Genomic DNA, 57,671 nt, shown 5'->3' on the forward strand with positions numbered 1-57,671 from the left:
AACCCCACCCGCACCACCGCCCACCACCCCCTCTTCCAAACCTCCCTCGCCTTCCAAAACAACGTCTATCCGACCTTCGCCCTCGGCAACATCAAGATCGACTTCGAGCCGGTGTCGTCCGGCACGGCCAAGTTCGATCTGCTCTTCAATCTCTCGGAACTACCCCGCGACGGAGACCGTCCTCTCGGCTATGTCGGGTACGTCGAATACGCCACCGACGTGTTCGACCGGGAAACCGTCGAGCAGCTGATCGCCCGGTTCAAGGCGGTTCTGCGCACGGTGGTCGCCACCCCGGACACATCGCTCCGAAGCATCGATGTACTCCTCCCGCACGAGCGCCACCGACTCCTCGAGACGTGGAACGGGACCACCGAGGACGCCGCGATCCCGGACGGCTCCATCCCCCTCCGGTTCGAGCAGCAGGCCGCGCGGACTCCGGACGCGATCGCGATCTCCAGCGGCGGCGAGGACATCACGTACGACGAGCTCAACGCGCGCGCCAACCAGATCGCACACGCGCTGCTCGAGCACGGCGTACACCTCGAATCAGTGGTCGCGGTCGCACTCCCCCGCTCGCCGGAACTGATCGCCGCCATCCTCGGAATACTCAAAGCGGGCGCCGCCTACCTGCCCATCGACCCCGCCTATCCCAGTCTGCGCAACGGTTCCCTCCTGGCCGACGGGAAGCCGGCTCTGATCCTGACGAGCAGGGCCGTCGACACGCGCGCTGTGCTGCCCGACGAGGGGATCCCCAGGCTGTACCTGTCGGACGTCGTCGGCGGCGAGCGCACGAACCCGTCCCATGGCCGACTGCGCCCTGACCATCTGGCGTACGTCATGTTCACATCCGGATCAACCGGACGCCCCAAGGGAGTCGCGGTCTCCCATCGCAGTGTCCTGAACGATGCCTGGCACGGCTGGCCGGAGGGGCCGGGCGACCGGATCCTCTTCCAGTCGTCGATCGCCTTCGACGCGTCGGTGTACGAGATCTGGCCTGCGCTCCTGCGCGGCAGGACCCTCATTCCGCTGCCTGCCGACAGGGAGTCCCCGGCGCAACGCCTCCAGTTCATCGCGGCGAACGAGATCGACACGCTGTGGGCCACCGCCGGCCTGTTCGATCTCATGTCGTCGGAGGACCTGGAGGAGCTGTCGGGCCTGCGGACGCTGCGCTACTTCGCTACCGGCGGCGACAAGGTGCCGACGGCGGCGGTCGACCGGGTGCTCCGCGCGAACAGCGCCATCCGGGTCGTCAACATCTACGGCCCGACCGAGACCACGGTGAACGCGACGACCCATGTGGTCTGTGCCGCCACCCGCCGCCGGTTCGACGATCCGGTGGTCCCCATCGGCGTCCCGATCCGCAATGCCCGCGTCTACGTTCTGAGCGGTGAGCTCGATCCGGTCGCCACCGGCGTCGTCGGGGACGTGTGGATCGCCGGCGCGGGCCTGGCACGCGGGTACTCCGGCCAACCCGGTGCGACCGCGGAACGCTTCGTGGCGGACCCCTACGGTCCGGCGGGATCACGGATGTTCCGCACCGGCGACCTCGCACGCTGGACGCGCGAGGGCGTGCTGGTGTTCGTGGGCCGGGCCGACGATCAGACGAAGATCAGTGGGTTCCGGGTCGAGCCCGGTGAGATCGAGGCGGCCCTGCTGGCGCACCGCCAGGTGGCGCAGGCCGCGGTCGTCGCTCGCGACATCGCCGGGCAGGACGTCAAGCAACTGGTCGCCTATGTCGTCCGGAGCCAGGGGGAATCCGCCGACCGGCAGGAGAGCCGGGAGATCGAGCTGGTGGAACAGTGGCGGGACACCTACGACGATCTCTACCGCGGAGAAGCCCACGCCGACGCGGCCGCCGACGGCGGCTTCGGTGAGGACTTCAGCGGGTGGAACAGCAGCTACACCGATAAGCCGATTCCCTTGGCCGAGATGCGGGAGTGGCGCGACGCGACCGTCGCGAGGATCCGGTCCCTGCGTCCGTCGAAGGTGCTGGAGATCGGCGTGGGCACGGGGCTCCTCCTGGCCCACCTGGCCCCGGAATGCGAGACCTACTACGGCACGGACTTCTCCGAGTCGGTGATCGACGGGCTCAGGCAGCACCTCGCCGAAGTGCCGGCGGACTGGGCGGACCGGGTCAGGCTGGTCGTCCAGCCGGCCGATCAGGTGGATCTGCTGCCGGAGCGCGATTTCGACACCATCGTGCTGAACTCCGTCGTCCAGTACTTCCCGAGCGTGCACTACCTGGTGGACGTCATCGAGAAGGCGATGGGCCTGCTGGCTCCCGGCGGCGCGCTGTTCATCGGTGACGTCCGGAACAAGGCGCTGTTGCGGGAGTTCGCCACCATGGTGGCGATCCGCCGACTCGGTCACCAGGACGTGGCCGACCTCGACGAAGCCGAGCGGGGCGGAATCCGCAGCGCCGTCGCCACGGCGATCGCCATGGAGACGGAGCTCGTCCTGCATCCGGACTTCTTCGCGGCACTGGGGGACGAGCTGCCCGCGATCGGCGCGGTCGACGTGCAGATCAAACGGGGCGGGTACGACAACGAACTGAGTCAGTACAGGTACGACGTGACGGTGCGCAAGACGCCCGTACGGGCCCTGTCCCTCGCCTCCGTCCCGAGCCTGCGGTGGAGCGAAGTGGGCGGCCTCCGAGGACTGGAGCAGCACCTTCGGCTGCGGCGGCCCGAGAGCGTCCGGATCGTCGGCGTACCCGACCCGGCTCTGACGGCCGCCGTGCGCGCCACCGGCCTTCTCCACGTCGAGCACCACGCCCCGGCGGCGGACGGCGAGCCGCGCGAAGAGCTCTACACGCTCGGGGAGCGGCTGGGCTATTCGACGGCGGTGACGTGGTCGCACGTCGCCGGACACCTGGACGTCGTCCTCGCGGTACCCGACGGCGGCGACACCGTGCCCACCGATGTGTACGTGCCCGGTTTCGCACAAGCCGGGCCGCTGACCGCTTACGGCAGCGTTCCGGTCGCCGACCGGGCGGCGGACCTCCGTGCCTTCGTGAGCGGCCGGTTGCCCGCGTACATGGTCCCGTCGACGGTGGTCTTCCTCGACAGCCTGCCGCTGACCGCCAACGGGAAGCTCCATCGGGAGGCCCTGCCGACGCCGGAGATCACCGGCGGCTCGTCGCGGCGGGCACGGAACGCGCACGAGGAGGTACTCACCGGCCTCTTCTCCGAGGTGCTGGGCGTACCCGACATCGGGATCGACGACGGCTTCTTCGAGCTGGGCGGCCATTCGCTGCTCGCCACGAAGCTGCTGTCCCGCATCCGCACCGTCCTCCGGATCGACGTCCCCATCCGGACGGTGTTCGAGTGCCCCACCGTGGCCGACCTGGCGCCACGCCTGCTTTCCCTGGCCCCGGACGGCCGGGACGAGACCTACGCGCCGCTCATGACCATCCGCTCCAGCGGCACCGAGCGCCCGCTCTTCTGTGTGCACCCGGTGAGCGGCGTCGGCTGGTTCTATCTCAGCCTGGCCCGCTTCATCGACGACCGGCCGATCTACGCGCTGCAGGCGCCCGGTCTCGATCCCGCCGGCCCCGATCCCATGCCGACGTCGATGACCGAGCTCGTCCAGACCTATCTGGCCGGGATCCGGTCGGTGCAGCCCCACGGGCCGTACAACCTGCTCGGCTGGTCGTTCGGCGGCTTCGCCGCGCACGCGATCGCCGCCGAGCTGCGGGCCCGCGGCGAGGAGGTCGAACTGCTGGCGATGATGGACTGCTATCCGGAAACCGCCGTCGAAGCGGGGAGCCTCGCCGGCCAGGAGATCCGGGAGGGGTTCGACCAGTTCCTGCGCCACCGGTACGCCGACGCGGACTCGCTGGAGGTGGACGCGATCTCCGACCTCGTGACGGGGATCAGCGTGGAGCACATCGCGATGCTGACCGGATATCTGCCGCCGGAATTCGACGGGGCCGCGGTGTTCTTCCAAGCGGGCGCGGTCGCCGGGGACGGTGGCGAGGGCTCCTCCAGGATCGATCCCGCCGGCGCGTGGCGGGACCACATTCACGGCCCCATGACCGTCCACACCGTTCCGACCAGCCATCAGGACATGGACCGGCCGGAATCCATGCAGGTGGTCGGCGCCGTACTGAAACAGGCCTTCCGCAACAGGGCCGCGGGGAGGGACTCGTGATCGAGAACGTACGGAACGACAACCGCTGGTTCGCCACCGTGCCGCCGGACGACTGCAAGCATCTACTGCTGTGCTTCCCCTATTCCGGCTGCGGCGCCTCCATGTATCGCCTGTGGCCCGACCGCATCGGGGACACCGCCGTCGTACCGCTGCAACTCCCCGGCCGGGAAAAGCGGATGGGGGAGGCCCACTTCGGCACGTACGAGAACCTGGCCGCGCAGATGACCGCCGAGCTGGGTCCGGTCCTGGACCGCGAGTTCAGTGTGTTCGGGCATTGCGGGGCGGCGCTCGCGGCCTTCGAGTTCGCGCGGCAGATGGCGCTCGGCGGCACCAGGTCACCCACCACCTGTTTCGTGTCCTCGCAAGTGGCGCCGGACGACGGGCCGTACGGCCGGTTCCTCGGCATGAGCGAGGACGAGCTCAGGGGCGTGGTCGTGAACCTGCTGGGGCTGGTCAAGCCGACGAAACGCCTTGTCGACTTCTTCGTCGGAATACTTGTGGACGACCTGGCGGCGAACAAGGCCTACCGTCCGGACCCGTCCGCGACGGATTCCTTCGAGATCCGGTCGCTCGGCTGGTCCGCCGACGTGGAGATCCCGCACGATCTGATGGCCGGGTGGGCACGCTGGGGACGCTGCACCTCGCTCGTGCTGGAGGGCGATCACCAGGCGTTCGTGAAGGCACCCGGCCACCTCCTCGACGCTCTCCGAGCAGCCGTCGAGGCCGACACGCGGGCGCGGTGACATGGCGGATCGGATCGTACGCATACCCGCCAGGTACAACGGCCCGCCGGACACGGCGAACGGCGGCTACGCCTGTGGCACGTTCGCGAAGCTGGCCGCGGACCACCAACGCCCACCGGTCGCCGTGGCCCTGCTCGGGGCGCCACGGCTCGACCAGACCCTGGAGTTCCGTCCCGGAACACGACGCTCCCAGATCTGGGACGGCGACCGGCTGATCGCGACCATGACCACCGCCGCGGCGGAGTTCCCTGCCGTGGAAGCGGTGTCGTTACGGGCGGCAGCCGAAGCGAGCGCACGCTATCGGGGGCGTGCGGGTGGTCATCCCTTTCCGACCTGCTTCGTCTGTGGAGTGAGTCGCGAACCGGCGGACGGGTTCCCGGTGGCGCCGGGCGAGGTCCCCGGTGCGCCCGGCGTCGTGGCGTGTCCCTGGACGCCGACGGTGGCGTCGTCCGATCGGCCCGAGCTGGTGTGGAGTGTTCTGGACTGCCCCGGCGGGTGGACCGCGGACCCGGTCCGGGAGCCTATGGTGCTCACCCGCATGACCGCGGTCCTGCGCAGGCCGCCCCGCCCGCTGGTACCTCACGTCGTGGTCGCACGCCGCGGGCGTCGGCACGGCCGCACCACGGCGGTCGGCACCGCCTTGTACGACGACCGTGGCGAGCTGGTGGCCAAGGCGACGGCCATGTGGACCGCTGTCGGCGTCCGGGAACGGACTGACGGCCGAGATCTGGGAGACCCCCGATGAAGATGGGTGAGCGAACCTCGCCGGCACCTTCCACGGATCTGGACTCGCTGGATCTCATGGATCCCCGTCTGTACGGCTCCGGTGACCCGCACGCGATCTGGACCACGCTGCGCGAGCGCGCCCCGTTGCACCTCCAGTCGTTGCCGGACGGTCGCCGGTTCTGGTCGGTCACCAAACATCACGACGTCCGCGAAGTGCTCCGGGACCACACCAGGTTCACGTCGAGCCGGGGGACCTTGCTGTCGGTCCTCGGCAGTCGCGACCCGGCCGGCGGCAAGATGATGGCGGCCAGCGACCCGCCGGTGCACACGATGCTGCACGAGCCGATCGCCAAGCTGCTGTCCAGAAAGGCGCTGGAGCCGTTCGTCCCGAAGGTCAGGCAGGTGGCCCACCGTCTGCTGGAGCAACTGGCGGACGGTCCTGGGGATTTGGCCGAACTTGCGGCAGGCTTCCCTATGGCGTTCACCGGTACGTTGATGGGCATTCCGGAGCAGGACTGGGCGCGGCTGACCGTGCTCACCACCGCGGCCATCGCACCGGATGACCCCGATTTCCGGCTGGGGGACGGGCTGAACACCTTGGCGACGGCGCATCACGAGCTGTTCTCGTACTTCTCCCGCCGGACTCGACAGACTCGGCGGACCTCTCGGGAGGACGGTCTGATCGGCGCGCTCCTCGGCCTGGAGGTGGGCGGGCGCAGACTGCGTCACGACGAGCTGGTCTACAACTGCTACAGCCTGCTCCTCGGCGCCAACGTCACCACGCCGCACGCCGTCACCCAAACGGTGTTGGCGTTCATCGAGAACCCTGCGGAGTACCGCAAGCTGGTCGACGATCCGCGAGGGGTGCCCGGCGCGGTGGAGGAGGGCCTGCGCTGGTCCTCGCCGGCCAATCACTTCCTTCGCCACGCGACTCAGGACATGACGTTGCGCGGCCGGCAGGTGTGTGAGGGCGACGCGTTGGTGACCTGGCTGGGTTCGGCGAACCGGGACGAGGAGGTCTTCTCGGAGCCCTTCCGGTTCGACGTGAGCCGATCGCCGAACCCGCACGTCGCGTTCGGCTTCGGGCCGCACCACTGCGTCGGGGCCGCCTTGGCACGGATGGCGCTGAACTCGCTGTTCGCCGAGATCGCCGACTCGGTCGAGCGATTCGACCTCGTCGGTCCGGTGGAGCATCTGGCGTCCAACTTCGCGGCCGGCATCAAGCGCATGCCGGTGGTCGCGAAGTTGCGCACTGCCTAAGGCCCGTCCCGTAAATGATCTTCGAGCCGCCTCGGGTGTGGTTGGTCGCTGTGCGGCCCGCTGGCCTATTCGGTGAGGGTGAGGTTGTGCATGTGGGCGATGCCGAGCATGGCGTGGTGGACGCCGTCGCCTTTGAGGCGGCAGTCGCGGAGGATCTTCCAGGTCTTCATGCGGGCGAAGACGTGCTCGACGCGGGCCCGGACCTGCTTGTGGGACTTGTTGTGCTCCTCCTTCCAAGACGAGAGCTCGGTCTGGCCGCGCTGGCGGCGGTGCGGTAGGACGAGTCCGGTGCCCGGGTAGCCGCCGTCGGCGATCGTGACGGTGTTGCCGACGGCGGCCTTGGCGCCGGATTCCTCCCATGCCTTGCAGTCGTTGCGGTTCCCGGCGAGCGGCCGGCCGACCACGACGACCAAGCGAGTGTCGGCGTCGATGACGACCTGGTGGTTGGTGGAGTACCGATAGTTCTTCGAACGCTCCGCGATGGTGTGATCACGGGTGGGGACCAGGGTGCCGTCCACGATGAGCACGGTGTCCTTGGCGAACCGCTTGCGGGGCTGGAGCGCGAGCACCGGCCCGAGGTGGTCGATGATGCGGTCGGCCGCCGACTTCGAGACGCCGAACAGCGGGCCGAGCTGGCGCATAGTCAGGTTCGTTCGCCAGTACGCGGTGACCAGCAGAGCCCGGTCCTCCAGTGGAAGACTCCACGGCCTGCCCTTGCGGACCGCGTCCGCACCTGCGCGACGCAGCACCGTCACCAGCTTCCCGAAGGCGCGGGGGCTCAGCCCGGAGAACGGGGTTATCCAGGACGGCTCCGACGCCGTGATCACACCAGCCACATCGAGATCATCTCGTCCATGCGACCACTTCTTCTGCTCAGGAACGTGGCCGACAATCCTCCCATGACCGAAGGTGACCGCCACGAGGCATCCACACGTTCATTCCTTGTATGTGCAGCCGAAGTGGCTCGCCTGCTGGACCTTGAGGCCGCAGCCGACGTGCCTGAAGAGCGACGTGCGCGGCACCTGGCCGGAGCCGCACGAAGGCCACTGCTGGAACGCGCAACCCTGCCCGAGGAGTTCTTCCACCCGCTGATGGCTGCTGCTGTATACGACCCAGACGCGAGCTTCTGTCGCTGGTTCGTCGAGCCGGCGCTCTACGCATTCGGACGTCGCAGGGTCATGACAGCGTTGCTCGGCTATCTCCGCACGGGCACGACCGCGGAGCAAGCAGGTGCCCGGCGAGCCTGGTACTGCACACATCTGCCACTACGCGCTGACCGGTCACCGGCCTACGCACCCAGCGGAAGTCGCGAACCGGCCCTGGATGAAGTGGACGACGTGGTGGACCAGTGGCGGAAGTCGTCCAGCACCCACCAGCGTGATCACAGTGCCTCAGAGAGCCACAGGGGCTCGCGTTGGCCGTTCTCCTGAGCTGCGACACTCTGCACGTGAGCTATCCCGCGACAGACCAGCTGTCCTCCGCCGAACGCGCCTTCATGATCAACGCCACCGAGATCGACATCCTCCCCGGTGTTTGGGGCGACCTCGACGGGCCGCTGGTCTCAGGTCCCGCCTCGGCTCTCGTCCCGATCCTCTTTCCCCTCGTCGACAGAGGATGGATCGAAGTGTGCCGGCTCGTGCCCTGGACAGCGCCGGACGGCACTCTCGGAGAGCAGCCCGGTCCCCCCATCCCGAAGCAGGACCTTCCCGCTGCCCTGGCGAACGCGGAGAACTGGGAGTACCCGCAATCCGGCACGTGGCTGGGTTGCCTCACACTGACCCTCACCGAAGCGGGACAGGCGATCCCCCGCTGACGCGCAACTTCAACGGCACCCCTCCGCTCCCTGGAAGTTCCCTCACCCTCGCCGGATGAGGCGCAGCGTCGCTGGTCAATCGGCATGCCGTCATTTACGGGACAGCCCTTAGGGGGTCGTGGACAGTCACGTGCATCACGCGTCACGTGCATCACGCTTCACGCGCATCACCGCTTCACGTGCACGCACGCAATGCCTCGACGGCCGAGAAGATGTCGGTGTAGGAGATGTAGAGGCTGTTGAACCCGAAGCGCAGCAGTCCGGGAGGACGCACGTCTCCCATGACCCCCCGCTTGTTCACGGCCCGCATGATCCGCTCCGCCTCCGGATGGCGCAGCGTCACCTGGCTTCCGCGCTGATCGCCGCGGCGCGGCGTGACCAGCTCGAATCCGCACCCGGCCAGGTGGGTGTCGACCGCCTCGATGAAGAAGTCCCCGAGCGCCACGTTCTTCTCGCGGACCGCGGTCATCTCCACGTCGTCGAAGACGTCGAGTGCCGCGTCCAGGGCCAGCATGGACAGGATGTTCGGAGAGCCGACCCGCAACCGTCCGATTCCGGTCGTGGGTTCGTAGTCGGGCACCATCGCGAACGGATCCGCGTGTCCGTGCCAGCCGCACAGGGGCTGATCGATGGCCCTGTGATGGCGGCGGGCCGCGTAGACGAACCCCGGGGCACCCGGTCCGCCCGACAGGAACTTGTACGAGCACCCCACCGCGAAGTCCACGCCGTCCGCGTCGAGGGTCAGCGGGAGGGCGCCGACGGCATGGCAGAGGTCCCAGACGACGAGCGCGCCGACGTCGTGCGCCGTGTCCGTGACCGCGTGGACGTCCCAGAGTTCGCCGGTGCGGAAGTCCACGGCCCCGGCCGTGACGACAGCGACCCGCTCACCCAGCCGGCGGAGGGTGGACGCCATGTCGGGCATGGGTACCCGGCGGACCTCCAACCCGAGAATGCGGGCGACCGAAGCGGCCAGGTAGTCGTTCGTGGGGAAGCCGCCTTCCTCGATCAGGAGCAGTCGGCGATCCGGGCGCAACCGGGCCGCGGCTGTCAGCACGTTGAACAGGTGGACCGACGTCGAATCACCCACGGCGGTCTGGCCGGCCCGCGCGCCGAGCAGACGCCCGACGCGGTCGCCGACCCGCAGCGGCACGTCCCACCAGCCGTCATCGGTCCAGACGTTGATGAGGTGCCGACCCCAGTTCTCGACGATGGCCGTCTGGACGGCCGACGGCACGCCGACGGACAGCGCGCCGAGGGAGTTGCCGTCCAGGTACACCACGCCTTCCGGCAGCGAGTACCTGGTGCGCATCGCGCTCAGAGGATCGGTCCGGTCGAGCCGTTCGGCGGTTTCCCGACTGGGGGTGGGCATGTCTGTCTCCATCCGGATCTCCGTGCCGGCCAGGGCCTGACGGGTGTGTTGCAGAAGGCTTGGTTCCGGGTATTTCCCCTGCACGGGCGGGGTGTTGCGGGCTGAGCCGGTGTGGGCGTCCCGGTGGTGGCCGGCCGTGCTGCTGCCGGCGGCGCGGCAGCGTCCTCCACCACGCTGTCCAGGCCTTCGCCCACATGCACACCCTCGCCGCCCTCACCGCATGACCAGACCACTCCAAGACCAGCCGTGACCTGCCCGGACATCACCGTCTGCGATGCCTCAGTCCGACGGGGAAGCATCGCGGGGGCACAGCGCGCTCTGCCGCGCCACCTGCTCGAACCACACGTTGTACCGCTGCCGGCCGTACAGCAGTGGGACCCGCCCCCTGTGCAGGGTGACGTCGCTGACCTCACCGAACACGACGACGTGGCTTCCGCCGTCTCCCGTGCTCGTGACCCGGCAGTCCGCGATGGCGTGCGCATGCTCGGCGATGTGCGGCCCACAGCGGCCCATCGACCAGTCCACCAGGTCGAAGCGCCGGGTCTTCACCGGTGACCCGAACAGCTCGGCGACGTGCTGGGCGTCGGCGTGCAGGAGATTCACCGCGAACCGCCCACAGCGGATGACCGCGTCGAGCGTCGGGCTCTCCCGGCGCAGGCAGACCAGCAGGGTCGGCGGGGTGCCGGTGACGCTGCACAGGGCCGAGCAGGTCATGCCGCGGGGCTCCCCGTCGTGATCCAGCGACGTCACCACGGCGACCCCGGTCGGGAACTCCGACATGAGCGACCGGAAGACATCCAGCGGAACGACTCCGGCGGCTGAAGGTGTCTCGGGCATCATGCTCCTCTGCGTCTCGCTGTGTCCGGCCGCTGTCTCGGCGCCGGGAAGCGCCTACTTCCCGTGGAGCCGGCGTAGGTAGGTGTGCATCGGGGGCAGGGTGTCGAGCAGCTCGTCCCGTCGCCGCTGGACCTGCGCGAACACCGCTTCGGCGGACTCGACCGACTCCGGTCGGTAGCCGAGCGGCGTGGGATCGTGTTCCGGCATCATGCCGAGACCGGAGAACACGCAGTAGTAGTTGGCGTTGCTCCAGAAGTTCCGGAACTCGGCATCGAAGTTTCCGTAGTAGGTACCCTCGTCGGTCACCGGCAGGTCCACCCCGAGGCCGGCCTTGTACATCTCGACCTTGTGGAGGAACTCCGGCGCCAGTTCCAGCTCCTTGCACGCCCGCCAGTACGGCGTGTCATCGCGCGGTGCGAAGCTGAAATGGCCCTGGATGAAGTCCCTCGTGTCGTCGAACATCGACTCGATCTCGCTGTTGAACCTGTTCCTCAGCACCGGATCGAATCGCTTGTCCGGGAAGTTCCTCACGAGGTGGTAGAGAGCGGCGTAGGTGAAGTAGATCCCGGTGGACTCCAGTGGTTCCAGGAAGCACGACGAAAGGCCGATTCCCACACAGTTCTTCACCCATGCCCGCCGGTTCCGGCCGACCCGGAACCGCACGTGGTTCATCGGATGCGTGTCCGGGGAGATGCCCCACATCTCGCAGAACTCCCGGGTGGCCTCCTCCTCCGAGGTGAACCGGCTGGAGTACACGTACCCGGTGCCGAAACGGCCGAGCATCGGTATCTTCCAGGCCCAGCCGGAGCTCATCGCTATCGAGGAGGTGAACGGTTCGATGCCGTGCTCCTCGTCGTCGTGCTCCACCCTGGTCGCCACCGCCCGGTCGTTGAGCAGGTGGTCACTCATGTCCAGGAACGGCTCCTTCATCACCTGGTTGATCAGGAGGCTGCGGAAACCGGAGCAGTCGATGAACAGATCCGCCTCCAGCCTGCGTCCTGTTTCCGTGGTGACGGCGACGAGCCGGCCCTGCTGATCGGTCTCCGCCGCGACGAACCTGTCCTCGATGTGTGTCGCCCCCTGCTTGCCGGTGGCGAATCTGCGCAGGAAGTCGGCGACGAGGTCGGCGTCGAAATGCCAGGCGTAACTCGCCACCCGCCGGCCGTCCAGGAAGCGGGGAGAGAGTTTCCGATCGAAGAGCGCCGGCTGCGGGTAGCAGGAGCGGTCGAACGGCTCATCGGTCAGGCCGTTGAGTTTCTTGTACGTCCAGTAATGCGACAGCGGCAGGTCGTCGTGGTTGGGCAGCAGGCCGAAGAGGTGGTCGAACTGGTCGCCGTACTGTCCGTAGGGCCGTGGGCCCGCCATACCGGCGCCCGGAGTACGCCAGTTGATGAACCTGATGCCCATCTTGTAACTGGCGTTGCACTCCGGCATCCACTCTTCTTCGGTCAGTCCCAGATAGTCGAAGAACACCCGCTGGAGATTGGGGATCGTGGCCTCGCCGACGCCGATCTTCGGAATGGCCGGCGCTTCCAGCACGGTGATCCGGACGGACTGGCCGAGTGCCTTGCCGAGGTAGGAGGCGGCCATCCAGCCTGCCGTACCGCCTCCGAGCACGAGTATCTTCTTGATCAGGTTGTCGCTCATGCGCGTCCAATGTCTCGGTGGGATCGAGCGGAGTCGCCTGCCGGCCTCCTGGATGGCCGTCCGGGCAGCCCGAGTTGACGGAGCACCGCGGCCCCGAGGTCACTGGCGGGATCGTCCAGGTCGAAGGTGATGTCGAAGTGGTTCCGGTGCGTGATCACCAGATCGTGAACGGCGGCCGAACGAGGCGTGGCGGCCTCGACGAGCTCGCGGTGCTGCCGCGCGAACTCGGCGGTCTCGGCGCCGCCGCGCGCCACGACCAGCGGTGGCAGCCGGTCCGGGAGGTGGCGGATCGGGCTGAGCCGGGCCGCCGCCTCGGCATCGAGCCCCAGGGGGTCGTTGACGTAGGTGAGCCGGACCGGCTCGAGGTCGTACACACCGCTGAGCAGGACCGCTCCGGCGATCACGTCCGCTGGAGTTGTGCCTCCGGGCATCCAGCCGTCGAGCAGCGCCATCAGCGCCAGATGAGCGCCGGCGCTGCTTCCGGCGAGCACGATCCGCCCGCTGTCGACCCCGAGATCCTGGGCGTGCTCCACGAGCCACCAGACGGCGCGTCGTACCTGGTCGACGATCTCGTCGACCCGGTACCGCGGAGCCAGCCCGTAGCCGATCGCCGCGAACGCCGCGCCCGCCGGCACGAGCCGGCGCGCGGGAAAGGAGGAGTCGTCCTTGCCGAGTTCCTGCCAGTAGCCGCCGTGCACGAACACCAGGAGCGGCGCCTTCGGACCGGGCGCCGGGAAGAAGTCGAGGCGTTCGCAGGGCAGCGGTCCGTACGGCATGCCGGCGTTCACCGGCAGCTCGCTCCTCGTTCGTGCGCTCCGCTTCGTGTAGCGGGTGAGGAACGCGGACATGTCGTCCACGCAGGAGCTCGGGGAGTACTGCCGATCAAGCTCGGTCCGGTCGTACCGGCCGTAGACGGGGAAACTCAATGATCGCCTCCAAATCACCGGGAGATCAGCGTCAGATGGCGGTACGGGCGGCCAACAGCTCCGGAAAGAACCGGTGTTCGGCCACCTTGCGCAGCCAGCTGACGCCGGAGGTTCCGCCGGTGCCGGGCTTGTGGCCGAGTATGCGTTCCACGATCAGCAGATGGGTGTAGCGCCATTGCGCGTAGTGGTGGTTCAGATCGGACAGTGCTTCGGCCAGAGCGTGCAGATCCCGATGCTCGCGGGGCGACCAGTAGACCTGCGCCCATGCCTGTTCCACCGCGGCGTGCGGCTGGTACGGCGCGGCGAAGTCCCGCTCGACGCAGTGGGCGGGAACGCCCAGTCCCCGGCGCCGGAGCACGCCGAGCGCCGCGTCGTACAGGCTCGGTGCCCGCAGCGCGGCCATGACCTGCTCGTACGCCCAGGCCACCGGCCGGTAGGGCTCCGCCAGTCGCGGAGCCTTGTTGCCTAGCGCGAACTCGAGTTGCCGGTACATGTAGGACTGGATGCCCGACGCCGAACCCAGCTCGTCGCGGAAGGCCGCGAACTCCGTCGTCGTCATGGTGCTCAGCGGCTCCCACGTCGTCGTGAGGACCCGCTGGACGCGCTCGACCCGTTGGAGGTACCGAAGTGCCTCGTCGAGGTCGTCCGCGAACAACAGGTCTCGTACCCGGTTGACCTCGGTGAACAGCAGCTTGAACAGCAGCTCCTGGATCTGGCCGGTGATGTAGAACGACAGCTCGGCGGGTTCGCTGGTGCGTGGGTGCTGGAGGGCGAGCAGGACGTCCACGTGGTGGTACCCGATGTAGGCGGTGCTCTCGGAGCCGTTCGCGACATCGAAATCGAGCATCGGCTCGCCGCCGGTGTTCTCCGCCCGCTGCCGTCGTTCCTCCTCGGTCAGCGGGGTGTAGGAGCGTGGGGCCGTACGCTCCGACGTCATCGAGACATCAACTCCCATCAGGTGTCATCCGGCGGTGCCGGATTTCGCAGGGCCGCCGGAGCATTGCACGCCGGTGCGGCCGGCGATCAGCAATCTTTCGCGTGTCATTCACGGAGCTCGTGACACGATCTCGGTCGACGTCACCCGGTCCCCCGCCCGCCCCGCGCCGCCTGCGCGGGGACGCCGGCGGAGATCAGCCCGGCGAGCTCGGAGATCGTCGGACGGGCGTAGAAGTCCTGCGGGTCGACCTCGACGCCGGTTCGGTCGCTGATCTCCACGATGATCCTGACGGCCATCAGCGAATGGCCGCCGAGCTCGAAGAAGTCGTCGTCGACGCCGACGGGTGACATCTGGGTGAGATCGCCCCACAGCTCGGCGAGCCACTGTTCCAGGGGATCGCCGGGGTCGCGGTAGTCAGAGCTCAGGTCCCCCCGGCCCGGCGGCGCGTACGCGGTGAGCGCGTCCCGGTCGACCTTGCCGTTGGCCGTCAGGGGCAGGGCGTCGAGCCAGACCAGGACCGCCGGGATCATGTACGGGGGGACAAGGGTTCCCAGGTGCGTGCGCAGGTCCTCGGAGAGCAGCGGTTCGTGGGCGGCGTAGAAGCCGACGAGGGAGCGCTCGTCTCCCGACGACGTGGCGACGATCGCGGCGTCCCTCACGTCCGGGTGCGCGCGCAGGGCGTGTTCCACATCCCCCGGTTCGATCCGGAAGCCGCGGATCTTGACCTGCCGGTCCTCCCGCCCGAGGAAGTCGAGCGCACCGTCCTCGCCGCGAGATCCGAGGTCTCCGGTGCGGTACATGCGATCCCCCGGTACCGCCGAGAACGGGTTCGCCACGAACCGCTGAGCGGTCAGCGCCGGATCGTTGAGATAGCCGTGCGCCAGACCGGCGCCGGAGGCGTGGATGCGGCCCACCTGTCCGTCCGGCACGATCCCGAGGAGGTCGTCGAGCACGTGGACCGAGGTCCCGCCGATCGCCGGCCCTATCGGCATCCGCGACGCCGTGACCGGTCCGTCCAGGGTCGCGCAGCAGGTGAACGTGGTGTTCTCGGTGGGGCCGTAGCCGTTGATCAGCGTCGTCCCGGTGAGTTCCGCCAGGGCGTCGTTGACCGACGCCACCGACAGCACGTCGCCGCCGGCGACCAGGGTCCTGAGTCCGCGTAGCCGCGCGGCGAGGCCTGACGCGACCAGGTGGTGGAACAACCCGGCGGTCAGCCACAGGATCGTGACGCCCTCGTCGCGCACGAGGTCGACGATCGCTCCGAGGGAGAGGGGGTGTTCCGGTGCGACCACCAGCGTGCCGCCGTTGAGCAGGGGCCCCCAGATCTCCAGGGTCGAGGCGTCGAAGGCGACCGGGGCCAGTTGCAGGAAGACGTCGTCGGGCCCGATCGGCAGACAGCCCGCTCCGACCACCAGCCGTTCGATCGCCCGGTGCGGCACCATGACGCCCTTCGGCTTCCCGGACGATCCGGAGGTGTACGCGATGTAGGCCGTGCTCTCCGGTGACGTTCGGGTCTCCGGACGCGTCGCCGGCCGTCGCGCGGCGCACGCCGACAGCTCCGGCAGCGGACACCACGGCTGATCCCCCTCCATGGCCGACGGCTTGTCGTCGTCGGTGACGACCAGCGCCGGACGGGCATCGAGCAGTATCGTCGCCCGCCGCTCCGCCGGCAGGCGGTGGTCCAACGCCAGATAGACACCGCCCGCCTTGAGTACGGCCACCAAGGTGACGATCAGATCAGCCGAGCGGCGCATCAGCAGCGCCACGGGGACCTCGGCGTCCACCCCTCGGGCGCGCAGTTCGTAAGCCAGCTGATTCGCCCGGCGGTCCAGCTCGGCGTAGGTGAGATCACCGTCGGCGGCGCGGACCGCGATCGCTTCCGGACGCTTCGCCGTCTGCTGCTCGAAGACCTCGATGACAGATGCCGCTGTGCCGGACATCCAGGATCCCTTCTCCCGTACCGCGAGATCGTTGATCTGCCCTGACGGCCGGGGCTCGGTCAATTGCCGTCCGTCGGTGGAATGTTGTGGGTGAACCGGAACAGGTTGTGCGGGTCGTGGCGCGTCTTCACGCGTCGCAGCCGCTCGAAGTCCTCGGCCGCGAAGAGTTCGCGCACCTGCTCCTGGAGGACCGGATGGCCGTCGTTGTAGACGGAGTTGAGGCTGCGGCCGACGGTCCACTGCTTCAGGGCGTCGTAGACCCGCTGGTGGACCGGCCGGGCCGCCGTGGGCGGCGCGGCCGCGCCGCCGGTCATGACGCGCAGCATGTACGCGGCCTCCCGGCCCCCGACCGCGCCCGCGTCGGTGGGCCGTCGGGCGAAGGCCCCGCCGAGGTGACGGATGTCGACGATGCAGGGAACGGCCGCATCGGGTCCGGCCGCGTCCACGACGGTCCGCAGGGCCGCGGGATCGAGTTCGCGCAGCAGGACGTTCCCGCCGAAGTAGGCATGCGGGACGTGCGGGTCCTGGTAGATGCTGCCGACCTCCGTGTACGGCATCTCCCGAACGGTGTCGATCAGACGTGGGCCGAGCGCGCGCAGGGGCGCCACAAGCCGTTCGCCCTCCTCGGCGGAGCCCGTGAAGGCGATCCGGAGGTGTGCGACGTAGCGTCCGCGCAGCGGCCCGGGGACGGACGGCAGCGACGGGCAGGCCATGAGGGCGATCGAGGAGGTGAGTTCCTCCGGCAGCGTCAGGGTCCATGCGCGGTAGGCGTGCAGCAGGTCGACGGGGTGGTCCGCGGCGAAGTGGAGGCCGCCGCCGTAGAGCCGCGCCACCGGCAGGAGGGCGGTCTCGATGGCGGTGACGGCGCCGAAGTTGCCGCCGCCACCGCGCAGCGCCCAGAACAGGTCGGGGTCGGAGTCGGCCGTGACGTGGCGCGGCGTGCCGTCGGCGGTGACGATGTCGACGGCGCGGACGTGGTCGCTGGCGTATCCGGTCCGGCGGCCGAGCAGGCCGATGCCACCGCCGAGGAGGTAGCCGACGACGCCGATGTGCGGGGCCGATCCGTTGACGGGGGCCAGACCGTGCGGCGCGGCCTGCTCGATGACCTCCCCCCACAGCACGCCGGCTTCGGTGCAGACGGTCCCGGCCTCCGCGTCCACCGTGACGGCCTTCATCCGGCGGGTGGTGATGAGAAGGCCCTCGCCGTCCAGGGCTGTGACGATGCCGTGTCCGGTGGACTGCACGGCGACGGGCAGCCTCCGCTCGGCGGCGAAGCGGACCGCGGCGCGCACGTCCTCGGCGCGGGTGGCGCCGACGACGACGGCGGGGCGGTGCCGGAAGCCGGTCTGGAATCCGGCCCGTTCCTCGTCGTACGCTCGGCTGCCGGGCAGCAGGACGGGCCCTCGCACCTCCGCGGCCAGCGTCTCCACGTCCAGGCTCATCCGTTGATCTCCTTCCGTGGACGGCGGGCCACCGCCGGGCGGGTGCCGCTCAGGCGAGCGGACCGCTCGGCGGGCGGACCGCTCGGTCGACAGGTCCTCTCGGTCGACAGGTCCTCTACCGCAGGTACGAGTTGTCCTGCACCCAGTGGAAGCCGCGGCTGACCAGCGGGAAGGTACTGAGGTCCCGGCGGCTCAGATGCAGGCGGAGGCGGCAGCCGTCGGCGTCGCCCTCCAGGATCAGGCGATCCTCGGCCGGGCGCTCGAAGGCGAGCGTCACCTGCCACTTCGGGTCCGTCATCTTGGTCAGTGCGACCGAGCGTGCATTCATGTCGATCGCCGCCATGCAGGGGTCGAGCGAGTCGTCCATGTGCTGGATGGCCACGACGTCGGCGGAGTCCACGACGACGCGGCGCCAGCGCCGGCTGTCGGTCGTCACGGGCGCGCGCTGCTCGCCGTCGACGGAGAAGTCGGTGACGTCCCAGACGCCGTACAGCTCGGGCTTCTCCCGACCGCCCCCGTGGTTCTTCCAGAACGACCAGTCGTTGCGCAGTTGGGCGCCGAGCAGCCAGAGTCCCGCCCCGACCTGCAGGGCCGTGGCGATCCGGTTCGCCCGGCGGGAGCGGAAGAGGTCCGTGGGGGCTGCCGCGGAGACCGGGCGCTCCGTGAGCAGGGCCTCGGCCAGGCGGGGCGACTGCGCGGCCGGCAGGAGCAGGCTGAGCAGGAGCAGATGGAAGGCGTGGTTCTTGACGGGGACGTCGAAGGTCATGTTGAGGAGCAGCACCTGGGCCATCTCCGCGGCCGACACCACCGCGCCCAGCGTCGCCGTGCGCGGGACGACGAGGAGCAGCCCGCCCGCGATCTCCGCACAGCCGAGCAGCATTTGGTACGGCTTCGAGGACCCCGTCTGTGCCCACAGCAGACCCATCGGGCTGAGGTCGCCGAGCGGCTCGACGAGCTTGGAGAGCGGCAGCTGGAACTGGAGCGGGACGGCCTTGGCCGCGCCGTAGGAGAACATCTGCCCCGCGAGACAGAAACGGATGGCCAGGCGGACCCACTTGTCCAGCGTCGTGTAGTCCGTCCGGTGCCGGTCCAGCACCGACCAGACCGGGGTGGCCGCGGCGGCTCCCGCGAGCCAGCAGAGCTGCCCGGCCCAGGTGTGCGGGTCGTCGCCGCCGTCGAAGCGGTCACCCAGCTCACGGCCGAGGACCCGGGCGGACATCCAGTTGCGCACGGGCCGTATCTCCCAGAGCTTCGCCCAGGAGTCGGCCGCTTCTTGGAGGCGCCCCATTCCGCCCCCGCGCAACGCCAGATAGACCTGCGGGGAGGTCAGGCAGTACAGGCCGGCGTAGACGACGCCGAACCGGTAGGCGGTGCGGGCGGCCCCGGTCCAGCTCGGCGGGGGCGACGAGGTGCCGACCGCCGGTAGCGTGCGTCCGGCCGCCCAGCCGGCCGATGAGGACGCGACGGTCCGCAACCACTTGCCTACTCGCACCTTCATCGTTCATCACCTTCGCGGGGGCCCGGTTCGATGGTCGCGGTCAGCTGCGGCGGAAGCGTCCGAGCCATGCGTGCACGTCAAGGAGTTCCGATGTCGTCGGGATGATGCCGCGGATGAGGGAGTCGTCGATCGACTCGACCGTCCAGCCGTCGGCGAAGCCGTCGCGCAAGTGCTCGGCGGAGCGCTTGAGGGCGGGCGGCTCGTCGGCGTCCGGAAGCGGCGCCGGTATTCCCTCGATGGCCTCGGCGAGCCGCGCCTGCATCTCCGCGGACCCTCTGTCGCTGATCGAGAGGATGTGTACCACCGCCCCCGGGCGGCAGGCCCGGTGCAGGGCAGCCGCGTACGACCGCAGCCTGTCGCCCTCGAAGGTGTGCGCGAGGCCGGAGTCGATCGCGGTGTCGAAACGCCCTTCGTAGCCCGCGAGTTCGAGGGCGTCGGCGACCTCGAAGACGGCTTGGAGTCCGCGTTCCCCGGCCTTGTCCCGGGCGAGGGAGATCGCCGTCGGTGACAGGTCCAGCCCCGTCACCACATAGCCCTTGCCCGCCAGGTGGAGGGCGTCCTCACCGGTGCCGCACCCGGCGTCGAGCACCGCGCCGCCGATGAGTCCCGATTCCTCCAGGGCGACGTAGGCGGGCTGAGGTGCCCCGATGTCCCACGGTGGGCGCTTGCCGAACGGACTCTCCCCGCGGTAGACGGCGTCGAACACCTCGGTCATCGCAGCGGGTCCGTCGGGTGAGCCGACAGGTTCAGTCATGGGTTCCATGATTGCGTCGCCTCCCACAGGGACCTCGGTGTATTGCGGACTTCTGTCACGGAGGTACCGCGCGTCGGTCAGCGCGAGCCGTACTTGCGGACCGCGAGCGGGGCGAAGACCACGATCAGGCCGAGCGACCATGCCACGGTCTGGAGCACGTAGCTCGTCGCCGGGCCCCCGCTGAGCAGTGCGCGCAGGGCGTTCACGGCCGCCGTCATGGGGCTGTGGGCGGCGTACGCCTGCAGCCAGTCCGGCATCGATTCGGTCGGCACGAAGGCCGAGGAGATCAGCGTGAACGGAAAGATCCACACACCGCCGACCGCCTGGGCGGCTTCCGCGTTGCGCACCGACAGCCCGAGGTAGGCGGCGAACCACGACACCGCGTAGCCGAACAGCAGCAACAGCAGCAGGCCGGCCAGCACGGGCAGGAGGCCGTTGTGGAAGCGGAAGCCGACCAGCATCCCGATTCCCACGGTCACGCCGGCGACACCGACGTTGCGGAAGATCTCCGACAGCGTGCGCCCGATCAGTACGGCGCTACGGCTCATCGGCATCGAGCGGAAGCGGTCCATGAGGCCTTCGCGCATCTCGGCGGCGACCCCGATGGTGGTTCCGGCCGCCGAACCGTAGAGGGCCATCTGGACGAGGATGCCGGGCAGCAGGAACTGGATGTAGCGATCGCCGCCGACATCGATGGCACCGCCGAAGACGTACGTGAACAGCAGGATGAACATCACCGGCTGGACCAGCGAGAACATCACCAGGTCGGGGCTGCGCAGCACGTGGCGTACGTTGCGCAGGGTCATCTCCCACACGTCGGAGAGCCACCACCCGAGGGTGTTCGGCGCCTGTGTGGACGACGTGCCGCTCTCCCGTGTCAGGGTGGTGGAGGTCATGTTCGCTCGGATTCCTTCCGGGAGTCGCGCTGGTCGGAGCCGTGCTCGGCGGACCGGCCGGTCACGGCGAGGAAGACGTCGTCGAGAGTGGGGCGGCGCAGGGCCACGTCGCCGATCGCGACCCCGGACTGCCTGAGCAGGTGAAGGAGGTCGGGCAGTGTGCCGCCGTCGGCCAGCGGCGCGCGGACCACCATCTTCTCCGGATCGGCGACCGGGTCGGCGCCCAGCCGGTCGCGCAGGAGCCGCACCGTGCGGTCCATGCCTTCGCTGTCCAGCAGAGTGATGTCGACCCGGTCCTGACCCACCTGGGCCTTCAGCTCGCCCGGGGTTCCGCCGACGATGACCCTGCCCTGGTCGATGACCGAGAGGGAGTCGGCGAGCTGGTCCGCCTCCTCCAGGTACTGCGTGGTGAGCAGGACGGTCGTCCCCTCCCCGACCAGTTCGCGCACGAGCCGCCATACCTCCATGCGGCTGCGCGGATCGAGGCCGGTGGTCGGCTCGTCGAGGAAGATGAGCCTGGGCCGTGCCATGAGACTGGCGGCGAGGTCGAGCCTGCGCCGCATTCCCCCGGAGTAGGTCCGGGGCTGCCGGTCGGCCGCGTGGTCCAGGCCGAATCGTTCCAGCAGTTCGCTCGCGCGTGCCCGGCAGTCGGGCCTCGACTGCCGGAACAGCCTGCCGATCATGTGCAGGTTCTCGCGCCCGGTGAGCAGTTCGTCGACGGCGGCGTACTGGCCGGTGAGCCCGATGAGCGACCGGATCCGTCCGGGGTCGTCGCGCACGTCCACACCGAACACCTCGGCGGCTCCCTCGTCCGGCCTGATGAGAGTGGCCAGGACCCGGACGGTGGTGGTTTTGCCGGCGCCGTTGGGGCCGAGCAGGCCGTGCACGGTGCCCTCGGGCACCGTGAGGTCGACGTGGTCGAGGGCGGTGAGCGAGCCGAAGCGCTTGCACAGTCCGGCCGTTCTGATCGCTGCTGGCATCTGCCGTGGTTCCTTTCCGGATCCGACGTGGCCCGGGGCGTACGAGGGCGATTCCCGCAGCGCGGCGAGCGCGCGTGCCGGGCGCCGGGGGTGGGCCGGGCTTCGGCGGCGCGCCCCGGGGTTGGGTGGTGATGGGCGGCGACCGGCTCAGGGGCGCACCGCACCGAGCAGCGCCGACATGTGGATGGCGTCGGCGGCCGCGGCGCCCGCCGCGGTCGACGCGGTGACCGACTGCTGCCAACGGCTGGCCAGGTCCCCGGCCGCGTACAGGCCCGGCACGCTGGTGCACTGGAAGGCGTCGACGCCGAGGAAACCGGCGTCGTCGACCGTCAGCTTCAGCTCTTCGGCCGTCCGCCGCACGACGGGTTGCTGGCGCTGTCGCGGCGTCCAGACCAGTGTCTCCCGCTCCAGGACCCGACCGTCCGCCAACTCGACGGCGTACAGGACCCCTTGACGGTGATGCAGGCGGCGGACCGTTCCCGTGACGACATCGCCTCCGTTGCTCCGCGCGGTCGCGCGAGCGGTCTCCAGGCCGGGCATGGACTCCTCGCAGATCGCGATGGCGTCCTCGCTCCAGGCGCGGAAGGCGACGGCCGAAAGGCCCGCGAGCTGCGCGTTGTCGGCGACGGTCGCCCAGCGCCCGCCGGCGTTCTCCTCGCCCAGGCAGAACGGGCAGTGGATCACGCTGCGGCCCCAGCACTCCGCGAAGCCGTCCACGTCGGCGGGGTGGACGTCGACGACACCGGTGGCGAGCAGGACCGTTCGGGCCTCGACGGTCTCACCGCCACCGAGGGCGACCCGGAAGCCCCCGCCCGGCGCGGGCGTCACGCTGTCGACGTCGTCCTCCAGCCGTTCGACGGTCGCGTACCGGGACAGTTCGCGCCAGGCGCGCGCACGGAACTCGGCGGGCGTGAAGCCGTCCATGCCGAGGTGGCCGTGGACGCCCGCCGACGCGCTGTTGCGCGGGGCGCGGGGGCTGTCCACGACGGTCACGGGGTGGCGGTATCTGGCCAGACCGAGCGCGGCGGTGAGCCCGGCGGGGCCGGCTCCCACGATGACGGTCGTGTGGTCGGGGTGCGAGGGCATCGTGCTGGTCCCTTCCGTCGGGCGGCATGAGCGGGTTCCGTCCGCCGCAGGAGCGATCCGGCGGGTGCGCTGCGGGCGGGACGCCGGGAGGGGCGGTCCGCGGACGCAGGCCGCCGGCCCGCATTGTGGTCGCGGCCGTGTACCGGGGAGGCGGCGAGTGAAAGAGGTGAGCCAGACGGTGTGCGGCTGGGCCGTGCGGGCGGCGGTGGCGCCGGTCGGCCCGGCGCGAGCCCGGGCCGGCCGCGGTCGACGCCCTCCCCTCGCGCGGTCCACCCCGCCCCGCGCCTCCGCCGGGCGCGCCCGCCCCCTGCCGCCGGGGGCGGGCGCGTGGCCGCGACGCGTCAGGCGCCGACGTACTGTGCCAGGTGCTCGCCCGTGAGGGTGGGGCGGGTGGCGACGAGATCGGCGGGCGTGCCCTCGAAGACGATCTTTCCGCCGTCGTGGCCGGCGCCGGGGCCGAGGTCGATGATCCAGTCGGCGTGCGCCATGACCGCCTGGTGGTGCTCCACGACGATGACCGACTTGCCGGCGTCCACCAACCGGTCGAGCAGGGCGAGCAGTTGCTCGACATCGGCCAGGTGCAGACCGCTGGTCGGCTCGTCGAGGATGTAGACGCTGCCCGTTCCGGCCATGTGGCCGGCGAGCTTCAGTCGTTGCCGCTCGCCGCCGGAGAGGGTGGTGAGCGGCTGGCCGAGGCTGAGGTAGCCCAGGCCGACCTCGGCGAGCCGGTCGAGGATGGCGTACGCGGCCGGCGTACGCGCCTCACCCCTGCGGAAGAACTCGGCGGCCTCGGCCACCGGCATCGCGAACACCTCGCTGATGTCCCGGCCTTCGAGCCGGTACTGGAGCACCGAGGCCTGGAACCGCTTGCCCTCGCACTCCTCGCAGGTGGTGGCGACGCCGGCCATGATCGCCAGGTCGGTGTAGATGACGCCGGCGCCCTTGCAGGTGGGGCAGGCGCCCTCGGAGTTGGGGCTGAACAGGGCCGGCTTGACATCGTTGACCTTGGCGAACGTCTTGCGGATCGGTTCGAGCATGCCCGTGTAGGTGGCCGGGTTGCTGCGCCGGGAGCCCTTGATGGGCGCCTGGTCCACCGTGACGACGCCGCCCCGGCCCGCTACCGAGCCGTGGATCAGGGAACTCTTGCCGGAGCCCGCGACCCCCGTCAGCACGGTGAGCACGCCGAGCGGGATGTCGACGTCGACGTCACGCAGGTTGTGGGAGTTCGCGCCGCGCACCTCCAGCACACCCGTCCGCTCGCGCACGGAGGGCTTCAGCGATGCCCGGTCGTCCAGGTGTCGTCCGGTGACGGTGCCGCTGGCCCGCAGACCCTCGACGGTGCCCTCGAAGACCACTTCGCCGCCCTTGGTGCCGGCCTGCGGTCCCAGATCGACGATGTGGTCGGCGATCACGATCGTCTCCGGCTTGTGTTCCACGACCAGCACGGTGTTGCCCTTGTCCCGCAGTCGCAGCAGCAGCTCGTTCATCCGCTGGATGTCGTGCGGGTGCAGGCCGACGGTGGGCTCGTCGAAGACGTAGGTGACGTCGGTGAGCGCGGAGCCCAGGTGGCGGACCATCTTGACGCGCTGGGCCTCACCGCCCGACAGCGTGCTCGAGGACCGGTCGAGCGAGAGGTAGCCCAGGCCGATCTGGACGAACGAGTCGAGGGTCTGGCCGAGCACCGTGAGCAGTGTCGTGACCGACGGATCGGTCAGACCGCGGATCCAGGCCGCGAGGTCGCTGATCTGCATGGCGCAGGCGTCGGCGATGTTGACGCCGTCGATCTTCGCGGACCTGGCGGTCGCGCTGAGCCGGGTGCCGTGGCACTCGGGGCAGGCGGAGAACGCCACCGCGCGCTCCACGAAGGCACGGATGTGCGGCTGGAGCGTCTCCTTGTCCTTGGACAGGAACGACTTGCGCACCCGGGCGAGGAGGCTCTCGTAGGTGGTGTTGATGCCCTTCACCTTGACCTTGACCGGGTCCCGGTCAAGGAAGTCGTGCCTTTCCTGCTCGGTGTAGTCGCGGATCGGCTTGTGCGGGTCGAGGAAGCCCGACTCGGTGAACGACTGCACCACCCAGCCGTCGGGCTTCCAGCCGGGGACCGTGATCGCGCCGCCCGCGAGCGACTTGGAGTCGTCGAAGAGCTGGGCGGGATCGATGTCCGAGACGGCACCCATGCCCTCGCAGCGCAGGCACATGCCGCCGACGACGCTGAAGCCCTTCTCGATCTTCTTGCCGTTGACGACGAGGACACCCGACGCGTCGGCCGAGGCGACGTTGAAGGCGAACGCCTTCTGCGACCCGATGTGCGGTTCGGCGAGCCGGCTGAAGAGGATGCGCAGCAGTGTGCCCGCGTCGGTGGCGGTACCGACCGTGGAGCGGGGACTGGTGCCCATCGGCTGCTGGTCGACCAGGATCGCGGTGGTCAGACCGTCGAGCACGTCCACCTCGGGCCGCGCCAGGGTGGGCATGAAGCCCTGGATGAAGGCGCTGTACGTCTCGTTGATCAGCCGTTGCGACTCCGCGGCGATCGTGTCGAACACCAGGGAACTCTTGCCCGAGCCGGAGACCCCGGTGAACACGGTCAGCCGCCGCTTGGGGATCTCCACATGCACGTTCTTGAGGTTGTTCTCGCGCGCCCCGTGCACACGGATCAGATCGTGGCTGTCGGCGGCACACAGCGCAGAAGGCTGGGTGTCCGTCTCCGTGCCGACCTTCATGGTGTCCCTCCCAGTTGTCGGACGCGGTACGCCTTCGTCCTGCGACGTGGTGACGACTTCCTGAACGTCCCGATTCATGGGACTCAAGCGTATACCTGCAAACTCGGTTGAGGGTTTTGGACAAGTCGCACGGGTTCCCTGGGATAAAGTCTCAAACCGTGAAGTATCTGCGTCCGTTCGACCTGGCCCGTGAGCACGGCATTTCCACCCAGGCGGTCCGCAACTACGAGCGGGACGGGTTCATCCCGTTCGCCCGGCGCACCCCGTCCGGCTACCGGACCTACACCGAGACCCACGCGGCGGCCCTGCGCTCCTATCTGGCGCTCGTCCAGGCCTACGGGCACGCCACGGGCGGGGAGATCATGCGGTTGCTGAACACCGGCGACCTCGACGCCGCGCTGACGGCCGTCGACCGCGGCCACGCCCAGCTGCTGCGCGACCGGAGCACGCTGGACGCGGTGGGGCGGGCGGTGCAACACCTCACCTCCGGCCCCGGCGTCGCCGAGCTCCCGACCGTCGGCAGCGAGCCGCTCAGCATCGGTGAACTCGCCCGCCGTCTGGGGGTGACCGCGGCGACGCTGCGGAACTGGGAAGCGGTGGGCATCCTCGCCCCCGCCCGGGAGCCGGTCACCGGCCACCGCTCGTTCGGCGCCACGGACGTACGCGACGCCGAGCTGACCCATCTCCTCAGGCGCGGGGGCTACCCGCTGGAACGCATCCGCGCGGTGATCCAGCAGATCCGCACGGCCGGCGGCACCGAGGCACTGTCCGCCGCCCTCGACGACTGGCGGCGACGGCTGACGACCCGCGGTGTGTCCATGCTCGACGCGGCGGCCCAGCTCGGCGGGTACGTGGCCCTCCTGGGCGTGGCCCGAGCCGGGCCGCCGGCCACCGCGGAACCGGCTCCCGGGCCGGGGTCCCCACCGACGGTTTGAGACCTCACGACCCGACGAGTCAGCCGGCCGCGCCGACGACATCGCCATAAGCCTCAACAGGTCTTTCAATGATTCGATTGACAGACATGAGACAGGACTTTCACGACCTTTCCGTCGCCTCGTGCGCTCTTCTTGCGTTCGGCGAACCCACCCACCGCGAACCCGCCTTCGGGTGGTTGCGCAACGAGATGTTCGCCGGGCTGGCCGACCGCGGCTTCCGCTCGATCGCCCTGGAGACCGATCGTGTGGCCGCGCTGCGCATCGACGACTTCGTCAAGGGCGGCGAAGGGGATCTCGACGACGTGGCGCGGGAGGGCTTCTCCCACGACTTCGGGAAGCTGGAGACCAACCGGCAGCTCATCGCCTGGATGCGCGACCACAACGCGAGCCTGCCGCCGCAGGAGCAGCTGTCCTTCCACGGCTTCGACGTCCCGACGGAGACGACCAGCGCCCCCAGCCCGCGGCGCTGTCTCGAACACGCCCGGGACTACCTGGGTCTCGACCTCGACCTCGCCGGGCTGTTCGGCGCGGACGAGCAGTGGAGCCGTACCGAGGCGGTGATGGACCCGGCCATGTCGGTCGGCGCCACGCCCGAGGCCGACCGGCTGCGGTCCCTCGCCGACGACATGCTCACCCTGCTCCACTCCAACGCCGCCGAGCGGATCGCCCAGACCTCGCGCGCGGAGTGGCTCCGGGCCAGGACACACCTCACCGCCGGCCTCGGTCTGCTGCGCTACCACCGGGAGGCGGCCCAGCGCCTGGAGAACAACGCCCGGCTGTCCCGGCTGTTCGCCATCCGGGACGCGCTCATGGCGCAGAACCTCCTCGACATCCGCAGCATCGAGGGCCGCCGGGGAGCGACGCTGGTCTTCGCCCACAACGTGCACCTCCAGCGGACCCCGAGCGCCTGGAGCCTTGGAGACCTGAGCGTCAGCTGGCCCGGGGCCGGCACCATCGTGGCACCGCTGCTGGGCGACCAGTACGTGTTCGTCGTCGGCAGCCTGGGCCGCAGCGAGGCCATCGAGTTGGGCGAACCCGAGCCGGGCACCTATGAGAGCCGCCTGCAGGACCGCGTCACCGATTGGGGCCTGGCCCCCACCGGCACGGTCGCCGCCGCCCGGTGCCGGACGGACGCCACCCCGCAGCAGGGCTACTTCCCGCTCGACCATGCCACCCTGGCCACGGCCGACGCGGTCCTGCACGTCAGCGACGGCGCCACCGTCCCCCGGGCCGGGGACCGCTCGCGCGTACCCGCCGGTGCGGGGAGCGGGCACTGACAGAGACAGGAAGGATTCGGGAGGCTCACTTGGCGCCGGGGATTAGATTCGCCGTCGATCAGGGAGCCTCCCGAAGGAGCTGACTACGCTTGAACACTGTTCCGGCACTGTTCGAGTCAACCGTCGCCCTACGGAGCGACGAGCCGGCCCTCGTCGACGGGCGGCGCACCCTCACGTACGCGGAGCTGAACACCCGGAGCAACCGGCTCGCCCGCAAGCTCATCGCGCACGGTGTCGGTCCCGACTCGCTCGTCGCGGTCGCGATACCGAAGTCGAGCGAACTGATCGTGGCGATCATGGCGGTGCTCAAGGCCGGCGGTGCCTACCTCCCGCTCGACCCGGGATATCCGGCGGAACGCCTGTCGTTCATGCTGTCCGACGCACGGCCGGCCCTCCTGCTGCGGTCCTCCGCGGTGGCGCCCCTCGGCGCGGGTCCGGAGGAACTCGTCCTCGACGACCCGGCGTTCCGCGCCGGGTGCGCGGCGCTGCCGGGGCACGACGTCGCCCAGCACGAGCGCCACGCCGTCCTGCGCCCCGAGCACCTGATGTACGTCATCTACACCTCGGGATCGACCGGAACGCCCAAGGGTGTCGCCGTACCGCACAGCGGCGCGCGGGACTTGGCCGCCACCCAGGCGGCCGTCCTGCGGGCGGGCCCGGGCGACCGCGTGCTCCAGTGGGCGTCCATCAGTTTCGACGCCGCCTTCTGGGACGTGTCCCTCGCGCTGCTGTCCGGGGCGGCCCTCGTGATGGTGCCCGCCGACGAGCTGCTGCCGGGCCACCCGCTGTGGACCACCTTGTTCAAGTACGGCATCACGCACGCGGTACTGCCCCCGGTGGCTCTCAGCGAGACCGATGCCGAGGACGTCCTGCTCGGCGGAACCGTCATGTCCACGGGGGACAGCTGTACGCCGACGCTGGTGCGCAAGTGGTCACGGGAGCGGCGGATGTTCAACGGCTACGGTCCGACCGAGGTGACCGTCGGGGCGACGATCGGCGGGCCGGTGCACGGCGCCGGTGACGTCGGGATCGGCATGCCGTGGATCGGCAACGAGGTGTACGTGCTCGACGAGCGCCTGCGCCCGGTGCCGCCCGGCACGGAGGGCGAGCTGTACATCGCGGGCAGCGGGCTGGCGCGCGGCTATCTCCACCGGTTCCGGTCGACCGCGGCGAAGTTCGTGGCCGACCCGTTCGGGCCGCCCGGCAGCCGGATGTACCGCACGGGCGACCGGGGCCGCAGGGCGGCGGACGGCGAGCTGTTCTTCGCGGGCCGCGCGGACGGCCAGGTGAAGCTGCGCGGCTTCCGCGTCGAACTCGGTGAGATCGAGACCCGGCTCGCCGCCCATCCGGCGGTGGACGTCGCCGTCGCCGTCGTGCGGGGCGAGCTCGCCGATGCGCATGTCGTCGCCTACGTCACCACCACGGCAACGGTCGGGCCGGACGACCTGCGCGCCCATGCCGCCCGGTCGCTGCCCGCGCACATGGTGCCCGCACACGTCATGGTGCTGGACCGGTTCCCGACGCTGGCCAACGGCAAGATCGACCGGGCGGCCCTGCCGCGGCCGAACACGGGGGCGGACGGACGGTCGCACGGCGGGCAGGTGCCGGACGCCGTCGAGCCGGACGGCATCGCGGCCGTGATCTGCGCGATCGTGCGGGACATCCTCGGGATCCAGGAGGCGAGGGTCGCCGACAACTTCTTCCAGCTCGGCGGGCACTCCGTCCAGGCGACCAGGCTGACCGCCCGGATCCGTGAGCGGTTCGAGATCGCGCTGCCGATCCGGACGGTGCTGGAGGCGACGACGATCGGCGAGCTGGCCGTGGCCGTCGAGAGCCGGTTGCCCGGCTGACGGCCGTCAGCGGAAGGCGACCGGCAGGCCGGCGTAGCCGTTCAGGAAGTTGGAGTAGATCGGTGTGGGCTCGCCGCACACCTCGATCTCGGTGACCGACGCGGTGAGCGCGCTCAGCAGTGCGCGCAGCTCCGCCCGGCCGAGGAACGCGCCGACGCAGAAGTGCGGGCCGTGGCCGAAGGAGAGGTGCTTGTTGGGCGAGCGGGCCGGGTCGAACCGGCGCGGCTGGTCGAACACCTCCTCGTCGTTGTTGGCGGAGGTGTTCCACAGCGTCACGATGTCGCCCTCGCGCACCCGCCGGCCGCCGATCTCCATGTCCCGGGTGGCCGTGCGGGCGAAGTGCATGGCGGGCGTGGCCCAGCGCAGCACCTCCTCGACCGCCGTGTCGATCGCGACCGTCCCCGCGCGCAGAGCCCGCCACTGGTCGGGGTGCTCGGCGAACGTCTTCACGGCGCAGATCGCGGACACGCGGGAGGACTCGTCGCCGCCGAGCACGAGGCTGTAGCAGTTGAGCGCGACCTCCTCCAGCGTGAGCGGGCGGTCCCCCACGACTGCCGTCGCGATCATGCTGACGACGTCGTCGCCGGGGTCGCCGCGTCGGTGCTGGGCAAGGTCCATGAAGTAGCCGACGATCTCGTTCCGGGCCTCCAGGAAGTCCAGCCGGTCGGACTCGGCGTCGTCCGAGGAGAGGGCCAGCTTGTTCCAGCGCAGCAGCTTCTCTCGGTCCGCCTCGGGAATGGAGAGCAGATCGCAGATCGTCTGCATCGGAATGTGCTCGGCGACCTCCGTCGCGAAGTCGAACTCGCCCTGCCGGGTGACCCTCCTGACGAGCCGTGAGGCTCGCTCCCGTACCCCCTGTTCGACCGCGCCGAGGACACGCGGGGAGAACGCGCGCAGCATCAGGTTGCGCAGCTCGCGGTGGCGGGGCCGGTCGGTGACCGCGAGCATCTTGCCGCCCGCGGAGTCACCGCCGCTCAGCAGCACCTCCAGCACGGTCCCACGAGCGGAACTCAGGGAGCGTACGTCGGCGTAACAGGCCAGCACGTCGGCGTGGCGGGAAACGACCCAGAAGCCGGGGTCCCCTTCGTGCCAGTACACGGGCCGGGACGTCCGCACCCGGCGCCAGAACTCGTGTGCGTCGTGCCGTACGAAGGCGGTCGCGTCGGTCAGGTCCAGCTCGGTCGGGGTGGTCATGCCGGAATCGTGACAACGCCGGCGCCTACGACGGGAAATTCTTGCGCAGGTCTTTCTTCTCCGTGAATGAGAGGCGAAAGATTGCCGATCGAGCGGTTCCTTTCCGTGCCATTCTCAGGAATACCAATCGTCGGAGGCGCCGGATCGTCCGGCGGCGGCCGGTCGATCCCCTATCACGAGGAGGCGGCGCCTTGAGCCCTCTGACGTACGCGGAATATCTCCGAATGGAGACTCTGCTTTCACTCCAGGATCCTCGGACCCCGCCCACCTCCAGCCGCGCGGTCGTCCTCGCGGAGCAGTTCTTCATCATCACCCACCAGTCCTGCGAGCTGTGGCTGAAGCAACTGGGGTCCGACCTGGACGCCGCCGCCGAAGCTCTCGTGCCGCCCTGCGACCCGCACGATCTGGAGCTGGGACTGGAATTCCTGCTGCGGGCCGGCGAGGTGGTACGCGTACTGCAACAGCAAATTCTGGTGCTGGAGAAACTGCCGCTGCGCTATTTCGCCGCGTTCCGGCCCTCTCTGGGCACGGCGAGCGGTGCGCAGTCCACGCAGTTCCGGCGGTTGACCACGCTGCTGGGCAACAACGACCACCAGGGCACTCTCTACGACGCCTTCGCGGCGGCGGCCGAGTACCACGGGCAGTCCGTGCACGACGTCTGTCGGCTCGGCGTGGAGTCCGGGGTGCTCCACCGCCTCGCGGAAGCACTGGTGGACATGGGGAACGGGTACTGGCACTGGAAAATGGCACACCTCGCGCTGGTGTCGAAGATGGTCGGGGAAGGGGGCGGGACCGGCGGGTCCAGCGGTGTCGACTTCCTCGCCCGCCGGGTCACCAGGCCCTTCCCCGAACTTCGCCGGCTGCGCGGAAGGATGCACCACTCGTAGCCGTCGTCCGTCGGCTAGCCGGCCTCGGTCTCCAGTACATATCCGCGGCCCCAGGCCGTCCGGATGGCCAGGTCGGTCGGTAAGAGGCGGCGGCGGAGCCGCATGATGTGGAGGTCGAGCGAGTTTCTCGTCGGCCTCTGCACGCGTTCCGCCAGCCGTTGAGTGAGTTCGTGCCGGTACACCACCTCCCCGTAGTGCTCGATGAAAAGTTCCATCAACTCTGTCTGGACATTCGAGATGGTGATCGAGTGCGGTCCGAAGGTGAGAGTTCCGGCGGAGTCGAGAGTCGGTGTCTGCCGATGGTCCAGCCGGTTCTGGAGCGCTCTGACCCGGGCGTCCAGGTCGGCCCTGGCGATGGGTGCGCGAACCCAGTCCTCGAAGGGATCGTTGCAGACCGGTGGACGGGCCCCCGCCTCGACTACCAGGAGTCGGGGGACACCGTCCCTCCTACATCGGTTCCGAAGGTCTGTTTGTGCCGGCCATCGGACGAACATGACATCGCTGCTTGTGCCTGCCACAGCACGCGCCTCCCCGCATACGCACGATGATGGTCAATGCCGTCGCCTGCCCGTTGCGTCCTGACGTCAGCCAAGCAGGCGTGGAGAAAGGGCCGCAGGCCGTGGTGGCTTGATTCGGTCGCCACGGCCTGTGGCCCACGGAGGCGCGGTTCCCGGTGGTCTCCGGGGCCGCGCCTCTTCGCGCAGCCCTAGTGGTTCATCGCCTCCCGGAGACTGCGTGGCCGCATGTCGGTCCAGTGCTCCTCCACGTAGGCGACGCTCTCCGCCCTCGCGGCCGGACCGAAGACGCTGCGCCAGCCCGCGGGCACCTCGGCGAAGGCCGGCCAGAGCGAGTGCTGCTCCTCGTCGTTGACCAGCACGTGGAACCGGCCGTCCTCGTCATCGAACGGATTTGTGCTCACCTGTGTCCTCCCGAATCGGTTTCCATCAGTCACGGCTCTGGTCAGGAGTCACGGCGCCGCCCGCAGGATCCGGTTGATGGCGCGGCTGATCTCGGCGGCATTGCGCGGCCAGTACATCTCGTTGTGCGCGCAGGCAAGGTCGATGCGCCGCACACGGCCGTCGACGTGCTCCTGCCAGAGCACATCCAGTTCCTCTTCCAGTTCCCGCTTGTCGTGGGTCTCCGGATCGAGGAGCGCGTTGAAGAAGACGATGTCGCCGCGGAACCGCGGTGAGGCGAACCGCCGCATCTGGTCCATCTGCTTGATGAAGATCGAGGAGGCGGTCGCGACCAACGACGGATACTCCTCCATCCCGGCCAGGTGTCCCATGTAGTTGGCGAGGAAGCGACGGACCATGGCCTCGTCGAGGGCCTCCAGGTCGGTGAAGTGGCTGGAAGGCGCGGCGTCCAGCAGCGCCAGGAGAGCCACCTCGTGTCCGCGCCGCTGGAGTTCGGCCGCCATGGCGTGCGCGAGGGTGCCGCCGAAGGACCAGCCCAGCAGGTAGTAGGGGCCGTTCGGCTGGACCTCCAGCACCTGCCCGATGTAGTCCTCGACCATCTCGTCGATGGAGTCGGCCGACGGCGTGGTCCCGTCGAAGCCGCGTGCCTGGATACCGTACAGAGGCCAGTCCGGGTCCAGGTGACGGGCGAAACCGAGGTAGGGCCAGCTCAGCCCGCCGCCCGGGTGCAGCCACCACAGAGGGGGCCGGTGCCCCTCTGTGCGGATCGGCAGCAGAACGGCGAACGGGTCCTCGATGTCGGCTTCGGTGTCGGCGGACAGCTGCGGTGCCAGTTCGGCCACGGTCGGATACTGGAAGACCGTGCGGATCGGGACGTCCACGCCCAGCTTCTCGTGGATCCGCCAGACCAGACGCGTCAGTCGCAGGGAGTGGCCACCGGAGGCGAAGAAGTCGTCGTCGATGCCGATCCGGTCCAGGCCCAGCACCTCTGCGAAGAGCGCGGCGAGTTCCTCCTCGCGCGGGGTGCGCGGGGAGCGGTGTTCCCCGCTGACCGGGTCCGGCTCGGGGAGCGCGGCCCGGTCCACCTTGCCGTTCTCGGTGAGCGGCAGCCGATCCAGGACGACGATCTCGGCGGGCATCATGAACTCCGGGAGCCGGCCGGCGAGCCGCTCGCGCAGCAGGGAGGGCAGCCGGGAGGCGCGTCGGGAGACCGCGGGGACGTTCGCCTGCCGGGCCGAGGGGGCGCCGGCGGGCCGGTAGAGGCCGTCGCAGCAGATGGCGTCGACGTCGGGCAGGACGGCCGCCTCGAAGCTGTCACCCGCCCGGGCGGACCAGGTGCAGTACACCGCGAGGCCGCGCCGGGCGCCCCACGCCTCCAGCTCGGCGGGGTCGAGGGTGCCGCCCAGTTCGGCGGGGGCGCCCCACTCGGCGGCCTCGCCGGCCAGGCGGGCGTTGGGGACGCCGGTCAGCCGGAGCCGGCCGCCGTGCCGGGCCAACGCGTCTTCCAGGTGAGCCAGTTCTCGGACGTCGGCCGCCCAGACCACCTCGGGCAGGTCGCCGAGGTCCAGCGGCTTCGCCGGCGCCTTGTGCAGCACGACCTCGTAGCGGTGGCGGGTCAGCTCGTTGTGGTGGGCGCCCTGCTTGAGGCGGATGTCGGTGGCGACGGCGTCCGGCCGGGCCTCGGCCCAGCGGGCGAAGAAGCCCGGGTCGACGACGAGTTCCTTCTCGGCGAGCACCGCGCGTTCCACGGCGGCCCGCACGGCGGCCGGGCCGTCGGCGGGCTGTCGGCAGCGGTGCACCGCCGCGGCGAACATGCGCAGGGTCCGGTGGTTGCGGATGTCGCCGAGCACGACGCGCCCGCCGGGTGCGAGCCGGTCCATCGCGAGATCGAGTACCCGGGTGAGGTAGTCGGCGTCCGGGAAGTACTGCACGACCGAGTTGAGGATCACCGTGTCGAAGTACCCGGTGGGCAGACCGTCGGCGTCGTCGGCGGGCTGGCAGCGCAGGGTCACCTTGTCCGAGAGCCGCCGGTCGGCGCCGGTCTGGGCGCGGAGCCGTTCGATGACGGGCGCCGAGAAGTCGGTGCCCCAGTACTCCTCGGCCTCCGGTGCGAGCGGGCCGAGCAGCAGGCCGGAGCCGACGCCGATCTCCAGCACCCGGCGCGGGCGCAGAGACCGCACCCGCCCCAGCACGGCCTCGCGCCAGTGCCGCATCTCCGGTAGCGGGATGGGGCGGCCGGTGTAGGAGCTGTTCCAGCCGGTGAAGTCCTCGCCGACCGTGTCGGTGCCGACTTCCGTCCCGCCGTACATGGTGTCGTAGATCTCGCGCCACTCGCCGACCTGTTCGGCGGCGTCACGGCCGGTGGACTCGGTGCCGTCGGGCACCACGTAGGCGACCAGGCGGCGTTCGCCGAGCCGGTCCCGGCGCACCGCGACCACCGCGTTCGCCACGCCGTCCTGTTCCCGCAGCACCGCCTCCAGCTCGCCCGGCTCGACGCGGTAGCCGCGCAGCTTGAGCTGGTCGTCGCTGCGGCTGACGTACTGGAGGCGGCCGGCGCTGTCCCAGCGCACCAGGTCGCCGGTACGGTACGCGCGCGCTCCGGGCCCCGCGGACAGGTCGGGCACGAACCGGGTGGCGGTCAGGCCCGGGCGGCCCGCGTAACCGCGCGCCACGCCGTCGCCGCCGATGTACAGCTCGCCCACCACGCCGGGCGGCACGGGCCGCAGCCGATCGTCCAGGACGAGGAGGCGGCTGCCGTCCATCGGGGTACCGATGGGCAGCGGGTCGGTGCACTCCGCCGCGCTGTCCATCCGGTGCCGGGAGGCGAACGTGGTGGTCTCGGTCGGGCCGTAGCCGTTGACCACGGTGATGCCGGGACAGGTGTCGAGGATCGCGCGGACGGCGGTCGGCGACAGGACGTCCCCGCCGGCCCACACCTCCTGGACGGCGGCGAAGCACTCGGCGTGCTGTTCGGCCATCACGGCGAACAGTCCGGCGGTCAGCCACACCGCCGTCACCTCCCGCTCGGTGATCACTCGGGCGAGTTCCGCGGTGTCGGGCCGGCCGGCGCGGGCCACCACGGCCGTGCCACCGCCGAGCAACGGCACCCACATCTCGTACGTCGACGCATCGAAGGTGTGCGGCGAGTGGACGAGGACGCGGCGATGGGCACCGGTCCCGAAGCAGCCGTCGAGCGCGAGGTCGACGACGTTCCGGTGGGTCACCTCCACGCCCTTGGGGCGGCCGGTGGAGCCCGAGGTGTACATCACGTAGGCGACGGCGTGCTCGCCGAGGCCCTCCGCCTCGGGCGGCGAGTCGGGCAGCCCGCCGAGGTCCTCCTCGGCGAGTCCCTCGTCCACGGTGACCGCCGGTTCGAGGTCCGCGAGCAGGAGGTCGATGCGCTCGGGCGGGTAGGTCGGGTCGACCGGCACGTAGGCGGCGCCGGCTTTGAGGACACCGAGGACGGCGGCGACCAGCAGCGGCGAGCGCTCCAGCACGAGCGCGACGCGACTGCCCGGGCGGGCGCCGCGGGCCCGGAGGTGGTGCGCGAGGCGGTTGGCCCAGCGGTCCAGTTCACCGTAGGTCCAGCTGAGCGATCCGTCCGCGGAGACCAGCGCGGTCGCGTCCGGGGTCGCGGCGGCCACGGCGGCGAACCGCTCGGGAAGGGTGCCGGCCTCGAAGCGGTCGTCCCGGGCCTGGCCGCCCCACGTGCTCAGCGCCGCGTGCTCGTGCTCGGCCAGCACACCGACGGATCCGATGGGCGCGTCCGGCGCCGCGACCGCCTGGCGCAGGAAGTGCAGCCAGCGGTCGAGCAGCGTCCTGACCGTCCCCTCGTCGAAGAGTTCGGTGGCGTACTCCGCGAAGCCCTCGATGTGGGCCGGTGCGCCCTCCTCGTCCCGTTCGGTGACGCTGATGAACAGGTCGAAGCGCGCGGTGCCCGGGGTGAACGGCTCCTCGGTCACGGTCAGGCCGGCCAGGTGGAACTCCGGTCGCGTGTTGTTCTGGAGCGCCAGGCACACCTGGAAGAGCGGGTGATGGGCGGGCGAGCGCGCCGGGTTGAGCACCTCGACCAGGTGCTCGAACGGGATGTCCTGGTGATCGTAGGCGGCGAGGCTGCTCGCGCGGACCCGTCCGACGAGTTCGGTGAAGGAGGGGTCACCGGAGGTGTCGGCACGCAGCACCCAGGTGTTGACGAAGAAGCCGACCAGTCGGTTGAGCGCCTCGTCGGTGCGTCCGGCGATGGGCGAGCCGATCGGCACGTCCGTGCCCGCGCCGAGCCTGGTGAGCAGCGCGGCGAGGGCCGCCTGGAGCACCATCGACACCGTGGCGCCGGACTCCCGGGCCATCCGGCGCACGCCCTCGGTCAGCTGGGGGTCGAGTGCGAGCGGCACCTGATCGCCGGCGTACGACGCGACGGCGGGCCGAGGCCGGTCGGCAGGAGGCGTGACGGTCTCGGGAAGGCCGGCCAGCTGCGTCGTCCAGTAGTCCAGCTGCCGCCGGTAGAGGCTGCCCGGGGTGTCGCCGTCACCCAGCAGTTCCCGCTGCCAGAGCGTGTAGTCGACGTACTGCACGGGAAGCGGTTCCCATTCGGGTGCCCGGCCCGCGCGGCGGGCCTCGTAGGCGGTCGTGAGGTCCTGGGCCAGCGGGAGGGCGGACCAGCCGTCGGCCGCGATGTGGTGCGCGCCGATGAGGAGCACCGCCTCGCGCTCGCCAATCCGCAGCAGCCAGGAGCGGACCGGGATCTCGGCCGCCAGGTCGAACGGGCGGCGCACCGCCGCGCTCAGGACGCCGGGCAGTTCCGCCTCGGTGACCTCGCTTTCCTCCCAGGGGATCTCGACGGTGGCCGGTGCCAGGATCTGTTGGTACGGCTGCCCGTCCTCCTCGCCGAAGACGGTGCGCAGCGATTCGTGCCGCACGACGACGTCGTGCACGGCGCGGCGCAGGGCGGCCGCGTCGAGTGTGCCGCGCATCCGCAGGGCCAGTGCGACGTTGTAGGTCGCCGAGGGTCCCTCGAAGCGGTGGATGAACCACAGTCGCTGCTGGGCGTAGGACAGCGGCAGCCGTTCGGGCCGGATCTGGGGAAGCAGCGGCGGGCGGACGTGGTTCAGGGTGGTCAGGTGGGCCGCCAGCTCGGCGACGGTGGGCGACTGGAAGACGACCCGGATGGGGATCTCCACGCCGTGTTCGGCCCGGATGCGGCTGACCAGCCGGGTGGCCATGAGCGAGTGGCCGCCGACGGTGAAGAAGTTGTCGTCCACGCCGACCCGGTCGAGTCCGAGGACCGCGGCGAACAGCGCGCACAGCGACTCCTCCTCCGGCGTGGCGGGGGCCCGGCCCCCACCGGCCGTGTAGTCGGGCACGGGCAGGGCGCGCCGGTCGGGCTTGCCGTTGTCCGTCAGCGGGACGGCGGCGAGGGGCACGATGGCGGCCGGGACCATGTACTCGGGCAGGGTCTCCCGCAGCAGGCCGCGCAGGGCGGGCAGCAGCGCCGTGACAGCGGCGGCGGCCGCGGGGTCGTTCGCCGGGGTGCGTCCGTCGGCGGCCGGCAGGTAGGTGCCGGTGAGGGCGGACCCGGCCGCCGGGCCGTCGCGCAGCACGACGACATCGAGCAGGTCGACCGCGTCGGCCGACCAGGTCGGCACCACGCCCCAGCCGTGCCGGGAGGCCCAGGCATGGAGCTCGGCGGGGTCGATCGGCGCCGGCTCGGGCGCGGCGGAGTCGTCGATGCCCAGGGCGCGGGCCGCCGCGGCCTCCTCGGTGAGGCGGGCGTTCGGGATTCCGGTGATCCGCACCGCGGGCTCGGGCCGGTCACGTATCCGGTCGACGAGCCGGTCGAGGTCGCCTTCCCAGGCGAGGGTGGGGACGCCGTCGAGCCGTCGCGGGGCATCCGCAGGTGCCGTGCCCGCCTTGTGCAGCACGACCTCGTAGCGGTGCCGGGTCAGTTCGTTGTGGTGGATGCCGTCCTTGACGCGGATGTCGGCGCCGGCCGCGCCGGCCCGGTGTGCCCAGCTCAGGAACCACTCGGGGTCGACCACCAGTTCCTTCTCCAGCAGGACGGCCTGGTCGACCGTGGTGCGCAGCACGTCCGGCTCCGCATCGGGGTTCTTCGCCCGCTGGACAGCCGCATGGAGCGTGCGCAGGGAGGACGCCCGCCGGATGTCGCCGAGGACGATCCGGCCGCCCGGCGCGAGCAGTTCCCAGGCGCCGTCCAGGACCCGGGCGAGGTAGCGCTCGTCGGGGAAGTACTGCACGACGGAGTTGAGCAGGACGGTGTCGAATCCGCCCCGGGGCAGTCCGGCGAGGTCGTCGGCGGCCTGGCGGCGCAGCCGGACCCGGTCGGCCAGGCCGGCCCGGGCCACCTGGTCGCCGAGCCGGTCGATCACGGTCCGGGAGAAGTCGGTTGCCCAGTACTCCTCCACCCGACCGGCGATGTGCGAAAGCAGGAGTCCGGTGCCGACGCCGAGTTCGAGGACACGCTTCGGCGACCAGCACAGGACGCGTTCCACGGCGGCGTCGCGCCAGGACCGCATCTCGTCGAGCGGGATCGGCTCACCGGTGAAGGAGCTGGTCCAGCCGGTGAAGTCCTCACCGAGTCCGTGTCCGTCGTCGTGGGAGTAGGCCTGGTCGTAGACCTCCTGCCACTCCCCCACCTGTTCGTCGGTGTCGTCGACGGGCGGGCGCAGGGCGCCGGTGTCCGGGACGACGTAGGCGACGAGCCGTACGTCGCCGGGCCGGTCCTCGCGGGCGGTGACGATGGCCTGGCGGACTGCCGGGTGCAGGACCAGGGCGTGCTCGATCTCGCCCGGCTCGACGCGGAACCCGCGCAGCTTGACCTGGTTGTCGGCGCGGCCGAGGAAGCAGATGTTGCCGTCCGGGAAGAAGGTTGCGCGATCGCCGGTGCGGTACAGCCTGTCGTCTTCACGTGTGCTGAACGGGTCGCGGACGAAACGTTCCGCCGTCAGCTCGGGCCGGTTGACGTAGCCGACGCAGAGGCAGTCCCCGCCGATGTACAGGTCGCCCTCGACCCCGACGGGACACGGCTCCATGTCCTCGTCGAGCACGTAGTAGCGGGCGTTGTCGATGGGACGGCCGTAGGGAATGCTGCGCCAGGCCGGGTCGATCTCCCTCACCCGGAAGTAGTTGGACCACACCGTCGCCTCGGTGGCCCCGCCGAGGCTGACGATCTCCGCGCCGGTGAACACCCGGCGGACCTCGTCGGGCAGCGACAACGGGGTGAAGTCGCCGGAGAGGAACACCAGGCGCAGGTCCTCGGCGCCCTCGTACCCGCCCCTCTCGGTGAGCAGGGAGGCGACCTGGTTGAGGGTGGTGGGCACGGAGTCCCAGAAGGTGATCGGTTCCGTGAGCAGAACGTCGAGGAGCAGCTGCGGGTCGCGCTGCTGGACGGCGTCCGCGATGTAGACACCGCCGCCGCAGCCCAGCAGGCCGAAGATGTCGAAGACGGAGAGGTCGAAGCCGAGCGAGGTGACGCAGAGGGCGACGTCGTCGGGGCCGAACGCGAAGGTGCGGTAGCACCAGTCGATCAGGTTGTGCACCGGTCGGTGGGTGACCGCGACGCCCTTGGGCTTCCCGGTGCTGCCGGAGGTGAAGATGATGTACGCCGTGCTGTCCGGGTCCGCGGTCGGTTCCGGATCGTGGTCGGCGCCCGGCGACCGGGCGTCGGGGATTTCTACGAGCCGGGCGCCGTCCGGCAGGGCCCAGCGTTCGGTGTCCGGCGTGGACAGCACGAGGGAGCACCCGGCGTCGGCGAGCATGCCGGCCACGCGGTCCGCGGGCAGTGCCGGTTCGAGCGGCAGATAGGCGCCGCCCGCCTTGAGCACGCCCAGGACGGCGGCGATCATGGCCGGGCCGCGGGGGACACCGACGCCGACGACGACCTCCGGGCCTACGCCTCGATCCTTGAGGTCCCAGGCGACGCGGTTCGCCCACCGGTTCAGCTCGCCGTAGGTCATGGTGCCGGTGGCCCAGCGCAGGGCTGTGGCGTCCGGGCGCCGAGCGGCCTGCTCCTCGAAGAGCACGTGGAGCGGTCCCGGGCAGTGGACGGGGTGGGCGGTGTCGTTCCACTCGACGAGGATCTTTCGGCGTTCGGCGGCGTCGAGGGTGGTGCCGGACGGCCCGGTCCCGGCCTCGGCCGCTGTGCCGACGGTGGTCCTCGGGTCGGCCACGACCTCCTCGACCACGGCCACGAACCGTGCGGCGATCTCCTCCACCGTGGCGCGGTCGAAGAGGTCGGTGGCGTACTCGATCTCCCCGACGACGGAGCCGGTGGACTCGTCCGGTGCCAGGTTGAAGAACAGGTCGAACTTCGCGCTGCCGGTGGGCAGCGGTTCCATCGTCACGGCGAGGCCCGGCAGGTCCAGGTGCGGTGCGGTGTTGTTCTGCCATGCCAGCACGACCTGGAACAAGGGGTGATGAGCGGTCGACCGTTCCGGCCGCAACAGCTCCACGAGCCGCTCGAACGGCACGTCCTGGTGGTCGTAGGCGGCAAGGGCCTTCCTCCGCACTTGTTCGAGCACCCACTCGAACGGCCGGTCCGGGGTTACCTGCAGGCGGAGCGTCCACGTATTGACGAAGAAGCCCACCAGTTCGTTCAGTGCCTCCTCTGTACGGCCCGCGATCGGCGAGCCGACGGTCACGTCCTTGCCTCCCCCCAGCCGATGCAACAACACCACCAAGGTCGCCTGCAATGCCATCGCCATCGTGACGCCGTGGGTTTGCGCCAACTTCTCCACCTCGGTGCGGAGTTCCGCGGACAGCCCGATCGGGACCGCTCCGCCCCGGAAACTCGCCGTCTCGGGGCGGGGCCGGTCCAGCGGCAGGGGAAGAGGCTTGGACACGCCCGCCAGTTCCTCGCGCCAATAGGCGCTCTGCACCGAGACAACACTGTCCGGATCTTTTTCGTCGCCCAGCATTTCGTGCTGCCACAGCGCGTAGTCCGAGTACTGCACAGGCAGTTCGGCCCAGTCAGGTGCCGTGCCGGTCACCCGGGCCCGGTAGGCCGTCGACACGTCACGGGCCAGGGGGGCCAGCGATCCGCCGTCGCCGGCGATGTGGTGGATCACCAGGACCACCAGGAATTCCTCGTCGGCGCCCTGGAGGACGCAGCCGCGCAGCGGCACGTCCCTCGACAGGTCGAACCAGCTGCCGCTGACCGACGCCACCACGCCGGGCACCCGCTCGGGTGCCACCCGGCCCCAGTCCTGCCAGGGCAGTTCGATCTCGGCAGGGTCGAGAACACGCTGGTACGGCTGGCCGTCGGTCTCGGTGAAGACGGTGCGCAGGACCTCGTGGCGGACCATCACGTCACGAAACGCCGCCCGCAGCGCGACCGTGTCGAGCGGGCCGTGGCAACGCAGGAGAAGCGGGATGTTGTAGGTGGAGGACGGACCTTCGAAGCGGTTGATGAACCACATTCGCCGCTGCGCGTACGACAGGGGGGTCATGGTGTTTCCTACCTTTCGGTCATTCTCCGCAGCGGCTTGCGAGTGGAGGCCGCCATCTCGTCCCAGCGGGCGGTCAGTTCGGCAACGGTGGGGGCGGTGAACAGGAGGTGCATCGGGATGTCCACGCCCATCTCGGCGCGTACCCGGGCCACGAGCCGGGTGGCCATCAGCGAATGGCCGCCCAGGACGAAGAAGTCGTCGTCGAGACCGATCCGCTCGGCGCCCAGGACCTCGGCGAACAGCGCGCACAGCGTCCGCTCCCGGGGCGAGCCGGGAGCTCGGTACTCGTCGCCTTCGAGCTCCGGGCAGGGCAGGGCGGAACGGTCGAGCTTGCCGTTGGGCGTCAGCGGCAGTTCCGTGAGCGCCACGAACGCGGCCGGGATCATGTAGGCCGGCAATCGCTCTCCGAGCGCCTCCCGCAGGAGTTCCGTGCTGGGTGGCTCGGTGGCGGACTCCGGGACCACGTACGCCACCAGCCGGTGGTCGCCCGGCCGGTCCTCGCGGGCGATGACGACGGCCCGGCGGACCGCGGGGTGGCGGGTCAGGGTGTGCTCGACCTCGGCGGGCTCGATCCGGAAGCCGCGCAGTTTGATCTGGTGGTCGGAACGGCCGAGGTACTCCACCTCACCCGTGACCGTCCAGCGGGCGAGATCCCCGCTGCGGTACATCCGCGCGCCCGGTGGCCCGAACGGGCAGGCCACGAACCGCTCGGCGGTCATGCCCGGCCTGCCGTGGTAGCCGCGGGCCAGGCCCTCGCCGGCGATCCAGAGGTCACCCGTCGCGCCGGGCGGCACCGGGCGCAGCGCGTGGTCCAGCACGAGGATCCGGGTGCCGGCGACCGGGCCGCCGACGGAGGGAGGCAGGCCGGAGTGGCCGGGGAGCAGACGGGCGGCGGTGGCGTAGACGGTGGTCTCGGTGGGGCCGTAGAGGTTGGTGACCTCGGCGGCGTGCCGGCACAGGGTTTCGGCGAGCGCGAGGGGCAGGGCCTCGCCGGTGGAGATCACCCGCAGCCCGGTCAGACAGGCCGGGGCATGGGTGACCAGGCTCTGCCAGAGCGCGGGGGTGGCCTGCATGACGGTGACGCCGGACCGTTGGACGAGGCCGAGGAGTGCCGTCGGCTGGATGATGTCGTCCTTGCCGGCCAGTACCACCCGGCCGCCGGCGAGCAGGGGCAGGAAGAGTTCCAGCGCGGCGATGTCGAACGCGACGGTGGCGCAGGCCAGCAGCCGGTCCTCCGCAGTCAACGTGAATCGATCCTGCATACCGGTCAGCAGGATCGCCAGGGCACCGTGCCGGATCACCACGCCCTTGGGTGTACCCGTGGAGCCGGAGGTGTAGATGACGTAGGCGGCGTGGTCGGCGCCCACCGGGACGCGCGGGCCGTGGGCGGGGTGAGGGGACCGGTCCGACAGGTCCACCCCTGCCAGCCGCTCCTCGTCGAGGACCAGCACCGGTGCGCTGTCCTCGACCACGGCCCGTACCCGGGAGGCCGGATACTCCGGGTCCACCGGCACATACGTGCCGCCGGCCTTCCACACGGCCAGCAGGGCCACCACCAGGTCGGCCGAGCGGGGCAGCAGCACCACGACCCGGGACTCGGGGCCCACGCCCTGCCCGGCCAGCCAGTGCGCCAGTCGGCCGGCCCGCTCGTCCAGCTCCCGGTAGGTCAGCCGGTGTTCGCGGAACTCGACACAGACCGTGTCCGGCGTCGCCGCCGCCCGCGCCGCGATCAGATCGGGGACGGTCCGCTGGGGGGCCGGGACCGCGGTGTCGTTCCAGCCGTGCAGCACCTGTTCGCGCTCCGCGTCGGACAGCACGTCGAGCGCGCCGACGGTGGTCCGCGAACCGGCGGCGAACTGCCGCAGCACCCGAACCAGCCGGTCGGCGAGCGCCTCCACGGCGGTCCGCTCGAAGACGTTGCGGCGGTACTGGAAGGAGATCCGCAACAGCGGGTCGGCCGCCGCGATCACGGTCAGCGGATAGTGCGGCGGGGCGTACGGACGGATACCGGTCACCACCGGTTGTGCCGACGCGCCCGCCGCCGAGTGGCCGGACCGGTCGACGGGGAACGACTCGAACACCACCAGCGTGTCGAACAGCGCGTTCAGGCCGGTGGCCCGCTGGATGTCGGCGAGCCCCAGGTGATGGTGGTCCAGCAGTCCCGCCTGGGCGTTCTGGAGGCGGCCGAGCACCTCCGGGACCGGGTCGGCCGACGTACATCGCACCCGCACGGGCACGGTGTTGATGAACAGGCCGATCGTGGTGTCCGCGCCCGGCAGCCCGGAGGGCCGGCCCGCGACCGTGGCGCCGAACAGCACCTCGTCGCGGCCGGTGAGCTGCGCGAGCACCATGGCCCACGCGCCCTGCACCAGGGTATTGGCGGTGACGCCCCACTCCGCGGCCCGGCGCGTCAGCCTGGCGGCGTCCTCGCCGGTGAGCGGTACGTCGATCTGTCCGCTGCCCCCGTCGGCCGGCCGGGCCCCGGGCGTCGTGGGCGCCAGCAGGGTCGGCTCGGCCACCCCGGCGAGTTCCTCGGCCCACGCGCGGGCGGAGCGTGCCGTGTCCTGCCGTGACAGCCAGCTCAGGAAGTCCCGGTAGCCGTGCGTGCGGCCCGGTGCGGTGTCGACGCCGTCGGCCGCGTAGAGGTCCATCAGCTCGCGCTCGACGAGCGGCACCGACCAGCCGTCGAGCAGCACGTGGTGGGCGGTGAGGGCCAGTTCGGCGTGCCGGGGGCCGAGCGTGACCAGGGTCAGGCGCAGCAGCGGCGGGCTGTCCGGGCGGAAGCGGACGTCCCGCTCCTCGGCAAGGATCTCCTCCAACCGCGTGGCGGCGTCGGGGTCGCCGGTGAGGTCGAGGTGCCGCCAGGGCAGCGGGACGTCGTCCACGACGACCTGCACGGGCTCACCGGTGGCGCTCGGCTGGAACGCGACCCGCAGGTTCGGGTGCCGGTCGAGCAGGGCCTGGCCCGCGGCCCGCAGCCGCGCCGGGTCCACCACGCCTTCGAGCCGGAACACGAACTGTGTCTGGTACGCCTCGGACGCGCTCTGCGCGAGCATCGTGTGGTACAGCAGCCCGTCCTGCAAAGGCGTGAGCGGCCATACGTCGCCGACGCGTCCGAACTGCCTCTGCCAGCCGTCCAGTTCTTCCTGGCGGACGGTGACCAGCGGAACGTCGGACGGGGTCAGTCCCCGCCCGCCCGACGCGACCAGGCTCCGCAGGCCGCGCAGGGCGGCGCACCAGGTCCGGGACAGGGCGCGGACCTCGTCGGCGGTCAGCACTCCGGTGGCGAAGGTGAACAGGGCGGTGAGGCGCGCGTCGTCGCCGACGCCGGTGACCAGGGCGTTCAGTTCGAGCGCGCTGGGCGTCGGCATGTCCGCGGCCGGTGCGGCAACCAGCTCGGCGCATTCGGGCGCCGGGATCCATCCCGAGCCGCGGGCGGGGTCGTGTCCGGACGTCGGCTCCGGGCGTTCGAAGGAGAAGCGGCCCAGGAAGTTGAATCCGATGTCGTCCACCGCATACGGGCTCAACAGCGCCGCGGTGTCGTCGTTGAGGTAGCGCAGCAGGGTGTAGCCGATGCCCTGGTCGGGCAGGGCCCTGCGCTGCTCCTTCACCCGCTTGAGCGCGTCACCCGCGGCGGCTCCTCCGGTGATCGCGGCGTCCACGTCGATTCCCGAGACGTCGAGGCGTACGGGGGTGACCGTGGTGAACCAGCCGGCCGTGCGGGACAGGTCCGCGCCCGGCACCAGCTCCTCCTGCCTGCCGTGTCCCTCCACCCGTACGACCGTCGTGCCGTCGGTGACCCCCCGCCGTTCGTGGGCCAGCGCGAGAACGAGGGCGGTGAGCAGGACGTCGTCCGCACCGCTGCGGAAGGCGGTGGGGACGGAGGTCAGGATCGCGTCCGTGAGATCGGCCGGCAGTTCCACCCGGACTGTCTCCGTGGTGGAGGTGATGTCCCGCGCGGGGTCGAGCGGCCGGGAGCCCACGGGTGCGACGGGGGCGGCGAGCAGGTCGCGCCACGACGACACCTCCGCCACCCGTCCGGGACGGGACGCCTCGTCGGCCAGGGCGTGCATCCATCGGCGCAGGGAGGTACCCACCTGCGGCAGGGCGGGGGTCCGTCCTTCCTGGACCTGGCGCCAGGCCTCGGCCAGGTCGGGCAGCAGCACCCGCCAGGACACGCCGTCGACGACCAGGTGGTGGGCCACGACCAGCAGCCGCCCGGGGCCGCCCGCGGCCGCCTGGAACCAGACCAGCCGGAGCATCTGCCCGGCCCGGGCGTCGATGTGCCGTACGGCCTCCGCGGCCTCGGCGCGCAGCAGGGTCTGCCACGCCTCGCCGTCCCAGTCGCCCGGGCAGTCGACCCGGTCGATGAGTGCGCCGGCGGACGGAGTGCCGGGTGGCTGCACCAGCATGCCCTCGTCCGTCAGCCGTGAGCGCAGGCCGTCGTGCCGGTCGAGGACGGCGCGCAGGGCCGCGGTGAGGCCGGGGAGGTCGACGGCCGCGGGCAGTTCGAGGACCAGCCACTGGGCGAGGCGGTCCAGGCCTGGGCCCCGTTCGGCGTACAGCCTGGCCATGGGGGGCAGCGGCAGCACGCCGACGCCCCCGCCCTCGAGTTCGGCGAGGGCCACCGGCGCGGTGTCGCGGGTCGCGGCCTGCGCGAGCGCGGCGACGGTGCGGAACTCGAACACGGTGCGCGGGCTGAGCGCGAGACCGCCGGCGCGGGCGCGGGCCACCAGTTGGATCGCCCGGATGCTGTCGCCGCCCAGAGTGAAGAAGTCGTCGTCGATCCCGATGTCGCTCAGGCCGAGGACCTCGGCGAAACCGGCGGCCAGGAGCCTCTCGTCACCGGTCCTGGGCGGCCGGTGGGCACGGCGGGTGACCTCCGGCTCCGGCAGCCCCGCCCGGTCCAGCTTCCCGTTCGCGGTCAGCGGCATGCGGTCCAGCGCGACGAAGGCGGCGGGCACCAGGTGGGCGGGCAGCCGGGCCGCGACGAAGCCCCGCAGCTCGGCGATGTCCAGACCGGCGTGCAGATCCCAGTCGGTGGCGCTGCCGCCGCTGCCGGAGGTGGCCGGGACGACGTAGGCGACGAGCTGGGCGGCTCCGTCGGCGCCTCGGCCGCGCCGGGCGACGACGGCCGCCCGGAGCACTCCGGGGTGGACGGTCAGCGTGTCCTCGATCTCCTGGGGCTCTACCCGGAAGCCGCGGATCTTCACCTGGTGGTCGGCTCGGCCGGCGAACTCCAGTTCGCCGTCGGCGTTCCAGCGCGCCAGGTCGCCGGTCCGGTACATACGCCGCCCCGGTTCCCCGAACGGGCAGGCCACGAAACGCTCCGCGGTCAGGGCCCGGCGGTCGTGGTAGCCACGGGCGAGGCCGGCGCCCTCGATATAGAGGTCACCGAAAACGCCGGGCGGCAGCGGACGCAGCCGGCTGTCGAGGACATAGAGCGCGGTGTTCCAGATCGGGGTGCCGATCGGTACGGTCCGCGCCCCGGGCCGGTACTGCCACGCGGTGACGTCCACGGCCGCCTCGGTCGGCCCGTACAGGTTGTGCAGTGGCACGCCGAAGGTCCGGTGGAACCGTGCGGCCAGCTCGGCCGGCAGCGCCTCTCCGCTGCACACGACGCGGCGCAGACCGGTGCAGGCGGCAGCTCTCTCCTCGCTGACGAATTCGGCCAGCATCGACGGGACGAAATGCGCCGTCGTGACGCCGGCCCGCCGGATCACCTCGGCGAGGTAGTCCGGATCGCGGTGCCCGTCCGGTCGGGCGACCACCAGGGTGGCGCCGGTGATCAGCGGCCAGAAGAACTCCCAGACGGACACGTCGAACGAGGCGGACGTCTTCTGCAGGACCCGGTCGGCGCCATCGAGACGGAAGCGATCCTGCATCCAGAGGAGCCGGTTGACGATCGCGGCGTGCGTGACGACGGCGCCCTTGGGCCGACCGGTCGATCCCGACGTGTAGATCATGTACGCGGGGTGGTCGACGCGGTGCGGGGCGGACGTGACGGGCCCTTCGGTGAGCGGAGCGTCGTCGACCATGACCACGGGGACATCCGTCCGGGGCAGCCGGTCCGCGGTGTCCTTGACCGTCAGCAGCAGCGCGGGCGCGGCGTCGGCGAGCATGAACTCGACCCGCGCGGCCGGGTAGTCCGGATCGACGGGAACGTAGGCGGCGCCTGCCCTGAGGACCGCGACCAGCGCGACGACCAGTTCCAGCGAACGGGGCACCGCGACCGCGACGAACCGCTCGGGCCCGGCGCCGCGCTCGGTCAGCAGGCGGGCCAGTCGGCCGGACCACTCGGCCAGTTCCCGATACGTCACCCGGGTGTCCTCGAAGGTCACCGCGACGGCGTCCGGGGTGGCGCGGGCCTGTCGGTCCAGCAGTTCGGTCAGGGTCGTCGGCTGCGGGGTCACCGTGCGTCCGGCGTACTCCGTGAGCAGGGCGCGTCGTTCCGCTGGATGCAGCGCGGAGACCGTCCCGACCGGGGCGTGCGGGTCGGCCAGGGCCGTACGCAGGAAGGTCACGAACCGCTCGGCGAGTCCGGCGATGTCCTGGTCGTCGTACTCGGCCCGCGGCGCGTCGAACCGGACGTACAGGTCGCTGTCGGCCCTTCCGTCGGTGTAGACGCAGACCATCACCTCGTCGATCACGCCGAAGGTGCCACCGGCGAAGTGGGCCGAGGCTCCCGCCAGGTCGAGTGCTTCGACGGAGGGGAGCACGTTGACGACCGCGCCGAACGGGCTGCGCACGTCGCCGGCGTGGCCGGTGGCCCGTTTGATCAGGGATATGTCATGCCGGGCGTGCCGCAGGACACGACGCCGCTCGCGCCCGAGCTCCTCGGCCAGTTCCACGAAGTCGGCCCCGGGGTCCACCCGCGTGCGCAGCGGCACCCGGTTGGAGAGCAGGCCGAGGGAGCGGCGCAGCGCGCCGACGCGGTGATTGACGGTGATGGTCAGCAGCGGTTCGGACAGGCCGCACATGTGCCCCAGAAACGCGGTGGCGGCCGAAGCGATCAGGTCGGGGACCGAGGTCCCGGCCGCGGCGGCGGCGTCTTCCCAGGCGGCGCGTTCGACGGCCGGAACCGACGCGGTGCGGGTGACCATCCCCTGCGTGGCGGTGAGGTCGTCCCAGTACCCCGGCAGGTCCATGGGGGCGTCGGTGCCCGGACGGACGCCGACCGGCAGACGGGCGGCGGGCAGGTCGTCGGCAAGGTAGTCGCGCCAGAACCGCTCGGCGTCGGCGGACCGCTCCGACGCCCGGTAGACGGCGTCCTTCGCCGCCGCGACCCCGGGCGGGTTCGGGGCGCCGTCGGGCACCGCGGAGCCGACGCGCAGCGCACGGTAGATCTCGGCGATCCGCCCGGACAGCAGGGTGAGAACGCCGAACGCGTCGGTGAGGATGTGGTGGAAGACGAGCACGAGCAGGTGACGGTCGGGTCCCAGCCGGATCGAGCCGATCCGCAGCAGCGCGTCCTCGGTCAGGTCGAAGGGACGGCGTACGAGCTCGCCGACGACAGCGCGGGCCGCGTCGGCGGGGTCGGCGGCGTCGCCGACGTCGAGGCGGAACGGCTCCCACGCCCCGAGGTCCCGGGCGACCGTCCGCAGCCCGCCGTCGTGGCGGAAGTTCACCGCCAGCGCGTCGGCTTCCACCACCGCCGCCCGCAGGGCCGTGGCGAGCAGGGCGGTGTCCAGGTCACCGTCGATGTCCCAGAGAGTCGCCACATTGTTCGGTACGTCGGGAGTGAATTCCTGCGCGAGCCACATGGCTTCCTGCGCTGACGTGACGCCGGTACAGCCCATCCAGATGCCCCCAGCAAACGTGGTTTCCCGGTCATTGACCCCTCGCCGTGTCGATGTTTGTCGCGGCCCGTGCGGTTCAACAACCGGGATGAAAGATTTTGGTCAGAGATCGACAAGGAACTGGCCAACACCGAAACAACTCCGCCAGTCCGCGCGGCCCGACGTCCGTCCGACCTGCTCTACCGCCCTCGGAGGACATCCTTCGATCGCGGGTCCCGCGCGTGGAGACCCGGACCGGGAGCGGCGTCGAGCGGCCGGTCGAGGACGTCCTCGATCCGGTCCGGTGACGCCTCCCGCTCGGGCCCGGGAATGCCTTCCAGGTCCTGGTGCGCCGGAAGGTGACGCAGCGGCGGGTGAGCAGGCTCGTCACGCCTCCCGGCCGCCCGGATCACCGCACTGACGCGGCTCCTCGGCCGCCGCGGTCGGGCTCCCGTTGTCGTGCGCGCTGGTCCGGATCACCTCGGCGACGGTCAGCTCGTAGGCGGAGTACCAGTGCTTCCTGGCCTGTCGCTGCGCCACCTGGTGCTCGGGGTCGCAACGCCACTTGTCCAACGTCTCCTTGTCCCGCCACATCAGGACGGTGAGACGCTCACCATCCTCCCCGGTGTAGTTCTTGACCTCCACCGGGTCGGAGCCGGCGATGGCGCGAACCCGCTCCTGCATCCGCTCCTCGGTGGCGGCGTAGTCCTCGCCGGCGTGCTCGGACAGGCGCGACTTGAACAGGATCACGAACATGCGGGGTCCTCCGAGGTGGCTGTGGTCGGGGTGGGGAGAGGGGTGCAGGCGCGCAGCCGGTCGTCGGGGGCCGAGACCAGCTCGGCGCCGTGCCGGGCCAGCAGATCCGCCACGAGCCGGTCCAGACGCTGGTCGTCGCGCAGTATGGAGGCATAGCTCTCCTCGGTGAAGGCGCACCGCTCGTACAGCGGAACGAACCGGTCCGGGAAAAGAGCCGTCAGCCGCCCGCGTAGCACCTCCTCGGCGGTCCCCTCGCGACGTGGGTTGGCCATGGTGAAGTAGTGCCGGTAGGAGAGCTCGGAGATCGCGTCGGCGTCCTCGGTCCGCGACTTCTCGTAGGCGGCCAGGCCCGCCTCCCAGTCCGCGGAGGCGTCGAGGCAGTCGACGAGGACCCGGGCGTCCTCGAAGCCGCAGTTCATGCCGTGCCCCATGAAGGGCGCCATCGCGTGACTGGAGTCACCGAGCAGCGCGAAGGTGTCGCGCCAGACCCATCGGTCGCAGCGGACGGTCGTGAGGGTCGAGACGGCCTTGTCGGCGAGCTGTTCCGCGATGTCGGGGATGATCCTGATCAGTTCGGGGAAGAGGGCGGCGAACATCTCATACAAGTCTTGGCCGCTGCGGGCCGCCGCGTAGGACGGGGCGGGGCCGTCGCGGCGCATGAACAAGGAGCCCGAGAGCTTCCCCGACGGCAGGGGATGCGCCGCGAACATCGCGTTCCCGGAGGGCCAGTAGTGCGTGATGGTCGGGTCCAGACGGCCGGCCGGTACGTCGATCTCCTGGTAGGCCAGGTCCAGCCTGCGCACCTCGGCCCGGGTGCCGCGCGCCTCCAGGGCGGCCCGGGCCGCGGAGTGCGCGCCGTCGCAGCCGAGGACCCGGCGGCACGTCAGCCGGTGCGAGACGTGCCCGTCCTCCACCACCACCGCGGGTTCGTCCAGGTCCACCGAGCGCACGCGCCGGCCGAAGCGGACGCGCACACCCGGGGTCGCCTCGGCGGCGTCCAGCAGGATGTGGTGCAGCCGCCGGCGCTCCACCGCCCAGATGGGCTGTCCGTCCCGGCTGTAGGGGGTCACCCGTGTCCGGCCGTCGGGCAGGTGCCCGCTGCGTCCGTGCAGGGGGACGCATATCCGGCGCACGGCGTCCGCGAGGCCCAGGTCCGACAGGGCGCGCCACCCGCGCGACGACAGCATCACGACGAGTGACCGGCGTTGTCCACCGGGCTCCCGCCTGAGGTCCGCCCGCTTCTCCAGCAGGGTGACCGGCCCGAAGCGGGGCGCGAGGTAGAGAGCCGTGACCGCGCCCACCAGACCGGCCCCCACGATGACGGTCTCCGCGTACCCGTCCGTGCGGTCCGTTCCGTTCCGATTCATCCCGTCCCCACCCCTGGTCCGTTGCTTCGCCCGCAGTTCCGCGGCCGTGTCCGCGTCCTCACCTCGCTAGGGTCGCCGCAGTTCCGTCAGGACCGCGGCGCCCACCTCCTTCGTGCTCAGGGATCCTCCGAGGTCGGGGGTGACGTGGTCGGCGGCCACGGTCGCGGCGACCGCCCGCCGGACCGCGTCCGCCGCCTCGGTCCGGCCCAGGTGCTCGACCAGCAGGGCCACGGAGAGGATCGCGCCGAACGGGTTGGCGATGCCGGTGCCCGCGATGTCCGGGGCGCTGCCGTGCACGGGCTCGAAGAGCGCCTGTCCGGTCACGGGGTTGAGATTCGCCGACGCCGCCACGCCGAGTCCGCCGGCGAGCGCGGCCGTGAGGTCGCTCAGGATGTCGCCGTAGGAGTTGTTGGTGACGATGACGTCGAAGGCGGTGGGATCGGTGGCCAGCCGCAGGGCGGCGGTGTCCACGTAGAGGTGCGACGTCTCGACGCGCGGGTGCCGTGCGACCGCCTCGCTCCAGCACCGCTGCCACAGCTGTCCGCCGTTGCGGACGGCATTGGCCTTGTCGACGAGGCACACCGACCTGCGCGCCACCGAGAAGGCGAAGTCCAGTACTCGTGAAACGCCTTGGCGGGTGCTGAGGTCCACGTCGATGGCGATCTCCTGGGGGGTCCCCGCGCGCGTACCGCCACCGATGCCGCTGTAGAGCCCCTCGGTGTTCTCCCTGACGATCACGCAGTCGATCGCCCGGCGGGCCGGGTCGCGCAGCGGACTGAGCCTGTCGTGCCAGAGTCTGGCGGGCCGGTAGTTGACGTAGAGGTCGAGTTCGAGACGCAAGGTGGTGAGGACGGTGCGCACGTACGCGGTGTCGCTGAGCCGGGGATCCCCGACCGCGCCCAGGAGCGCCACCTCGCTGGACCGGATCCGGTCGAGGTCGGCTCCGGTCAGCGCCGTTCCGGTGCGCAGGTAGGTCTCCGCGTTGACGTGATCCAGAACGTCCGTCTTCACTCCGAGGCGGAGGGCGTCGAGGACGTCCAACGCAGGCTCGATCACCTCGGGACCGATGCCGTCACCGGGAATCACGGCGATGGTGGTCAACGCCGCCTCACTTCCCGCCCTGGCTCAGCACGTCCGCGACGAGCTCCGCGACGTCGGTCGTCACGTGGAAGTGCCCGCCCGGCCGCACGGTCTGCGTGAAGCCGCCGGAGGTGACGCTCGCCCACTCCGCCAACTGGGCCTGCTCCACCAACGGGTCGCCCGCGCCGTGGTAGCAGCGCACAGGACAGGACAGCGGACGGGTGCCGGGACGGGGCCGATAGGTCGCGTGGGCCCGCAGGTCCGAGCGGATGACGGGCAGCAGGAGGTCGCGCAGCTCGGCGTTCTCGGCGACCGCGGGTTCGATGCCGCCCAGCGCGCACAGTGTCGCCCAGAACTCGTCGTCGGGCTCCAGGTGGACGCCTCTGTTGGTCATCCGTCCGGGCGGCATGGCGGCCGACACACAGAGCGCCAGGGGTTCCTCGCCGGCATCCCGCAGCAGCAGGGCGGTCTCGTAGGCGACCAGCGCGCCCAGGCTGTGCCCGAACAGTATGTGGTCGCCCGGAGGCAACCGCAGCAGCTCCGCCGCCGCGCAGCCTGCCATCGCGGCCACGTCGTCCACGGGCGGCTCTCCGAAGCGGTCGCCCCGGCCGGGGTACTGGACGGCCATCAGCGACACACCTGGCGGCACCGCGGCGGACCACTCTCCGAAGGCGATCCCCGAGCCCCCCGAGTGCGGGAAGCACACCACGCGTACGCCGAGAGGGCCACCGGCGGTCATCGACCGCACCCAGCCGCGTTCCCGTATCCGGCTCATCCTCTCCGCCTTTCTGGTCGACTGTCGTTCCGACCGCACCATGTTTTCCGCTCGTGGTGGATTCGCGGGTCCCTCGACAGATGTCGGCAAGAGATCGGGGCGCGATGGACCGCGACGCTGACGATGCCAAGAGACGACAAGGGCCACGGGCACGCCGCCGTACGGCATCGGGCTCAGGTCGCACGCGGACGTCGCGCACCACCGCACCGGACACCGCCCGCCACCGCAGGAAGGCACCCGCCCTCCGCCCTCGTTGCCTCAGGCTCGCGGCCGGCACAGACCGAGGGCACCCGCGGCTCCACCCGGACCGCCGCGCTCCTCGATCCCCGTCTCGACCCACCGTTGAAAGGGAACGCGATCATGCTTGACGGTTTTGTGCCCTGGCCCGAACAGTTCGCGGCGGACCTGCGCCGAACAGGGGTCTGGCTCGGTCGGCCGATCGGTGACCTGTTGCACGAGTCGTGCGAACGGAACGCCGAGAAGGTGGCCGTGGTGTGCGGCGAACGCCGGATGACCTACGCGGAGCTGTCCCGGCGGGCGGACCGGTTGGCGGGCGGCCTGATCGGGCTGGGCATCAAGCCCCTGGACCGGGTGGTGGTGCACCTCCCCAACATCCCGGAGTTCGTCGTCCTGGTCTTCGCGCTGCTGCGGGCCGGAGCGATCCCGGTGCTGGCGCTGCCCGGTCACCGCAGAGGCGAGATCGCGCATCTGTGCGCCCACTCCGGGGCTGTCGCCTATGTGGTGAAGGACGAGTTCGGCGGGTTCGACTTCCGCACCATCGCCCGGGAGATCCCGTCGGTCCCGCACGTGATCGTCAGCGGCGACGCCCAGGAGTTCACGTCGCTGGAGTCGCTGGACGCCCAGGACGTCGCGCTGCCCCAGGTGGACGCGTCCGACCCCGCGCTGTTCCTGCTCTCCGGGGGCACCACCGGACTGCCGAAGCTGATTCCCCGGGCCCACGACGACTACGCGTACGTCATGCGGGCCTGCGCGGAGGCGATGCAGGTGGGCCCGGAGGTGGTGTACCTCGCCGTCAACCCGGTCGCGCACCAGGCGGCCCTCGCCTGTCCGGGCGTGTTCGGCAGTCTCCTGCTGGGCGGGAAGGCGGTCCTCACGTCGAGCGTGCGGCCCGACGACGTCTTCTCGCTGATCCGCCGCGAGGGGGTCACCGTGACCACGGTCGTCCCCTCCGTGTTGCGGCTGTGGGCCGATTCCGGACGACCGCCCGGCGAACTGTCCCGCCTGCTGATCCAGGTGGGCAGCGCCCCGCTCGACCCGGCGCTGGCGCGCCGCGCGGCCCAGGTGCTGGGCTGCCGCATCCAGCGGTGGTACGGCATCAGCGAGGGGCTGCTGACCCACACCCGGTTCGACGACCCGGAGGAGGCGGCCGTGAACACGGACGGCCGCCCCATGTCGCCGGGTGACGAGGTCCGGATCGTCGACGAGTCGGGGAACCCCGTGCCCGACGGGGAGGCGGGCGAGATGCAGGCGCGGGGCCCGTACACCATCCGCGGGTACTACCAGGCGCCCGAGGAGAACGCCCGCTCGTTCACGCCTGACGGTTTCTTCCGCACCGGCGACCTCGTCCGGCGCAGGCCGGACGGCAACATCGTGATCGTCGGCAGGAACAAGGACGTCATCAACCGGGCCGGCGAGAAGGTCTCCGCCGAGGAGGTGGAGCGGCAGTTGCGCACCCACCCCGCCGTCCAGGACGCGGCCGTGATCGGCGTGGCGGACACCGTGCTCGGCGAGCGGACGTACGCGTTCGTCATCCTCAATGAGGCGGACGTCCGCCCGTCCGCCATGAAGGAATTCCTCAGGGGCCGCGGCCTGGCCGCGTACAAGATCCCCGACCGGCTGATCACGATGCCACAGCTTCCTCGCACACCGATGGGGAAGGTCGACAAGAAGGCACTGCGCGCACAGATCGCCACGTCGGAACGCTGACGATGCCCGAGGCGCGGGACGGGTTCCGCGTCCGTTCCGCGCCTGCCTCGGCACCCGCCAGGGCACCCGCCCAACGCCCCACCCAGCGCCACGGAGCGTCACTACCGAGAGGAGAACGGGCGGGGGCGGAAAGACTCATCCGCGCAGGCCAGGGCATAGCCCCATCGATGCAGGTCGGCGGCCGGACATCAGTCGGACACGGTGGTACCGGTGATCAGGCCGATCAACCCCGAAAGCCCGCCGTCGGCCAGGGCTCGGCGCTGACGATCGGCGGGAGTGCCCTCCCGGAGCAGTCTGTGGACGAGTGCGTTCACCTCGCGGAGGTCACCGGACTCCTCCAACGCGGGAGTGATGTGGCGGAACAGCGAGCACAACGCGTCGCCGCTGCTGAGCGGAAGTCCGTCCCGACCGACCAGGGTGCCGTTCAGGCCGTGCCGGGCCGCGTGCCAGTTGGCGGCGTGCAGGATCTCGGGCTCGCACGGGGTCAGCGCCATGCCGGCCTTCTCCTCGGCGATCGCGGTGACGACCAGGGCGCGTACGACGCCTGCGAGCATGACCGCGTCGTCGGCCCGGAGCTGGACGTCCAGGCACCGCACCTCGACGGTGGGGTACCGGTCGGACAGCCGTGCCTGCCAGTAGGCCTGTGCCTTGTCGGCGATCACGCCTGATGCCGCCAGTGCCGCCAAGCGCCGTTCGTAGTCGGGGTACCCGTCGAAGTGCGGCGGCGGCCCGCTCACGGGCCACCGTCCGAACACGATGGTGCGCCAGCTCGCGAACCCGGTGTCCCGCCCGTCCCACACGGGCGAGTTGGCCGACATGGCCAAGAGCGTCGGGAGCCACGGCCGGATCCTGTTCAGTACGGCCACACCTGTATCCGGATCGGGAACGCCCACGTGGACGTGCATGCCACAGATCAGCTGCTCGTCGACCAGCTTTCCCGCCTCGGCCTCCATCCGCAGATAGCGGGGCGACGGGGTCACCGGTACCGGCAGCACCCCGCGCAACGGGGCCGCGCCCGTGGCCGCGATCCGACAGCCGTTCGCCTCGGCGGCCGACGCGAGGGCGTGTCGCAGGCGCAGCAGATGGCCGCCGACCTCCGCAAGGCTCCGGCACACGGGAGTGGCCACCTCGATCTGGGCCTGCAGCAACTCGTCCTGCACTTCGTCCCGCTGGGCGAACGCACCAAGACCGGCCGTGCGGCTCACGTCCTCCACGAGCGGCTTCGGCACGCCCGTGGCCGGATCCACCAGCAGATACTCCTCTTCCACTCCCACGGTGATCACGTCACGCGGCTACCCCGTCGCTCCTTGATCACCCCCGCGAGACCGCGTGCGGAGGCGTCGAGCATGTCGATCACGATGAGGCCGAACGGACCATGGCCGTCGGATCGGGCCCGCCGGCTGACGAACCGCGGGCGGCGGCGATCGGATGTTCAAGATTTCACAAATCGGGTATTTAGCCATGTTCGACATGAACCAGACACCTGCTCCCTCAGTGCGGGCAGGAGGCGACGCGGCACGGCGGTGAGAAACCGATGACTCAGTGCAAGACCCCCGACTACCGCACCGGCCATCACGGTCGGCACTGGACACACGCCCTGCGCTGCGCGCAGAAGGCCGGAGCCGTCGTCGTCACCGACGACACCGAGGAGCCGGTGACCTACGCCCACGAAGACTCCGGGCCCGGCCGCTTCCGCCCCTGGATCACCGAGACAGGATCAC

36 protein-coding genes (1 of these 36 running past the window's edge) are annotated in these 57,671 nt (G+C 70.8%); 12 read left to right on the top strand and 24 right to left on the bottom strand.

Annotation, left to right across the window (positions count from 1 at the left end; genetic code table 11):
• The 4 genes from IE124_RS29815 to IE124_RS29830 form a co-directional block, all read left to right on the top strand.
• Window positions 1-4,152 (top strand): non-ribosomal peptide synthetase (locus IE124_RS29815; RefSeq protein WP_189512315.1); only part of this gene is annotated, 4,152 nt, incomplete at its 5' end.
• The gene (locus tag IE124_RS29820; protein WP_229832999.1) at window positions 4,149-4,895 is read left to right on the top strand and encodes a thioesterase II family protein; all 747 of its coding nucleotides are present in this window, start codon (window positions 4,149-4,151) and stop codon (window positions 4,893-4,895) included. The genes IE124_RS29815 and IE124_RS29820, both read left to right, overlap by 4 nt.
• Window position 4,896: 1 nt before the next feature.
• A complete protein-coding gene (locus IE124_RS29825; RefSeq protein ID WP_229833001.1) occupies window positions 4,897-5,640 on the top strand; it encodes a hypothetical protein in 744 nt (247 codons plus the stop codon).
• Window positions 5,637-6,881, top strand: coding sequence for a cytochrome P450 (locus IE124_RS29830; protein ID WP_189512316.1), 1,245 nt, complete (start codon window positions 5,637-5,639; stop codon window positions 6,879-6,881). The genes IE124_RS29825 and IE124_RS29830 overlap by 4 nt, the downstream gene beginning before the upstream one ends.
• A 65-nt stretch (window positions 6,882-6,946) precedes the next feature.
• On the opposite strand, the gene IE124_RS29835 is transcribed toward IE124_RS29830, so the two are convergent.
• Window positions 6,947-7,717: a transposase gene (locus IE124_RS29835; RefSeq protein ID WP_189512318.1), complete on the bottom strand. Its 771-nt coding sequence runs from the start codon at window positions 7,715-7,717 to the stop codon at window positions 6,947-6,949.
• A 63-nt stretch (window positions 7,718-7,780) separates the two neighbouring features.
• On the opposite strand from IE124_RS29835, the gene IE124_RS29840 reads away from it, so the two are divergent.
• Together IE124_RS29840 and IE124_RS29845 are read left to right on the top strand one after the other, a co-directional pair.
• On the top strand, window positions 7,781-8,311 hold the full coding sequence (locus IE124_RS29840) for a hypothetical protein (RefSeq protein WP_189512320.1): 531 nt from the start codon (window positions 7,781-7,783) through the stop codon (window positions 8,309-8,311).
• A gap of 17 nt (window positions 8,312-8,328) precedes the next feature.
• Entirely contained in the window at window positions 8,329-8,694 is a 366-nt protein-coding gene (locus IE124_RS29845) for a hypothetical protein (RefSeq protein ID WP_189512322.1), read from the top strand.
• Between the two features lie 175 nt (window positions 8,695-8,869).
• Here IE124_RS29845 and kynU read toward each other — a convergent pair whose 3' ends face one another.
• The 13 genes from kynU to IE124_RS29910 all read right to left on the bottom strand — a co-directional run bounded on the left by kynU (window position 8,870) and on the right by IE124_RS29910 (window position 25,726).
• Complete coding sequence (kynU, locus tag IE124_RS29850; RefSeq protein ID WP_189512324.1) at window positions 8,870-10,063, bottom strand: kynureninase; 1,194 nt, start codon at window positions 10,061-10,063, stop codon at window positions 8,870-8,872.
• A 279-nt stretch (window positions 10,064-10,342) separates the two neighbouring features.
• Entirely contained in the window at window positions 10,343-10,900 is a 558-nt protein-coding gene (locus IE124_RS29855; RefSeq protein WP_189512326.1) for a flavin reductase family protein, read from the bottom strand.
• Between the two features lie 54 nt (window positions 10,901-10,954).
• A complete protein-coding gene (locus IE124_RS29860; RefSeq protein WP_189512328.1) occupies window positions 10,955-12,547 on the bottom strand; it encodes a tryptophan halogenase family protein in 1,593 nt (530 codons plus the stop codon).
• On the bottom strand, window positions 12,544-13,473 hold the full coding sequence (locus tag IE124_RS29865) for an alpha/beta hydrolase (protein WP_229833003.1): 930 nt from the start codon (window positions 13,471-13,473) through the stop codon (window positions 12,544-12,546). Before IE124_RS29865 ends, IE124_RS29860 begins: the two co-directional genes overlap by 4 nt.
• A gap of 31 nt (window positions 13,474-13,504) precedes the next feature.
• Window positions 13,505-14,410 (bottom strand): tryptophan 2,3-dioxygenase, encoded by a 906-nt coding sequence (locus IE124_RS29870; RefSeq protein ID WP_189512330.1) that lies wholly within the window; start codon window positions 14,408-14,410, stop codon window positions 13,505-13,507.
• 140 nt (window positions 14,411-14,550) lie between these two features.
• On the bottom strand, window positions 14,551-16,350 hold the full coding sequence (locus tag IE124_RS29875; protein ID WP_189512332.1) for a non-ribosomal peptide synthetase: 1,800 nt from the start codon (window positions 16,348-16,350) through the stop codon (window positions 14,551-14,553).
• A 59-nt stretch (window positions 16,351-16,409) separates the two neighbouring features.
• Window positions 16,410-17,792 (bottom strand): FAD-binding oxidoreductase, encoded by a 1,383-nt coding sequence (locus IE124_RS29880; protein ID WP_189512334.1) that lies wholly within the window; start codon window positions 17,790-17,792, stop codon window positions 16,410-16,412.
• A 115-nt stretch (window positions 17,793-17,907) separates the two neighbouring features.
• Complete coding sequence (locus IE124_RS29885) at window positions 17,908-19,290, bottom strand: DoxX family protein (protein ID WP_189512336.1); 1,383 nt, start codon at window positions 19,288-19,290, stop codon at window positions 17,908-17,910.
• A 40-nt stretch (window positions 19,291-19,330) separates the two neighbouring features.
• Window positions 19,331-20,044 carry a class I SAM-dependent methyltransferase gene (locus IE124_RS29890; RefSeq protein ID WP_229833005.1) on the bottom strand — a complete coding sequence of 238 codons (714 nt, stop codon included), beginning with the start codon at window positions 20,042-20,044 and terminating at the stop codon, window positions 19,331-19,333.
• 77 nt (window positions 20,045-20,121) lie between these two features.
• The gene (locus IE124_RS29895) at window positions 20,122-20,940 is read right to left on the bottom strand and encodes an ABC transporter permease (protein WP_189512338.1); all 819 of its coding nucleotides are present in this window, start codon (window positions 20,938-20,940) and stop codon (window positions 20,122-20,124) included.
• A complete protein-coding gene (locus IE124_RS29900) occupies window positions 20,937-21,920 on the bottom strand; it encodes an ATP-binding cassette domain-containing protein (RefSeq protein WP_189512346.1) in 984 nt (327 codons plus the stop codon). The genes IE124_RS29895 and IE124_RS29900 overlap by 4 nt, the downstream gene beginning before the upstream one ends.
• Window positions 21,921-22,067: 147 nt before the next feature.
• Window positions 22,068-23,006, bottom strand: coding sequence for an NAD(P)/FAD-dependent oxidoreductase (locus IE124_RS29905; RefSeq protein ID WP_189512349.1), 939 nt, complete (start codon window positions 23,004-23,006; stop codon window positions 22,068-22,070).
• Between the two features lie 341 nt (window positions 23,007-23,347).
• Window positions 23,348-25,726: an ATP-binding cassette domain-containing protein gene (locus tag IE124_RS29910; RefSeq protein WP_189512465.1), complete on the bottom strand. Its 2,379-nt coding sequence runs from the start codon at window positions 25,724-25,726 to the stop codon at window positions 23,348-23,350.
• 158 nt (window positions 25,727-25,884) lie between these two features.
• Between IE124_RS29910 and IE124_RS29915 the strand changes: the two genes are divergently transcribed.
• The 3 genes from IE124_RS29915 (at window position 25,885) to IE124_RS29925 (ending at window position 29,788) form a co-directional block, all read left to right on the top strand.
• Window positions 25,885-26,661 carry a TioE family transcriptional regulator gene (locus tag IE124_RS29915; protein ID WP_189512351.1) on the top strand — a complete coding sequence of 259 codons (777 nt, stop codon included), beginning with the start codon at window positions 25,885-25,887 and terminating at the stop codon, window positions 26,659-26,661.
• Between the two features lie 86 nt (window positions 26,662-26,747).
• Window positions 26,748-27,938, top strand: a complete 1,191-nt coding sequence (locus IE124_RS29920) for an erythromycin esterase family protein (RefSeq protein WP_306432444.1) — start codon at window positions 26,748-26,750, stop codon at window positions 27,936-27,938.
• A gap of 89 nt (window positions 27,939-28,027) precedes the next feature.
• On the top strand, window positions 28,028-29,788 hold the full coding sequence (locus IE124_RS29925) for a non-ribosomal peptide synthetase (protein ID WP_189512355.1): 1,761 nt from the start codon (window positions 28,028-28,030) through the stop codon (window positions 29,786-29,788).
• Between the two features lie 6 nt (window positions 29,789-29,794).
• Here the strand turns inward: IE124_RS29925 and IE124_RS29930 are convergent, their stop codons facing one another.
• Window positions 29,795-30,982 (bottom strand): cytochrome P450, encoded by a 1,188-nt coding sequence (locus IE124_RS29930; protein WP_189512357.1) that lies wholly within the window; start codon window positions 30,980-30,982, stop codon window positions 29,795-29,797.
• A gap of 62 nt (window positions 30,983-31,044) precedes the next feature.
• On the opposite strand from IE124_RS29930, the gene IE124_RS29935 reads away from it, so the two are divergent.
• Entirely contained in the window at window positions 31,045-31,869 is an 825-nt protein-coding gene (locus IE124_RS29935) for a tryptophan 2,3-dioxygenase family protein (RefSeq protein WP_268246763.1), read from the top strand.
• A gap of 14 nt (window positions 31,870-31,883) precedes the next feature.
• Here IE124_RS29935 and IE124_RS29940 read toward each other — a convergent pair whose 3' ends face one another.
• The 8 genes from IE124_RS29940 to IE124_RS29975 all read right to left on the bottom strand — a co-directional run bounded on the left by IE124_RS29940 (window position 31,884) and on the right by IE124_RS29975 (window position 54,003).
• On the bottom strand, window positions 31,884-32,387 hold the full coding sequence (locus IE124_RS29940; protein WP_229833007.1) for a winged helix-turn-helix domain-containing protein: 504 nt from the start codon (window positions 32,385-32,387) through the stop codon (window positions 31,884-31,886).
• Window positions 32,388-32,575: 188 nt separating this feature from the next.
• Window positions 32,576-32,788: an MbtH family protein gene (locus IE124_RS29945; protein WP_189512361.1), complete on the bottom strand. Its 213-nt coding sequence runs from the start codon at window positions 32,786-32,788 to the stop codon at window positions 32,576-32,578.
• 48 nt (window positions 32,789-32,836) lie between these two features.
• Window positions 32,837-42,247, bottom strand: coding sequence for a non-ribosomal peptide synthetase (locus IE124_RS29950; protein WP_189512363.1), 9,411 nt, complete (start codon window positions 42,245-42,247; stop codon window positions 32,837-32,839).
• Between the two features lie 8 nt (window positions 42,248-42,255).
• A complete protein-coding gene (locus tag IE124_RS29955; RefSeq protein ID WP_268246764.1) occupies window positions 42,256-50,046 on the bottom strand; it encodes a non-ribosomal peptide synthetase in 7,791 nt (2,596 codons plus the stop codon).
• Window positions 50,047-50,412: 366 nt separating this feature from the next.
• A complete protein-coding gene (locus IE124_RS29960; RefSeq protein WP_189512366.1) occupies window positions 50,413-50,781 on the bottom strand; it encodes an antibiotic biosynthesis monooxygenase family protein in 369 nt (122 codons plus the stop codon).
• Window positions 50,772-52,148: an FAD-dependent oxidoreductase gene (locus tag IE124_RS29965; protein ID WP_189512368.1), complete on the bottom strand. Its 1,377-nt coding sequence runs from the start codon at window positions 52,146-52,148 to the stop codon at window positions 50,772-50,774. The genes IE124_RS29960 and IE124_RS29965 overlap by 10 nt, the downstream gene beginning before the upstream one ends.
• A gap of 66 nt (window positions 52,149-52,214) precedes the next feature.
• On the bottom strand, window positions 52,215-53,249 hold the full coding sequence (locus IE124_RS29970; protein WP_189512370.1) for an isocitrate/isopropylmalate dehydrogenase family protein: 1,035 nt from the start codon (window positions 53,247-53,249) through the stop codon (window positions 52,215-52,217).
• A gap of 7 nt (window positions 53,250-53,256) precedes the next feature.
• Complete coding sequence (locus IE124_RS29975; protein WP_189512372.1) at window positions 53,257-54,003, bottom strand: thioesterase II family protein; 747 nt, start codon at window positions 54,001-54,003, stop codon at window positions 53,257-53,259.
• Window positions 54,004-54,363: 360 nt separating this feature from the next.
• Between IE124_RS29975 and IE124_RS29980 the strand changes: the two genes are divergently transcribed.
• The gene (locus tag IE124_RS29980; RefSeq protein ID WP_189512375.1) at window positions 54,364-55,950 is read left to right on the top strand and encodes a (2,3-dihydroxybenzoyl)adenylate synthase; all 1,587 of its coding nucleotides are present in this window, start codon (window positions 54,364-54,366) and stop codon (window positions 55,948-55,950) included.
• Window positions 55,951-56,138: 188 nt separating this feature from the next.
• Here the strand turns inward: IE124_RS29980 and IE124_RS29985 are convergent, their stop codons facing one another.
• On the bottom strand, window positions 56,139-57,233 hold the full coding sequence (locus IE124_RS29985) for a carboxylate-amine ligase (protein ID WP_189512377.1): 1,095 nt from the start codon (window positions 57,231-57,233) through the stop codon (window positions 56,139-56,141).
• Between the two features lie 251 nt (window positions 57,234-57,484).
• On the opposite strand from IE124_RS29985, the gene IE124_RS29990 reads away from it, so the two are divergent.
• Window positions 57,485-57,671, top strand: partial view of a hypothetical protein gene (locus IE124_RS29990; RefSeq protein ID WP_189512378.1) — the 5' portion only. It continues 35 nt past the right edge of the window; the window shows 187 of its 222 coding nt (coding positions 1-187); the start codon lies at window positions 57,485-57,487; the stop codon falls past the right edge of the window.

It is taken from the genome of Streptomyces narbonensis (assembly GCF_014649015.1).
Classification (GTDB): domain Bacteria; phylum Actinomycetota; class Actinomycetes; order Streptomycetales; family Streptomycetaceae; genus Streptomyces; species Streptomyces narbonensis.

Coding starts and splice junctions, on each gene's coding strand:
- IE124_RS29890 (WP_229833005.1), bottom strand. CDS start 20,044: ATGACTGAACCTGTCGGCTCACCCGACGGACCCGCTGCGATGACCGAG.
- IE124_RS29980 (WP_189512375.1), top strand. CDS start 54,364: ATGCTTGACGGTTTTGTGCCCTGGCCCGAACAGTTCGCGGCGGACCTG.
- IE124_RS29930 (WP_189512357.1), bottom strand. CDS start 30,982: ATGACCACCCCGACCGAGCTGGACCTGACCGACGCGACCGCCTTCGTA.
- IE124_RS29830 (WP_189512316.1), top strand. CDS start 5,637: ATGAAGATGGGTGAGCGAACCTCGCCGGCACCTTCCACGGATCTGGAC.
- IE124_RS29920 (WP_306432444.1), top strand. CDS start 26,748: ATGAGACAGGACTTTCACGACCTTTCCGTCGCCTCGTGCGCTCTTCTT.
- IE124_RS29825 (WP_229833001.1), top strand. CDS start 4,897: ATGGCGGATCGGATCGTACGCATACCCGCCAGGTACAACGGCCCGCCG.
- IE124_RS29860 (WP_189512328.1), bottom strand. CDS start 12,547: ATGAGCGACAACCTGATCAAGAAGATACTCGTGCTCGGAGGCGGTACG.
- IE124_RS29880 (WP_189512334.1), bottom strand. CDS start 17,792: ATGAGCCTGGACGTGGAGACGCTGGCCGCGGAGGTGCGAGGGCCCGTC.
- IE124_RS29895 (WP_189512338.1), bottom strand. CDS start 20,940: ATGACCTCCACCACCCTGACACGGGAGAGCGGCACGTCGTCCACACAG.
- IE124_RS29965 (WP_189512368.1), bottom strand. CDS start 52,148: ATGAATCGGAACGGAACGGACCGCACGGACGGGTACGCGGAGACCGTC.
- kynU (WP_189512324.1), bottom strand. CDS start 10,063: ATGCCCACCCCCAGTCGGGAAACCGCCGAACGGCTCGACCGGACCGAT.
- IE124_RS29950 (WP_189512363.1), bottom strand. CDS start 42,247: ATGACCCCCCTGTCGTACGCGCAGCGGCGAATGTGGTTCATCAACCGC.
- IE124_RS29900 (WP_189512346.1), bottom strand. CDS start 21,920: ATGCCAGCAGCGATCAGAACGGCCGGACTGTGCAAGCGCTTCGGCTCG.
- IE124_RS29905 (WP_189512349.1), bottom strand. CDS start 23,006: ATGCCCTCGCACCCCGACCACACGACCGTCATCGTGGGAGCCGGCCCC.
- IE124_RS29840 (WP_189512320.1), top strand. CDS start 7,781: ATGACCGAAGGTGACCGCCACGAGGCATCCACACGTTCATTCCTTGTA.
- IE124_RS29885 (WP_189512336.1), bottom strand. CDS start 19,290: ATGAAGGTGCGAGTAGGCAAGTGGTTGCGGACCGTCGCGTCCTCATCG.
- IE124_RS29955 (WP_268246764.1), bottom strand. CDS start 50,046: ATGGGCTGTACCGGCGTCACGTCAGCGCAGGAAGCCATGTGGCTCGCG.
- IE124_RS29875 (WP_189512332.1), bottom strand. CDS start 16,350: ATGTCCGGCACAGCGGCATCTGTCATCGAGGTCTTCGAGCAGCAGACG.
- IE124_RS29960 (WP_189512366.1), bottom strand. CDS start 50,781: ATGTTCGTGATCCTGTTCAAGTCGCGCCTGTCCGAGCACGCCGGCGAG.
- IE124_RS29975 (WP_189512372.1), bottom strand. CDS start 54,003: ATGAGCCGGATACGGGAACGCGGCTGGGTGCGGTCGATGACCGCCGGT.
- IE124_RS29870 (WP_189512330.1), bottom strand. CDS start 14,410: ATGACGTCGGAGCGTACGGCCCCACGCTCCTACACCCCGCTGACCGAG.
- IE124_RS29855 (WP_189512326.1), bottom strand. CDS start 10,900: ATGCCCGAGACACCTTCAGCCGCCGGAGTCGTTCCGCTGGATGTCTTC.
- IE124_RS29910 (WP_189512465.1), bottom strand. CDS start 25,726: ATGAAGGTCGGCACGGAGACGGACACCCAGCCTTCTGCGCTGTGTGCC.